This is a genomic window from Leclercia sp. 29361, from assembly GCF_011290365.1.
GTDB lineage: Bacteria > Pseudomonadota > Gammaproteobacteria > Enterobacterales > Enterobacteriaceae > Enterobacter > Enterobacter tamurae.
The window spans coordinates 978,795-1,036,281 of record NZ_CP049786.1 but is presented as its reverse complement, the minus strand read 5'-3'; the positions used below and the strand labels follow the sequence as shown (position 1 = coordinate 1,036,281).

At 57.2% G+C, this 57,487-nt stretch carries 49 protein-coding genes, 1 tRNA gene and 2 pseudogenes (2 of these 52 only partly in view); 30 read left to right on the top strand and 22 right to left on the bottom strand.

Annotation, left to right across the window (positions count from 1 at the left end; all coding sequences use genetic code 11):
- On the top strand, positions 1 to 1,095 hold the 3' portion of the coding sequence (gene ddlA / locus G7090_RS04870) for a D-alanine--D-alanine ligase (RefSeq protein ID WP_166181689.1). Its footprint begins 6 nt before the window's first position; the window shows 1,095 of its 1,101 coding nt (coding positions 7-1,101); its start codon lies off the left edge, out of view; it ends in the stop codon at positions 1,093 to 1,095.
- Here ddlA and G7090_RS04865 read toward each other — a convergent pair.
- A complete protein-coding gene (locus G7090_RS04865; RefSeq protein ID WP_106992097.1) occupies positions 1,092 to 1,310 on the bottom strand; it encodes a DUF2754 domain-containing protein in 219 nt (72 codons plus the stop codon). The two genes, ddlA and G7090_RS04865, sit on opposite strands and share 4 nt — an antisense overlap.
- Positions 1,311 to 1,557: 247 nt before the next feature.
- Between G7090_RS04865 and G7090_RS04860 the strand changes: the two genes are divergently transcribed.
- The gene (locus G7090_RS04860) at positions 1,558 to 1,860 is read left to right on the top strand and encodes a DUF2755 family protein (RefSeq protein ID WP_106992096.1); all 303 of its coding nucleotides are present in this window, start codon (positions 1,558 to 1,560) and stop codon (positions 1,858 to 1,860) included.
- Here the strand turns inward: G7090_RS04860 and G7090_RS04855 are convergent.
- Both G7090_RS04855 and sbmA read right to left on the bottom strand, forming a co-directional pair.
- Complete coding sequence (locus G7090_RS04855; protein WP_106992095.1) at positions 1,857 to 2,957, bottom strand: DUF1615 domain-containing protein; 1,101 nt, start codon at positions 2,955 to 2,957, stop codon at positions 1,857 to 1,859. The two genes, G7090_RS04860 and G7090_RS04855, sit on opposite strands and share 4 nt — an antisense overlap.
- Before the next feature lie 14 nt (positions 2,958 to 2,971).
- On the bottom strand, positions 2,972 to 4,192 hold the full coding sequence (gene sbmA, locus G7090_RS04850) for a peptide antibiotic transporter SbmA (RefSeq protein WP_106992094.1): 1,221 nt from the start codon (positions 4,190 to 4,192) through the stop codon (positions 2,972 to 2,974).
- Between the two features lie 287 nt (positions 4,193 to 4,479).
- Between sbmA and ampH the strand changes: the two genes are divergently transcribed.
- Entirely contained in the window at positions 4,480 to 5,649 is a 1,170-nt protein-coding gene (gene ampH, locus G7090_RS04845) for a D-alanyl-D-alanine-carboxypeptidase/endopeptidase AmpH (RefSeq protein ID WP_166181688.1), read from the top strand.
- On the opposite strand, the gene G7090_RS04840 is transcribed toward ampH, so the two are convergent.
- On the bottom strand, positions 5,646 to 6,272 hold the full coding sequence (locus tag G7090_RS04840; protein ID WP_106992092.1) for a helix-turn-helix domain-containing protein: 627 nt from the start codon (positions 6,270 to 6,272) through the stop codon (positions 5,646 to 5,648). The two genes, ampH and G7090_RS04840, sit on opposite strands and share 4 nt — an antisense overlap.
- Before the next feature lie 67 nt (positions 6,273 to 6,339).
- Entirely contained in the window at positions 6,340 to 9,114 is a 2,775-nt protein-coding gene (locus tag G7090_RS04835) for an autotransporter outer membrane beta-barrel domain-containing protein (RefSeq protein ID WP_166181687.1), read from the bottom strand.
- Between the two features lie 526 nt (positions 9,115 to 9,640).
- On the opposite strand from G7090_RS04835, the gene hemB reads away from it, so the two are divergent.
- Complete coding sequence (hemB, locus tag G7090_RS04830; protein WP_106992090.1) at positions 9,641 to 10,615, top strand: porphobilinogen synthase; 975 nt, start codon at positions 9,641 to 9,643, stop codon at positions 10,613 to 10,615.
- A gap of 118 nt (positions 10,616 to 10,733) precedes the next feature.
- On the top strand, positions 10,734 to 12,434 hold the full coding sequence (locus G7090_RS04825; RefSeq protein WP_166181686.1) for a lysophospholipid acyltransferase family protein: 1,701 nt from the start codon (positions 10,734 to 10,736) through the stop codon (positions 12,432 to 12,434).
- 105 nt (positions 12,435 to 12,539) lie between these two features.
- On the opposite strand, the gene tauD is transcribed toward G7090_RS04825, so the two are convergent.
- Complete coding sequence (gene tauD, locus G7090_RS04820) at positions 12,540 to 13,391, bottom strand: taurine dioxygenase (RefSeq protein WP_106992088.1); 852 nt, start codon at positions 13,389 to 13,391, stop codon at positions 12,540 to 12,542.
- A 123-nt stretch (positions 13,392 to 13,514) separates the two neighbouring features.
- Between tauD and G7090_RS04815 the strand changes: the two genes are divergently transcribed.
- The gene (locus G7090_RS04815; RefSeq protein ID WP_166181685.1) at positions 13,515 to 14,645 is read left to right on the top strand and encodes an RNA-guided endonuclease TnpB family protein; all 1,131 of its coding nucleotides are present in this window, start codon (positions 13,515 to 13,517) and stop codon (positions 14,643 to 14,645) included.
- A 48-nt stretch (positions 14,646 to 14,693) separates the two neighbouring features.
- On the opposite strand, the gene tauC is transcribed toward G7090_RS04815, so the two are convergent.
- The 3 genes from tauC to tauA are packed head-to-tail and all read right to left on the bottom strand — an operon-like array spanning position 14,694 to position 17,258.
- Positions 14,694 to 15,521 (bottom strand): taurine ABC transporter permease TauC, encoded by an 828-nt coding sequence (tauC, locus tag G7090_RS04810; RefSeq protein WP_166181684.1) that lies wholly within the window; start codon positions 15,519 to 15,521, stop codon positions 14,694 to 14,696.
- Positions 15,518 to 16,285 (bottom strand): taurine ABC transporter ATP-binding subunit, encoded by a 768-nt coding sequence (gene tauB, locus G7090_RS04805; protein WP_106992085.1) that lies wholly within the window; start codon positions 16,283 to 16,285, stop codon positions 15,518 to 15,520. Before tauB ends, tauC begins: the two co-directional genes overlap by 4 nt.
- A 10-nt stretch (positions 16,286 to 16,295) precedes the next feature.
- The gene (gene tauA / locus G7090_RS04800; protein WP_166181683.1) at positions 16,296 to 17,258 is read right to left on the bottom strand and encodes a taurine ABC transporter substrate-binding protein; all 963 of its coding nucleotides are present in this window, start codon (positions 17,256 to 17,258) and stop codon (positions 16,296 to 16,298) included.
- Positions 17,259 to 18,199: 941 nt separating this feature from the next.
- On the opposite strand from tauA, the gene G7090_RS04795 reads away from it, so the two are divergent.
- From G7090_RS04795 to G7090_RS23710, 7 genes and pseudogenes are all read left to right on the top strand, one after another.
- Positions 18,200 to 18,829 carry a response regulator transcription factor gene (locus G7090_RS04795; protein ID WP_166181682.1) on the top strand — a complete coding sequence of 210 codons (630 nt, stop codon included), beginning with the start codon at positions 18,200 to 18,202 and terminating at the stop codon, positions 18,827 to 18,829.
- Complete coding sequence (locus G7090_RS04790; protein ID WP_166181681.1) at positions 18,829 to 20,370, top strand: MASE1 domain-containing protein; 1,542 nt, start codon at positions 18,829 to 18,831, stop codon at positions 20,368 to 20,370. The genes G7090_RS04795 and G7090_RS04790 overlap by 1 nt, the downstream gene beginning before the upstream one ends.
- A gap of 85 nt (positions 20,371 to 20,455) precedes the next feature.
- Positions 20,456 to 21,757, top strand: coding sequence for an MFS transporter family glucose-6-phosphate receptor UhpC (uhpC, locus tag G7090_RS04785; RefSeq protein ID WP_166181680.1), 1,302 nt, complete (start codon positions 20,456 to 20,458; stop codon positions 21,755 to 21,757).
- 13 nt (positions 21,758 to 21,770) lie between these two features.
- Positions 21,771 to 22,802, top strand: a complete 1,032-nt coding sequence (locus G7090_RS04780; RefSeq protein ID WP_106992080.1) for an ABC transporter substrate-binding protein — start codon at positions 21,771 to 21,773, stop codon at positions 22,800 to 22,802.
- Between the two features lie 70 nt (positions 22,803 to 22,872).
- Positions 22,873 to 24,951: an iron ABC transporter permease gene (locus G7090_RS04775; protein WP_166181679.1), complete on the top strand. Its 2,079-nt coding sequence runs from the start codon at positions 22,873 to 22,875 to the stop codon at positions 24,949 to 24,951.
- A gap of 4 nt (positions 24,952 to 24,955) precedes the next feature.
- Entirely contained in the window at positions 24,956 to 26,002 is a 1,047-nt protein-coding gene (gene fbpC / locus G7090_RS04770) for a ferric ABC transporter ATP-binding protein (RefSeq protein WP_166181678.1), read from the top strand.
- Positions 26,003 to 26,255: 253 nt separating this feature from the next.
- Positions 26,256 to 26,618, top strand: a pseudogene (locus tag G7090_RS23710) (hypothetical protein); the annotation flags it as partial.
- A 158-nt stretch (positions 26,619 to 26,776) separates the two neighbouring features.
- Here the strand turns inward: G7090_RS23710 and mmuM are convergent.
- The gene (mmuM, locus tag G7090_RS04760; protein WP_166181677.1) at positions 26,777 to 27,709 is read right to left on the bottom strand and encodes a homocysteine S-methyltransferase; all 933 of its coding nucleotides are present in this window, start codon (positions 27,707 to 27,709) and stop codon (positions 26,777 to 26,779) included.
- The gene (mmuP, locus tag G7090_RS04755) at positions 27,696 to 29,093 is read right to left on the bottom strand and encodes an S-methylmethionine permease (protein ID WP_166181676.1); all 1,398 of its coding nucleotides are present in this window, start codon (positions 29,091 to 29,093) and stop codon (positions 27,696 to 27,698) included. Before mmuP ends, mmuM begins: the two co-directional genes overlap by 14 nt.
- A 421-nt stretch (positions 29,094 to 29,514) precedes the next feature.
- On the opposite strand from mmuP, the gene G7090_RS04750 reads away from it, so the two are divergent.
- The gene (locus tag G7090_RS04750; protein ID WP_166181675.1) at positions 29,515 to 30,624 is read left to right on the top strand and encodes an AI-2E family transporter; all 1,110 of its coding nucleotides are present in this window, start codon (positions 29,515 to 29,517) and stop codon (positions 30,622 to 30,624) included.
- Positions 30,625 to 30,638: 14 nt separating this feature from the next.
- Positions 30,639 to 32,423: a diguanylate cyclase gene (locus G7090_RS04745; RefSeq protein ID WP_166181674.1), complete on the top strand. Its 1,785-nt coding sequence runs from the start codon at positions 30,639 to 30,641 to the stop codon at positions 32,421 to 32,423.
- Between the two features lie 50 nt (positions 32,424 to 32,473).
- Here G7090_RS04745 and G7090_RS04740 read toward each other — a convergent pair whose 3' ends face one another.
- Together G7090_RS04740 and G7090_RS04735 are read right to left on the bottom strand one after the other, a co-directional pair.
- Complete coding sequence (locus G7090_RS04740; protein ID WP_106992073.1) at positions 32,474 to 32,791, bottom strand: DNA-binding transcriptional regulator; 318 nt, start codon at positions 32,789 to 32,791, stop codon at positions 32,474 to 32,476.
- On the bottom strand, positions 32,788 to 33,120 hold the full coding sequence (locus G7090_RS04735; protein ID WP_166181673.1) for a toxin: 333 nt from the start codon (positions 33,118 to 33,120) through the stop codon (positions 32,788 to 32,790). Before G7090_RS04735 ends, G7090_RS04740 begins: the two co-directional genes overlap by 4 nt.
- A 135-nt stretch (positions 33,121 to 33,255) precedes the next feature.
- Between G7090_RS04735 and G7090_RS04730 the strand changes: the two genes are divergently transcribed.
- The 8 genes from G7090_RS04730 (at position 33,256) to G7090_RS04695 (ending at position 40,676) form a co-directional block, all read left to right on the top strand.
- Positions 33,256 to 33,717 carry a GNAT family N-acetyltransferase gene (locus G7090_RS04730; protein WP_166181672.1) on the top strand — a complete coding sequence of 154 codons (462 nt, stop codon included), beginning with the start codon at positions 33,256 to 33,258 and terminating at the stop codon, positions 33,715 to 33,717.
- A gap of 65 nt (positions 33,718 to 33,782) precedes the next feature.
- A complete protein-coding gene (locus G7090_RS04725; protein ID WP_166181671.1) occupies positions 33,783 to 34,115 on the top strand; it encodes a DUF1294 domain-containing protein in 333 nt (110 codons plus the stop codon).
- Positions 34,116 to 34,175: 60 nt separating this feature from the next.
- Positions 34,176 to 35,120, top strand: coding sequence for a bifunctional helix-turn-helix transcriptional regulator/GNAT family N-acetyltransferase (locus G7090_RS04720; RefSeq protein ID WP_207630097.1), 945 nt, complete (start codon positions 34,176 to 34,178; stop codon positions 35,118 to 35,120).
- A 225-nt stretch (positions 35,121 to 35,345) separates the two neighbouring features.
- Positions 35,346 to 36,020, top strand: a complete 675-nt coding sequence (paoA, locus tag G7090_RS04715; protein ID WP_166181670.1) for an aldehyde dehydrogenase iron-sulfur subunit PaoA — start codon at positions 35,346 to 35,348, stop codon at positions 36,018 to 36,020.
- Entirely contained in the window at positions 36,017 to 36,973 is a 957-nt protein-coding gene (locus tag G7090_RS04710; protein ID WP_166181669.1) for a xanthine dehydrogenase family protein subunit M, read from the top strand. Before paoA ends, G7090_RS04710 begins: the two co-directional genes overlap by 4 nt.
- On the top strand, positions 36,970 to 39,168 hold the full coding sequence (gene paoC, locus G7090_RS04705; protein WP_166181668.1) for an aldehyde oxidoreductase molybdenum-binding subunit PaoC: 2,199 nt from the start codon (positions 36,970 to 36,972) through the stop codon (positions 39,166 to 39,168). Before G7090_RS04710 ends, paoC begins: the two co-directional genes overlap by 4 nt.
- A gap of 9 nt (positions 39,169 to 39,177) precedes the next feature.
- The gene (locus G7090_RS04700; RefSeq protein WP_166181667.1) at positions 39,178 to 40,113 is read left to right on the top strand and encodes an XdhC family protein; all 936 of its coding nucleotides are present in this window, start codon (positions 39,178 to 39,180) and stop codon (positions 40,111 to 40,113) included.
- Positions 40,113 to 40,676 (top strand): NTP transferase domain-containing protein, encoded by a 564-nt coding sequence (locus tag G7090_RS04695; RefSeq protein ID WP_166181666.1) that lies wholly within the window; start codon positions 40,113 to 40,115, stop codon positions 40,674 to 40,676. The genes G7090_RS04700 and G7090_RS04695 overlap by 1 nt, the downstream gene beginning before the upstream one ends.
- Positions 40,677 to 40,739: 63 nt before the next feature.
- Here G7090_RS04695 and G7090_RS04690 read toward each other — a convergent pair whose 3' ends face one another.
- A complete protein-coding gene (locus G7090_RS04690) occupies positions 40,740 to 41,651 on the bottom strand; it encodes an alpha/beta fold hydrolase (RefSeq protein WP_166181665.1) in 912 nt (303 codons plus the stop codon).
- Between the two features lie 92 nt (positions 41,652 to 41,743).
- Here G7090_RS04690 and G7090_RS04685 point away from each other — a divergent pair, with 92 nt between their 5' ends.
- The 4 genes and pseudogenes from G7090_RS04685 to G7090_RS04670 form a co-directional block, all read left to right on the top strand.
- Positions 41,744 to 42,319 carry an ABATE domain-containing protein gene (locus G7090_RS04685; protein ID WP_166181664.1) on the top strand — a complete coding sequence of 192 codons (576 nt, stop codon included), beginning with the start codon at positions 41,744 to 41,746 and terminating at the stop codon, positions 42,317 to 42,319.
- A 129-nt stretch (positions 42,320 to 42,448) separates the two neighbouring features.
- A complete protein-coding gene (locus G7090_RS04680; protein ID WP_166181663.1) occupies positions 42,449 to 43,015 on the top strand; it encodes a TetR/AcrR family transcriptional regulator in 567 nt (188 codons plus the stop codon).
- 460 nt (positions 43,016 to 43,475) lie between these two features.
- Positions 43,476 to 43,952, top strand: a complete 477-nt coding sequence (locus G7090_RS04675) for a nuclear transport factor 2 family protein (protein WP_166181662.1) — start codon at positions 43,476 to 43,478, stop codon at positions 43,950 to 43,952.
- A gap of 77 nt (positions 43,953 to 44,029) precedes the next feature.
- Positions 44,030 to 44,548 (top strand): annotated as a pseudogene (locus G7090_RS04670) (alpha/beta hydrolase); the annotation flags it as partial.
- A gap of 54 nt (positions 44,549 to 44,602) precedes the next feature.
- Here the strand turns inward: G7090_RS04670 and G7090_RS04665 are convergent.
- Positions 44,603 to 44,678: transfer RNA gene (locus G7090_RS04665), tRNA-Thr, on the bottom strand.
- Between the two features lie 344 nt (positions 44,679 to 45,022).
- Between G7090_RS04665 and G7090_RS04660 the strand changes: the two genes are divergently transcribed.
- Entirely contained in the window at positions 45,023 to 45,517 is a 495-nt protein-coding gene (locus G7090_RS04660; protein ID WP_166181661.1) for a winged helix-turn-helix domain-containing protein, read from the top strand.
- On the opposite strand, the gene G7090_RS04655 is transcribed toward G7090_RS04660, so the two are convergent.
- From G7090_RS04655 to G7090_RS23635, 5 genes are all read right to left on the bottom strand, one after another.
- Positions 45,504 to 46,511 (bottom strand): fimbrial protein, encoded by a 1,008-nt coding sequence (locus G7090_RS04655; RefSeq protein ID WP_166181660.1) that lies wholly within the window; start codon positions 46,509 to 46,511, stop codon positions 45,504 to 45,506. The genes G7090_RS04660 and G7090_RS04655 overlap by 14 nt on opposite strands.
- Positions 46,512 to 46,517: 6 nt before the next feature.
- Entirely contained in the window at positions 46,518 to 49,007 is a 2,490-nt protein-coding gene (locus tag G7090_RS04650) for a fimbria/pilus outer membrane usher protein (protein ID WP_166181659.1), read from the bottom strand.
- Positions 49,008 to 49,033: 26 nt separating this feature from the next.
- Positions 49,034 to 49,702: a molecular chaperone gene (locus tag G7090_RS04645; protein ID WP_166181658.1), complete on the bottom strand. Its 669-nt coding sequence runs from the start codon at positions 49,700 to 49,702 to the stop codon at positions 49,034 to 49,036.
- Between the two features lie 61 nt (positions 49,703 to 49,763).
- A complete protein-coding gene (locus G7090_RS04640) occupies positions 49,764 to 50,258 on the bottom strand; it encodes a fimbrial protein (RefSeq protein ID WP_166181657.1) in 495 nt (164 codons plus the stop codon).
- A gap of 88 nt (positions 50,259 to 50,346) precedes the next feature.
- On the bottom strand, positions 50,347 to 51,021 hold the full coding sequence (locus G7090_RS23635; protein WP_207630096.1) for a LuxR C-terminal-related transcriptional regulator: 675 nt from the start codon (positions 51,019 to 51,021) through the stop codon (positions 50,347 to 50,349).
- Between the two features lie 595 nt (positions 51,022 to 51,616).
- Here G7090_RS23635 and G7090_RS04630 point away from each other — a divergent pair.
- Positions 51,617 to 54,250 (top strand): EAL domain-containing protein, encoded by a 2,634-nt coding sequence (locus tag G7090_RS04630; RefSeq protein ID WP_305848667.1) that lies wholly within the window; start codon positions 51,617 to 51,619, stop codon positions 54,248 to 54,250.
- A gap of 30 nt (positions 54,251 to 54,280) precedes the next feature.
- On the opposite strand, the gene proA is transcribed toward G7090_RS04630, so the two are convergent.
- Positions 54,281 to 55,534 (bottom strand): glutamate-5-semialdehyde dehydrogenase, encoded by a 1,254-nt coding sequence (proA, locus tag G7090_RS04625; RefSeq protein WP_166181656.1) that lies wholly within the window; start codon positions 55,532 to 55,534, stop codon positions 54,281 to 54,283.
- A 10-nt stretch (positions 55,535 to 55,544) separates the two neighbouring features.
- Entirely contained in the window at positions 55,545 to 56,648 is a 1,104-nt protein-coding gene (gene proB / locus G7090_RS04620) for a glutamate 5-kinase (protein WP_032616689.1), read from the bottom strand.
- Positions 56,649 to 56,952: 304 nt separating this feature from the next.
- On the opposite strand from proB, the gene phoE reads away from it, so the two are divergent.
- Positions 56,953 to 57,487: the 5' portion of a phosphoporin PhoE gene (gene phoE / locus G7090_RS04615; RefSeq protein ID WP_106995992.1), read on the top strand. Its footprint extends 518 nt past the window's final position; only the first 535 of its 1,053 coding nucleotides appear in the window; the start codon lies at positions 56,953 to 56,955; its stop codon lies beyond the right edge, outside the window.

Genomic DNA, 57,487 nt, shown 5'->3' with positions numbered 1-57,487 from the left:
AAGTTGCGGGTAGGTATTGTCTTTGGGGGAAAATCAGCCGAGCACGAAGTGTCGCTGCAATCGGCCAAAAATATCGTTAACGCGATAGATAAGAGCCGCTTTGAGGTCGTGCTGTTAGGGATCGATAAACAGGGCCAGTGGCACATTAACGACGAGCAGGGCTATCTGCTCAATGCCGACGATCCGGCGCGCATTGCGCTGAACCCGTCTGAGATTAGCGTTGCCACCGTACCGGGGGTAATGCAGGGCCAGCTGATCAATGCCAGCACCGGACAGACGCTTTCGCACCTCGACGTTATTTTCCCGATCGTCCACGGCACGCTGGGCGAAGACGGCTCCCTGCAGGGGATGCTGCGAATGGCTAACCTGCCGTTCGTCGGCTCTGACGTCCTCGGTTCCGCCGCCTGCATGGATAAGGACGTGACCAAACGCCTGCTGCGCGATGCCGGGCTGAACGTGGCACCTTTTGTCACCCTCACCCGCGCCAACCGCGACCAGCATACCTTTACCGATCTCAGCGCCCGTTTCGGCCTGCCGCTGTTCGTTAAACCGGCAAACCAGGGCTCCTCCGTCGGCGTCAGCAAAGTAAACAGCGAAGCGCAGTTCAGCGAGGCGGTGCGTCTGGCCTTCACCTTCGATCACAAAGTGGTGGTGGAACAGGGAATTAAAGGCCGTGAGATCGAGTGCGCGGTACTGGGGAATGATTTCCCGCAGGCCAGCACCTGTGGCGAAGTGGTCCTGAACAGCGAGTTCTACTCTTACGACACCAAATACATCGACGACCAGGGCGCGCAGGTTGTGGTGCCTGCCATGCTGGATGCTGAGGTTAATGACGCGATCCGCGCCATTGCCATCGAAGCGTATCAGGCGCTGGGCTGTCGCGGCATGGCGCGTGTTGATGTCTTCTTAACGGCGGATAACCGCGTCGTTATCAATGAAATCAACACCCTGCCAGGCTTCACCAACATCAGCATGTACCCGAAACTGTGGCAGGCCAGCGGCCTCAGCTATCCGGATCTGATCACTCGTCTGATTGAACTGGCGCTGGAGCGACATGCCGCTGACAGCGCGCTTCAGATTTCGGTAACAGGTTAATCCGCCTCGTTTGCCGTCGTCTCTTCCGGGCGACGGCGAATGATAAACCCAGCCAGCCAGAAACTGACAACCCAGGTCACCAGCCCTACCGCATAGGTTTGCCAGCCCTTCGCTTCAAAGCCCAGCAACCCCACCACCCCATTCAGAATAAAGATAAGCCCAATAGCAAAGGCGTAGAAATGCCAGTCACGGCGGATTTTGGCAGGCAGTTTCATGGTCGCTCCAGAAGAAAAAATCTATCCTCGCACAGTTTTGTCGTCAGGTCTGTGGCGCATGCGGAAAATCTGAAATGAGAGTGAATTTCACTTAAGTAAAAAATCTGTGATGTGCGGCAAAATTCGTACATCCAGGAGAATTCTCCAGGCCAAATTACCATCATTCCGATATTGACATCTGCCATGTGCTGTCAAACTCAACGTGTACAACAGGCATTTAGCCAGACAGAACATACCGGAGGTAGTTATGGCAGACTTTACTATGTCGAAGCCGATTTTCAGCACCAGACAACCTAAGACCTCCACGGCAGGAAATATCGCTTACGCTCTGTTTGTGCTGTTCTGCTTCTGGGCAGGCTCACAGCTGCTGAACATCCTGGTGCATGCGCCCGGCGTGTATGAACACCTGATGCAGGTCGAAGATTCCGGGCGGCCGCGCGTGGAAATTGGGCTGGGCGTCGGAACCGTCTTCGGGCTGATCCCGTTCCTGGTGGGGCTGGTGGTATTGGGCGCCGTTGCGCTGGTCGTGCGCTGGCGCCGCTACCGTTAATTCAAGGCCATGCACTTCGCCCGGCGATCGTCTACGCGCTGGGCAAACCAGGCGGTAGTCAGATTGCGGGTGATTTTCGGGCTCTCAAGCTGGATCCCTGGCAGCATCGCTTTCGGTAATGTCTTACCGCTCTTCTGCTCCGCCAGTTTATACACCTGCTGATACAGTTCGGTTTTCTCAAACGCCAGACTGTCGCCTTTCCCCAGCTGCTGGCGGATCTCGCTATCGCTCATGTCCAGCTTGCCTTTCAGCTTACGCACTGCCAGCTCTGTCTTCCCTGCCTCGCTACTGCCATAGGCAATCAGATCCCCGTCCAGCGCCAGCTTCACGCCACTGGCGCGGCTGACCGCATTCTGGAATGCTGCATTGCGGCTGGCGTACCAGCCAGCGTTGAAGTCAGCAAAGCGGTAGAGCGGCACATCGTAGTTGGCGGGATAGTTCAGCAGATGGTAGGTGCCGAACCACAGCCCGCCGCGCAGGGAGAAGACCTCCTGACGCACCGTATTCTCGATTTTCCACGGATAGCCGTCGGTATGCTTTTCCGCGAAGGCGATGCTGACCTGCATCGGCCCGCCAGTATGCACCGGATTCAGGGAGCCAAACAGGGTCTGGCCCATCGGCACCGTCCCGATCATATCGTCAAAGATGGCGCTGAGCTGTTTCTCGGTTTTCACCGTATCCAGCCGCTCGCTATAGCTTTTCCCGTTCGGCGAGGTGATTTTCAGCGCCGTGTGGACCAGAAACGCCGGAATGTGCAGCTTTTCTGCCCGACGGTCGATCTCTTTCCAGGCGATCTTATTCAACCCCGGCACCGCCGGATCGGACTGATACAGCGACTCCTGCTGCGCCACCGCCAGTACCGAGCAGATATTCTCCTCGGTAGGGGCGATCTTCTGGCTTTCGAAGGTTTTCGCCAGCGCCGACGCCCACTGATCCCGGTCTTTCACCGAGGCAGGCATTTTTTGCCGCACGACGCTTGCCACATCGACGGGCTTTTCGCCCTTTTTCAGTGGCGCAGCCCCCTTCTCTGCACACCCGGCTAACACCAGGGCGGCAAGCAACGACAACGGTAACGCACGCGGTACGGTAAAAGACATAACGACTCCCTGTATTAGCTCAACGTATGGGTCACTTCCTGTAGATCCTGACCATCCAGCTCATGTTCGAAACTGCGTAAACGTTTATAGATGGACATCAGTTCCACCAGCGTAGTCCAGGAGTTGATCAGGTACTGGAACGAACCGCGTACCCGGTCAAAAACGTTGGTGATTTGGGTCATCAGACCGAGCGTAATCGTACCGGCCACAATCGAGGGGAACAGCAGGATTATGCCGAAAACGTTATCCGCCTGCAGATAAAGGATACGGGCGATATTGAAGTACATGTAGTGGAAATAGAGGCGGAAATAGTTGCGACGCACCGCGCCGAACAATTCGCGTACCGTCGGCGGCGAGGCGCGGCTGGCATCATCTTCGCCATAGACCAGCTCTTTACGGTAAGCCGCCTCAACGCGCTGGTTTTTAAACTCCAGCCCCGGCAGCTTGATCCCCACTACTGCCAGCAAACCGGTGCCCATTACCGACCAGACAATAGCAGCGATCACCAGGCCGTACGGCAGATGACCGACGACCGGCAGCTCCGGCACGTGCGCCGACAGTGTTACCAGTACCGGCAGGAAGGCGATCAGCGTCATGACGGCGTTGAGAAAACTCACCCCCATATTCTCCAGGGTAGAGGCGAAACGCATGGTGTCTTCCTGCACACGCTGGGCCGCCCCTTCGATATGGCGCAGCTGCTGCCAGTGCGCCATATAGTATTCGTTCATCGCGGTACGCCAGCGGAACACATAGTGGCTGACAAAGAAGTTATTCAACACGCCAATAACAACGGCGATCAGGGCGATGCCGAGGAAGGCGCCCACTTCATGATAAAACTGGTTGAGGGTAACCTTATGCGGCGCGCTGAGGGCGGTCTGGATCAGGTCATAGAAAGGGGCATACCAGGCGTTGATCGCCACCCCAACTTCCACCAGAAACCAGGTGACGAACACGATCAGCGAGGTGCCGAGAATAGACCAATACTGCCAGCGGTGCGGCGACCAGATAAACCAGAACAGGGCAAACGCCCCGACGCAGAGGGCGTAATACGCATAGAAAAGCAGATTGCCCGGCGACCAGAAACGCGCCGCGCTAATGGGTACATCGCCCGTGATGCTGAACAAGCGCTCTAACCAGGCGCCACCACCGGCCTGCCAGAAAATGACAGCGATCAGAGCCCAAATAAAGGCCGAGAGAAAAAAGGGTCCCGGTTTTGGGAAAAACGACTTAAACATAACGCTTCCTTCTTGTAGTTATCGCTACTGCTGTGGACGACGGATTATCAGACCTGCCGGCCCGATTTTAGTTCGTCGTCAACCGCCACCTGAGCGGAAAAGTAAGTGAACCTGACAGGTATCATAAGCGCAATGTCACAAAACATGAGATCGCTAATAACGAAATTGTTTGTATTTACCCATGGTTACGTTTTTCACGCTATCGTTATGCTGTTCAGGCCTTTGCAATACGCCGTTTAGTAGTATAAATACGCATACTTTTTTCATTCACTTCATGGATGCTTTCGTTGAAACGTAGTCTGTTACTCTCCGCCGTGCTGTATACGGCCAGCCTCACCTGCGTGCAGGCTGCCCCTGCCCAGCCGATTGCCGATCCGGCTTTCGCCTCCGATGTGGTCGATCGCTATGCGAACCTGATTTTTTACGGCAGCGGCGCAACGGGGATGGCCCTGGTGGCGATTGACGGCAATCAGCGTGTATTTCGCAGCTTTGGCGAAACGCGTCCAGGAAACAATGTTCACCCGCAGCTGGATTCGGTGGTGCGCATTGCCTCCCTGACCAAATTAATGACCAGTGAAATGCTGGTGAAACTGCTCGATCAGGGCGTGGTGAAGCTGAACGATCCGTTAAGCAAATATGCCCCGTCGGGGGCACGGGTGCCAACTTACCAGGGCGCGCCGATTACCCTCGTCAACCTTGCTACCCATACCAGCGCCCTGCCACGCGAACAGCCGGGCGGCGCCGCGCATCGTCCGGTATTTGTCTGGCCGACCCGGGATCAACGCTGGAACTGGTTATCCACCGCTACCCTGAAATCATCGCCGGGCTCGCAGGCCGCCTACTCAAACCTGGCCTTTGATCTGCTGGCCGATGCGCTGGGCACCGCGGCGGGCAAACCCTATGCCCAGCTGTTCGACGAGCAAATCGCCCGTCCGCTGGGGATGAAAGACACCACCTTTACCCCCTCCCCCGATCAGTGCAAGCGTCTGATGGTGGCGGAGAAAGGAGCCAGCCCGTGTAACAACACCCTGGCAGCGGTGGGCAGCGGCGGAGTTTACTCCACCCCGGGCGACATGATGCGCTGGATGCAGCAGTTCCTCTCTTCTGATTTCTATGCGCGCAGCAATCAGGCCGACAGAATGCAGACGCTGATTTATCAGCGCAGCCAGTTAACGCGGGTGATTGGCATGGATGTGCCAGGCCGCGCGGATGCGCTGGGCCTCGGCTGGGTCTATATGGCACCGAAAAATGGTCGTCCGGGCATTATCCAGAAAACCGGCGGCGGCGGTGGATTCATTACCTATATGGCGATGATCCCGCAGTCTAACGTGGGCGTATTCGTGGTCGTGACGCGCTCGCCGCTCACGCGTTTCGTCAATATGAGCGACGGCGTCAACCAGCTGGTGGTTGAACTGAGCGAGAACAAGCCGCGGGCGATCCCCGCGTCCTTAGACTAATATTCAGCGGGCAAATGGTTGACCCTAATCAGTTTGCCCCTTTCCATAATGATGTAGTTCCCCTGCCGTAACGCCGCCAGCACCTCTGCCACCACTGAACGCGAAATGCGCGTGCGTCGCTGAATGTAGCTCATCACCCCCACCCGCATCCGTAAGGATTCATCCCACTGGGCCATATCCAGCAGCGTGGCGCGGATCTGGCTGTAGGAGTTATTGCCCACCAGCTGCTTATCGCGGATCTCCATCACCCGGTGGTGCCAGGAGAGCCAGCAGAACGCATCAGACCATAATCCGGCCTGCTGGATAAGATGGCGGGCGCCAGAGGCGGGGAGGTAGAACCCGGAACAGGGGGATTGTGTTACCAGCAGGTACTCTGTGCTGCAGCCCATCATGCCGGCGTTGATCCCGAAGATGTAGGGTGCGGCGACAATCTCAACCAGCAGGTCATCCTGCTGTCGGTGAATACTGAGCGATCCTGACTGCAGTACGACCGCGTAGTACTCTTCTTCATTGCGCTCCGCAAACACCGGAAGCTGGGCAGAGAGTTTGAACGGCGTGCTGTGCGCAGAGAGGCACTTTTCGAGCCGGGAGAATTCAGAAATGGGTTTTGCATACCGGTTCATGCAGATCTCGAGTCATCTTAACTGACGCAAAAAAAGCGGGGAGATAATCCTCCCCGCATCAGGCGTGTTACCAGGTGTATTTCACACCGAGGTTGGCACCCCAGTTTTGATCAACATCACCACCACCAAGGTAAGTGGCATCAGTGTAGGCACTGAAGTTTTTGGTGAAGCTAAACTGCGTACCCAGGCCCACACGTACCGCGGAACCTTTCACACCGTTATCGATGTTGTCACCGTTAACGCTGGCATCTTCACCGGCGTCGTCATAAACGTAGGCCAGTTTGAAGAACGGTGTCAGCGCCTGATCGTCGCCATAACCGAAGGTGTAGCCCGCGTCGAAACCGGCTTCATAACGCATGCTGTCGTAAGACTGGCTGCCCACGCGCAGATCGTTGCTCAGGCGGTAATCATCACCTGACTGGAACAGGCCGGAGATGGCAGCATACGGCGTGAGGTAACCGGCAGTATTCGGTTTCCAGTCGTAGCCCAGCTTCAGCCCAAAGCCCCAGGCGTCAGTCGTGGTGTTGCCATCAACGTATTCGCCCGTGCTCATGTTGGCAGAAAGATCGTTATTGAAGCGTGAATAGCTCAGGGAGCTGTCGATGAAAACATCGTTAGCAAAGCGTGCCGCGGAGTAGAGCATCGCGGACTGGCTGTCCTGATCCACCTGGCCGCTGCGATCGTTCATATCGCCTTTGGCAAAGCCGGCTGCCGCACCGAAGATCCAGTCGGCGTTGTTGCCATCAATATGGGTATCGAGACCCACCATGATGCCGCTGACGTCCTGATCGTAGTGGATAGTGCCGTTATCGCCGTCGAAATTGCCGCCGAAGACATTTACCCATGCGCCACCGTTGTCCGCCAGGCCGTGACGGCTGTTGGTCAGACGGTTAGCCAGTGCATCCTGCTGCAGATGCCAGATGTTGGTGTTGGCAGACGGAATGCTCAGCGCCATGTTGGCGTAATCGGTCAGGCGCTCCTGATGCAGCACCACGGTGTCGCCCTGCTGCTGCGCCTGGTAAGTGTAAGCCCCGAGATCCGCTTTGTTGGCCGCGGTGAAGCTGGCCTGGGTATCAGCGTTGTTATCGTAAATACGAACGATCTCTTTGTTTTTATAGTCGGCAACGGAACCGGCCCCGGTCGCATTATCCAGACGGACTTTGTAGTTACCGGAGACTTCACCGTTCACCGCCAGATGACCATCCGAGTTCAGGGCGATGGTCCCGAAGTCGTACTCTGCCTGGTGGATATCGTTGGTGATATAGCGGGCATTGTTCAGATCGGAATTGAACACGTAATCGCGGCTGGCCACGTTCAGCACACCGCCGTCGGTCAGCACCAGTTTATGGGTGTCGACCTGGCCCAGACCCAGCGCCAGCTCGGCACGGTTATCCACGGTAATGGTGTTGGCGTAAAGCTCCGCTGTTTCCTGAGTCAGGGTGGTCAGACTTGAACTGTCGAGATACAGGCTGTCGGTTGCCACACCACCGGCATCGCCGATATTCATGGTGGAGGCGTTGGTCAGCGTGATGCTGTCAGCCAGCAGGCTAGAGCTCTCTACGTTCACCTGCGAACGGTTGTTGACGGTCAGGGTATCGATGTTGGACTGCTTACGGGTATCCCATTCGGAACCGTTATCCAGCGCAACGTTGAAAATCCCGCTCTGATAAACCTGGTTGCCCACCAGATGGCCGTTGCTGTTGAAGGTGGAGCCTGGCCAGATGCTGTTCGGTACCAGGCTGTGCCAGTCGACGCTGCTGTAACCGAGGCCATACATATCAGCAGGTCCAATCGCTTCGACGCTGGAGACCGCCGCACCGACCCACTTGCTGCCGTTGGTCAGGGTCAGATCCAGTCTGTCGGTCCCGTCCCAGCCGTTAGTAGTTGGGTTATAGACGCCGTCAGCGGTGGTGTCGGTGGCCGGATCGCCATCCGGGTAGAAGTTATTGTCGAAGGTGCTGCTGAACAGCACATCACCGGTCAGGGTGGAGTGATCGAAGGTAGCCGTGGTGCGCATGGCGTTATCCGCGCTGCCGGCCGCCACGATCAGCGCCGCATCATCCAGGGCGGTGGCTGCGCTTTCACCGTAATCGCTCGGTTTCGCCGACTGGCCATAGAAACCGCTGGTGCCCAGATCGCTATAAGCACCGGAAGTGACCACGGAATCGTTCACCTGCAGGGTATTGGTGAAGACATGACTGTTATCTTCGATGCCAGTGACCGCGTCATATGGGGTGTTATCCAGCTGGTGATAGCCCTGAGTCAGGGTGATCCCGGCGATGCGGGAGTTGTTCTGGATAACGATGTCAGATTCCACGTCGAGGGTAATGGCGTTGCCCAGCGCGTGAGTGTCCCAGTACTGGGTGGTAGTGGTGGAGCCGTTCACCACGTCATAAGCGTAATGCTCATAGGTGTCGTTGATGGTGGTGTTGTCCACCGTCAGCGCAAAACGATCGTACTGTTGATGCGTCGTGCCGTCGGTATTCAGACCGCCGGCACATTCGGTGGTCATGCACTCGGAGGTGATCATCCCGTTAATGGTGCTGTTGGCGATCGACAGGGCGTTGGCCCGACCGCCTGCGCCATCATCCAGGTAATAGGCTGAAATCACGCCGTTCACCGTCGACTTATTGATGACGGGATAGATATCGCCATCGTGGGCCGCAGAAGAGTAATTCCAGTCGGTATATCCGTTATACCAGGCCGAGGTGGCGGTATTATCGTAACCGAAGGTGTTGTAAGTGCTACCAGAAATATCTTTTGCATTGGCCTGAGAAGCGATAGCCAGCGTGCAGGCTAATGCAAGTTGAGATACAACAAGTTTCTTTTTCCATGTTTGCATTGGGTCATCCCTCCTCAGGGACGTAAGCAAGTTTGTCCGTAAATACAGTGCAAATATATTGCGTGGCGAATTATGCAGCCTCAAAACAAAATGGTTCAATGAATCCAGCAATTATGTCCGGAAACAGACGGAATAAGTTAAATACTTTTTGAAATATAAAAAATAATAAAAAACACATCCAAATACAACAATTTACACACATTCGAAAGCAAACACATCAGAGGTAAAAGATCATTGGAAGTTATAAAACAAAAGCAAATAAGTGATTAAATAAATAAGTAGTAAGGTGCACATAAAAATAGAATCCCACCGGGTTAGGATGTTACCTGGTCCCGATATATCTTTGGGGCAGATTTATCTTAGGTAAATAGAGCGTAAAGTTATTTCAGACGATAAAATGAAACCCGGAAATAAGGCCAGACTATCCTGTCCCGCATTCTGCGGGCTAAACGACAACTTTAGTAAAACAGTCGACGGGCGTTTCGGGTACACTGGCCCTCTTTGATTCACACTCGTCAGGCATATCATGAACGATTTAATTGCTCGTCCCCGTCGTCTGCGCAAATCCCCGGCTCTGCGCGCGCTTTTTGAAGAGACAACACTGACCTTAAACGATCTGGTGTTGCCGATTTTTGTTGAAGAAGAGATCGATGACTACAAAGCCATCGAGGCCATGCCGGGCGTCATGCGTATCCCGGAGAAACACCTAGCGCGCGAAATTGAGCGTATCGCCAACGCCGGTATCCGGTCGATCATGACCTTCGGCATCTCCCACCACACCGACGCTACCGGCAGCGATGCCTGGAAAGAGGACGGTCTGGTGGCGCGCATGTCGCGCATCGCCAAAGAGACGGTGCCAGAGATGATCGTCATGTCCGACACCTGCTTCTGCGAATACACCTCCCACGGCCACTGCGGCGTGCTGTGCGATCATGGCGTGGATAACGACGCAACCCTGCTCAACCTGGGCAAACAGGCTGTCGTGGCCGCCGCCGCAGGCGCTGACTTTATCGCCCCGTCTGCCGCAATGGACGGCCAGGTGCAGGCCATTCGCCAGGCGCTGGACGCCGCCGGCTTCACCGATACCGCGATCATGTCCTACTCCACCAAATTCGCCTCCTCCTTCTACGGCCCGTTCCGTGAAGCAGCGGGCACCGCGCTGAAAGGCGATCGCAAAACCTACCAGATGAATCCGCTGAACCGCCGGGAAGCGATCCGTGAATCGCTGCTCGACGAAGCCCAGGGCGCCGACTGCCTGATGGTGAAACCGGCCGGCGCCTATCTGGACATCCTGCGTGATATCCGCGAGCGCACCGATTTGCCGCTGGGCGCCTATCAGGTGAGCGGCGAGTACGCGATGATCAAATTCGCCGCCCAGGCGGGAGCGATCGACGAAGAGAAAGTGATCCTCGAAAGCCTGGGGGCGATCAAACGCGCGGGCGCGGATCTGATCTTCAGCTACTTCGCGCTGGATCTGGCCGAGAAGAAAATTCTGCGTTAATCCGTATTGCCGGGTGGCGGCTTCGCCTTACCCGGCCTACGACAAACCTTCACCACACTGCAATACCACCGACATCTGGCGCTTCTACTGTCTGAGCAGGACAGCAGGAGGTGCCACTATGTTTAGTCTCGACAGCGTTCTCGATGACCTTTGGCCGCAGGCGAGGCCTACACCCTGGCAAAAAAGGCTGTTAAAGAAGTTATTCCACGAAGAGGAGTTCCGGCAGTTTGCCGCCGACCACCGCCACCTGAAAGGGCTGGATATGGTGGAACAGGTTCTGGACCATCTCGATATCCTCTGCACCATTCCCGCTCATGACCTCGAACAGATCCCCGCTCACGGCCCGCTGATTGTTATGGCTAACCACCCTACCGGTACGCTGGATGGACTGGCGCTGCTGTATGCCGTCTCCCGGGTGCGCCGGGATGTGAAAGTGGTGACCAACCGCATGCTGACGCATCTGGAGCCGCTGAGCTCGCTGTTTATTCCGGTGGACAACATGGGCGGGCGGACGGCGAAATCCTCGTTCACCCTGATGGAACAGCACCTGCAAAACGCCGGGGTGCTGATCTTCTTCCCGGCGGGGGAAGTCTCCCGCCCTACGCGCACCGGGATCCGCGATAAAAAGTGGCACCCCGGCTTTATCAAGCTGGCGGGCAAATTCCGCGCGCCGCTGCTGCCGGTCAATATCGACGCCCGCAACAGCCTGCTGTTCTATGCCAGCACCCTGCTCTCCCCGAACCTGTCGATGCTGCTGCTGATGCAGCAGATGTTCCGCCGCCGCCACAGCCACCTGCCGGTGAAAATCGGGCAGCAGATCGGCTGGCAGAACGGGTTCAGCCCCACGCTCTCCCCGCGGGAGATGGCCGAGCAGTGCCGCCAGCACGTGCTGCGTCTCGGTAAGGGGCTTCCGGGGGTATTCAAAACCGAATCCGCCATTGCCCGGGCGGAAGACCGGGCGATCCTGAAGCGCGAGCTGGCGCAGGCGGAGTCGCTGGGCACCACCGCCGATGGCAAAACCATCTATTTGTGGCAGCGTAACGGCCAGGAAGAGGCACCGATCCTGCGCGAGCTGGGGCGGCTGCGAGAGATCGCTTTTCGCGCGGTGGGAGAAGGCAGCGGCAAGCGTCGGGACACCGACAGCTTTGATGATGACTATCTGCACCTGATTTTGTGGGATGACGAGGATCTGGAGATCGTCGGCGCCTACCGCTTTATCCCGACGGCAATGCGGGAGCCGGAGGGGCTCTACAGCTACAGCCTGTTCCACTACGACGACAAGATGCAGGATATTCTTGAGCACGGCATTGAGCTGGGACGCAGCTTTATTCAGCCGCGCTACTGGGGGCGGCGCGGGCTGGATTACCTGTGGTCCGGGATTGGTGCTTATCTGGCGCGCTATCCGCACTATCGCTACCTGTTCGGGCCGGTCTCCATCTCCGGTGGGTTACCGCCCGGGGCGCGGGATCTGCTGGTGGCCTTCTACCGGCTGTGGTTCCCGGCAACCCATCCGCTGGCCGCCTCGCGACGCCCCTATCCCGCCTCGTTACCCGAGGTGCTGGCGCAGTTTGGTGGGGAAGATTACGTGGAGGATCTGACCCGGCTGAAATCGCTGCTCGGCAATCTGGGGTGCGGCATCCCGCCGCTCTACAAGCAGTATTCCGAGCTGTGCGAGCCCGGCGGGGTGCAGTTTATCGATTTCGGCAGCGACCCGGCGTTCAACAACTGTGTGGACGGGCTGGTGCTGGTGGATCTCTGTTATCTGAAAGCCAGCCGTTATCAGCGGTATATTGAGGCGCATTTAACACCCTCACCCTAACCCTCTCCCTGAAAGGGAGAGGGGACAGTCAGGTGCCGTGTGTGAAGATGAGCACGTACAGCTTTTCTCCCTCGCCCCTTTGGGGAGAGGGCCGGGGTGAGGGGATCAGCCCGCACGGAAGAAAGGTTTATCCCCCAATATCGTTGCCCGGTGCATAATCCGTCGCTGCGGCAAATAATCGGCATTGGCGTAATGCTGCGTTACCCGGTTATCCCAGATCGCCAGATCGTTCTCCTGCCAGCGCCAGCGCACCTGGAACTCCGGTTTGGTAACGTGGGCAAACAGGAACCCCAGCAGCGCCTCGCTCTCTTTCTCGCTCAGATCCACAATCCGCGTGGTGAAGCCCTCGTTGACGAACAGCGCCTGCTTGCCGCTAACCGGATGGGTACGCACCACCGGGTGCAGCAGCGGCGGATGTTTCGCCACCGCCTCCAGCCAGCGCTGGTGCTCCTCTTCCGTTTTACGGTACTTGTACTCCTGGAAGGATTTTTTGAAATCATGCTCCGCCCGCAGGCCGCTCAGCAGCTGCTGGAACGGGGCGGATAACGCCTCAAACGCCGCTATCCCGCTGGCCCACAGGGTGTCTCCCCCGCTCTCCGGCAGCTGTTTGGCCGCGAGGATCGCCCCGGCGGGCGGCGTCTCAATAAAGGTCACATCGGTGTGCCAGTTATCGTTGTCCGGCGGATTATCGTTGTGGGTATCGAGGACGATGATCTCCTCCACCCCTTCCGCATGCGGATAGACCGGGTGGATATGCAGATCGCCAAAACGCAGGGCCAGGGCGCGCTGCTGCTGCGGGGTGATCGCCTGCTCGCGCAGGAACACCACCTGATGGCGCAGCACCGCATGATAGAGCTGCTCAAACTGGTTATCGCTTAATGGCCGGGTGACATCCAGGCCGGAAATCTGTGCGCCAATGTACGGCCCCAGCGGGGTAATTGTCAGACGTTCACTCATCAAATTGCCCCCGGGAGACCTCGCCCAATCGGGCGGGGAGGAAAGGGGATACTAAACAACCTAACTTTTTTTGTTTGACCATTGTCAATGTCCCTCACATTATTTCGCGTATTTTGTAAGGCCATGAAACGCGCCTACAAATACAGATTTTATCCAACCCCCGATCAAGTTGAGCTTTTAACTCAAACGTTCGGGTGTGTGCGTTTTATCTACAATTCAATCCTTCGTTGGCGCACCGATGCCTATTACAAACATCAGGAAAAGATCGGCTATGTTCAGGCGAGTGCACGGTTAACGGCTCTGAAAAAAGAGCCGGAATTCGCCTGGCTCAATGACGTTTCCTGCGTGCCACTCCAGCAGTCTCTGCGCCACCAACAAACGGCTTTTGCCAACTTCTTCGCTGGTCGCGCCAAATATCCGACGTTTAAGAGCAAGCGCCATAAACAAGCAGCAGAATTGACCGCCAGCGCGTTTAAATACTGCGAGGGCAAGTTATATATGGCAAAGAGCAAAGCACCATTAAATGTACGCTGGTCGTGTCCGTTGCCATCGACACCCTCTACCGTCACCATCACACTCGATGCAGCCGGACGATATTTCGTCTCCTGCCTTTGTGAGTTTGAGCCTGTATCATTGCCGATCAGCCCGAAGACGGTCGGCATTGATCTTGGTTTAAAAGATTTGTTCATCACCGATACCGGATTTAAATCCGGCAATCCTCGCCACACCGCTAAATGCGCGGCACGTCTGGCGCTACTCCAGCGCCGGTTAAGCAGGAAGGCAAGAGGCTCGAAAAACCGCGCCAAAGCCCGCTTAAAGGTTGCCCGACTCCACGCGAAAATAGCCGATTGCCGGCAAGATGCCTTGCACAAGGCCACCCGCAAACTTATTAACGAAAACCAAGTTGTTTGCGTCGAATCCCTCAAAGTGAAAAACATGATCCGCAATCCGAAGCTGTCTAAAGCGATAGCAGACGCTGGCTGGAACGAATTTGTTCGCCAGCTACAGTACAAAGGCGATTGGGCCGGACGTAGCGTTGTCACTATCGACCAATTTTTCCCGTCCTCAAAACGCTGTAATTGTTGCGGCTTCACCATGCAAAAAATGCCTCTTGATGTTCGTCAGTGGATTTGCCCGGCGTGCGGCGAAACTCATGATCGTGACATTAATGCGGCCCGTAATATCAAAGCTGCCGGGCTGGCAGTGTTAGCCCACGGAGAGCCTGTAAATCCTGAGCCGCTCCCCGCGGCTTAGGTTCGGTTCCGTGAAATGGGAATCCTCGCCCTTCAGGGCGGAGAGCAGTCAATGTATCTCTCCATGCCAGGGCGTCAGGCGACGCTGTAGTGCGCGCAGCCCCAGTTCTAATCCGAAGGCGATCACGGCGATCACCATGATCCCTGCCAGTACCACGTCCGTCGCCAGGAACTCCCCCGCCGACTGGACCATAAAGCCTAACCCGCGCGTGGCGGCGATCAGTTCTGCCGCCACCAGCGTTGACCAGCCGACCCCGAGCCCGATCCGCAGACCGGTGAGGATCTCCGGCAGCGCGCCGGGTAAAATCACAAACCACAGCACCTGGGTGCGGCTGGCGCCCAGCGACTGCGCCGCACGGATCCGCACCTGCTGGGCGCTTTTAACGCCGGCCACCGCCGACATCGCCACCGGGGCGAAAATCGCCAGGTAGATCAGCAGGATCTTGGAGGTCTCGCCGATGCCAAACCAGATCACCATCAGCGGCAGATAGGCCAGCGGCGGTACCGGACGATATAGCTCAATCAGCGGATCGAGGATCCCGCGCACCGTCGGGCTTAAGCCCATCGCAATCCCCACCGGAATACCGAGGATCACCGCCGCCAGCAGGGCCACCAGAATACGCCCCAGGCTGGCCGCCAGATGCTGCCACAGGGTGGCATCCATAAACCCTTCCGGACCGGCAATGGTGAACAGTTTCACCAGCACCTGACCCGGCGGCGGCAGGAACAGGGGGCTGATCCACTGCGCCGCCGCTACGGCCCACCACACGGCCAGCAGCACCAGCAGGGTGCTGACGCTGAGGGTTAACTGGCGGGAAAAGGGCCAGCGCAGGGTCAGGCGTTTGCCCGCCGTTTTGTCATTCACCACAATGCTCATGAGAAGGCCTCCCGCTGTTCAAACACGCGGCTCAGGACGTATTCACGTCGGGCGATAAAATCAGGATCGGACTTAATGCTGCGCACCGGCTCCCCGGCGACATAGCGGCGGGCAAAGTTGAGCGGCAGACGCTCCAGCACCCGGCCCGGCCCCGGCGAGAGCAGCACCAGCTCGGTGGCCATAAACACCGCTTCTTCGATGTCATGGGTGATCAGCAGCACCTGCTTGCCGGTCTCGTGCCACAGGCGCAGGAGCAGGGTTTGCATCTGCTCGCGGGTAAAGGCGTCCAGCGCGCCGAAGGGTTCATCCAGCAGCAACAGCTGCGGATTCGCCGCCAGCGCCCGGGCGATGCCGACCCGCTGACGCTGGCCGCCGGAAAGCTGCCAGATAAAGCGTTTTTCCGCCCCTTCAAGGCCCACTTTTTTCAGCATCTCCCGGGCGGTGGCCAGCCGCGCTTCCCGCGAGGTGCCCGCCAGCTGCAGGCCGAAGGCGACGTTCTCCTGCACGTTACGCCACGGCAGCAGCCCTTCGTTCTGGAAGACCACGCCGCGCTCGGCACCGGGGCCCTCCACCTTTTTGCCTGCCAGTTGAATGGTGCCGTGCTGATAGGGTACAAACCCGGCGATCAGATTCAGCAGCGTGGTCTTCCCGCAGCCGGACGGGCCGAGGACCACCAGCAGCTCGCCGCTATCCAGCGTCAGGTTGATATCCTCCAGCGCAGGCTTGCCAGCGTAATCAGCGTACAGATTTGTAATATTCAGCATCCGCTCCTCCTTACTTCACAAAGCGATCGGTCACGTACTGGCTGTAATCCGCCGCCACCGCGGGCACTTTGCCCTGCTCTTTCAGGAAGCCAGCAGTATCAACAATCGCTTTATTCACCGGGCCCGCCAGCTGTTGCAACTGCTGGGCGGGCGTCAGGTAGGTATTGCCCTTCACCAGCCCCGGCACGTCGGCCTGCGGCACCCCGCTCAGGCGGGCGAGTTTCTCCAGGTTGGCAGGCTGTTTCAGCCACTCATCCGGGTTGGCAATGTAGGGCTGCTGGGCGTCGATAGCGCTTTTGGCGAAGGCTTTCACCACTTCTGGGTGCTTCTCGGCAAAATCTTTGCGCACCACCCAGACGTCGAGGGTTGGCGAGCCCCACTGGCCCACCTGGGCGGAGTCGGTCAGCACGCTGCCATCTTTCTGCAGTTCATTTACCGCAGGCGACCAGACGTAGGCCCCGTCAATATCGCCCCGCTGCCAGGCGGCGATAATCGCCGGGGGTTGCAGGTTAATGATTTCCACCTGCCCCGGCTTGATCCCCCAGTGTTTCAGGGCGGCGAGCAGGCTGTAGTGGGTGGTGGAGATAAAGGGCACCGCAATGCGTTTGCCGATCAGATCCTCGGGCTTAGTGATGTTTTTCTTCACCACCAGCGCTTCGGAATTGCCGAGCTGGGAGGCCAACAGGAAGACTTCGATCGGCACCTGCTGACTGGCAGCCACCGCCAGCGGGCTGGAGCCGAGGTTGCCAATCTGCACATCGCCGGAGGCCAGGGCCCGCACGATACTGGCGCCGCTGTCGAACTTACGCCAGTCGACTTTCGCGCCGCTCGCTTTTTCGAAAGTGTTATCCGCCTGCGCCACTTTTGCTGGCTCCGCGGAAGTTTGATACGCGATGGTGACGTCCACCGCCTGCGCCTGAACGGCCCACAGCGCCAGTGCGCCAAATAAGGTAAAACGCGATGAAATTGCCATAATGTCTGCTCCCCGAGTTGTTATAGGGGCAGTATTTCCGGCGGCGGAATTTTGATAAAGGAATTAAAAAGCATCGTTAATGCCGAATCGTTTTTAGAAAAAAAGTGGCAATAGATAGTTAATTTGTTGGGGGTGGGATATGCAGGCTTCAGTGGTGGTTCCGTTCACTTTACGTTCTGCATTTCTCTGTATGCCGCGTCACCCGTGAACGTGCCAGGGTGGCTCAATCGCCACCACCCTGGCAACCCGGGCTACCGGCAAGAAAATCGCCGCGTTGCGGTGCCCTCAGCTTATTCCCTCCGGCTGTCGGGTCGGGCACCAGCCTGCATCCCTGCAGGCTATGCCCTCTCGGCGCGTCCGTGCGCCTCGCCCCGGCCTGCGGGAAACGCTTCGGCGATTTTCGGCCGGACATGGCCCGCTGTGGAAATATAAATAAATGCGGCCATCTTATCGCTGTAGCTTGTTCTTGATACCAGCCTTTTAAAAATTACCGCCATGAAGAACCCGATTAAGACGCAAGTTTCACAGAGGCTCCATGGTCCGGCTGAAAATCGCTGAGGCGTTGACTGGAGGCAGGGTCGAGGCGCATGGATGCGCCGAGAGGGGGCGACCTACAGGGATGTAGGATCGCCTCCGACCCGACAGCCGCAAGTCATTAGCCGAAGGGACCGCGAAGCGGCGATTTTCCTGGCCGGGAGCCGGGGTGGTCAGGGGGGCGGCGGCGAGCCCCCCTGACACGTTCACGTGTTCTGGTGTTATAGAAAAGCACTCATCGCAAAGTGAACGGAACACACCACAAGTTCCAGCATATTCTCCCCCTTCCCCCTTCCCTCAAACCTTTATTGCAATTTTGTTACATCCGTTACATAACCGCAGCCGCACAATTGCCAGCCCGACGCGGACAGGCATCATAGAGACACTATTCCGCAAAGGTATCTGAGATGATCAAAGTGGTGCTGGTAGACGATCACGTGGTGGTGCGGTCCGGGTTCGCCCAGCTGTTAAATCTGGAAGACGATCTGGTGGTCGAAGGCCAGTACAGCAGCGCCGCCGAGGCCTGGCCCGCCCTCACCCGCGATGCCGTCGACGTGGCGGTGCTCGACGTTGCTATGCCCGATGAGAACGGCCTGAGCCTGCTCAAACGCCTGCGCCAGCAGCGCCCGGGGTTTCGCGCCATTATCCTCAGCATCTACGACACTCCCGCCTTTGTGCAAAGCGCGCTGGACGCCGGGGCCAGCGGCTATCTCACCAAACGCTGCGGGCCGGAAGAGTTAGTGCAGGCCGTGCGTTCCGTCGGGATGGGCGGCCATTATCTCTGTGCCGATGCGGTGAAAGCCCTGCGCGGCGGCGAGCCGGTGTCCCAGGCGCTGGCCGCCCTGACCCCGCGCGAGAAAGAGGTGTTCGAGCTGCTGGTCAAGGGTGACAGCGTGAAGGAGATTGCCTTCAAACTCGAACTCAGCCACAAAACCGTTCACGTGCACCGCGCCAACGTGCTGGGCAAACTGCAGTGCAACAGCACCATCGAGCTGGTGCATTTTGCCCTCGATCACCAGCTGCTGACCGGCCACTGATGCGGCGCTCCCTGCGGCATATCATCCTCTCGCTGTTTATTATGCTGGCCTGGGGCACCGGCTGGCTGATGCTCTGGACGCTGAGTTTTTACCTCACCCAGAACGGACAGCAGGCGGCGCTGTTTTTGCCCCAGGGCGTCTATCTGGCGCTGCTGATCGTGCTCTCGCGCCGCTTCTGGCCAGCGCTGATCCTTCCCCCGCTGGCGGCGATGCTCTGGCTGCACAGCGAACAACTCCTGACCCATCACCTGATGCTTATGGTGCCGCTGGTGGGCACCGTCTGTGCGTGGCTGGCGCAACATTTCTGGCACCGCTTTCCGCTCTACTGGCAGCGCCTGTCACTGCTGATCGCCGCAGTAAGCCTTAATGCCCTGCTCCAGACTTTGATCCTGGCGCCCTTTCTCGACAGCCCGACTACGCTACTGGCGCTGGCCTCCTTTACCGGCGGGGTGCTGCTGACCCCGTTCGTCTACCTGGTGTTTGAGTTTTTACGCCAGCAGCACCGCTATCATCTGCTCGGACTCGACACCAGCAACCCGCCCCTGCGTACCTCGCTGATCATCTGGTGCAGCCTGTTTTTTATTATCGGCATCGGCACCCAGATGGTGCTCTCCCCGGCCCTGGAGCGGCTGCTGCTGATCGTAGTGTTTCTGCCCAACGTGGTGATGGCGTGGAAGTTCGGCTGGCAGGGGGGCGTGCTCTCCGGCCTGCTGGGGAGCATGATGATCACCATTGCCCGCCAGGTCGGGGTGGGGTTCAGCGACTTGCTGGAACTGGAGATTTTCCTCGCCACCCAGTCGCTGCTGGGGATCGGGCTGGGGATCGCCATCAGCCGCCAGCAGCATCTGGCGATGAACCTCGATCACTACCGCCGTCGGCTGGAGGCGGAGTTGCAGGCCCGGCGCGCGCTGGCGGAAAAGCTGATCCACACTGAAGAGGATACCCGCAAGCACCTGGCCCGGGAGCTGCACGACGAGATTGGCCAGAACATCACCGCGATTCAGATCCAGTCCCAGCTGGTGAAGCGGGCGAGCGATACCCCGCAGGCGCTGGAAGCCGCCGGGCAGATCAACGAGCTGGCGCGGCGCATCCATCACTCCACCCGCCAGCTGCTGCGTCAGCTGCGCCCCCCGGTGCTGGACGAGCTGTCACTCAATGAGGCCCTGCACCATCTGGTGAACGAGTTCGCCTTTGCCGAGCGCGGGATCCGGTGCCGGTTTGAGTACCAGCTGGCGGCCCCGCCCCAGAGTGAAACCCTGGTCTTTACCCTTTATCGTCTGCTACAGGAGCTGCTGAATAACGTCAGCAAACATGCCGATGCCAGCGAAGTCAGCATCCTGCTCTGCCAGCACCAGGACCAGCTGCGCCTGGAGGTGCGGGATAACGGCAGCGGCATCAGCCCGCAGCAGATGCCCGGTTTTGGAATTCAGGGGATGCGCGAGCGCGTGCATGCTCTCGGCGGGGAGTTAACCCTGGAGTCGCAGGGCGGCACGCGCGTAATTGTTAACCTGCCCACAGTTTTGCACCAAACACACCGCTAACCAGGAAAAAGTCTTAGTCACGCCAGACTTTCTCTCATCCCTTTTTCGTCGCGCTTTCATACAGTCATCTCAAACGGAGAACGCCATGCCCGCACTGTCAGCTGACCAGGTTACTCAACGCTATCGCCGGCTTCGTCCGCGACTGCTGATCTGCATGGTGATTGGTTACGCCGCGTTTTACCTGACGCGCAAAAGCCTCAACTACGTCCTGCCTGCATTGCAGATGGATCTGGGGCTGAGCAAAAGCGACATTGGCCTGATCGGGTCGCTCTTTTACCTCAGCTACGGCCTGTCGAAATTTGCCGCCGGACTGTGGCACGACAGCAAAGGTCAGCGGGCGTTTATGGGCATCGGCCTGATGGTCACCGGGGTGCTGAACGTGCTGTTCGCCTTCGGCGACTCCCTGCCGCTGCTGCTGTTTATCTGGACACTGAACGGCTTCTTTCAGGGCTGGGGATGGCCGCCCTGCGCCAGACTGCTCACCCACTGGTATTCGCGCAACGAGCGCGGCTTCTGGTGGGGATGCTGGAACACCTCTATCAACATCGGCGGGGCCATTATTCCGCTGATCTGTGCCTTCGCCGCCCATCGCTGGGGCTGGCAGGCAGCGATGCTGACACCGGGGATCATCAGTATCGTGCTCGGCCTGTGGCTGACCACACAACTGCGGGGCACACCGCAGGAAGAGGGTCTCCCGACGGTCGGGGAGTGGCGCAACGATCCGCTGGAGTTGCGCCAGCAACAACAGAGCCCGCCGATGGGGCTGTGGCAGATGTTACGCACCACCATGCTGCAAAACCCGATGATCTGGCTGCTCGGGGCGTCCTATGTGCTGGTCTATTTGATCCGCATCGCCCTCAACGACTGGGGCAACATCTGGCTGGCGGAGAGCCACGGGGTCAACCTGCTGAGCGCCAACGCCACGGTGATGCTGTTTGAGGTCGGCGGCCTGCTTGGGGCGCTGTTCGCCGGCTGGGGATCGGATCTGCTGTTCAGCGGCCAGCGGGCACCGATGATTTTGCTGTTCACGCTGGGATTAATGGTGTCGGTGGCGGCCCTGTGGCTGGCTCCGGTTCATCACTACGCCCTGCTGGCGATGTGCTTTTTTACGGTGGGATTTTTTGTCTTTGGTCCGCAGATGCTCATCGGCCTTGCCGCCGTGGAGTGCGGGCACAAACAGGCAGCAGGCTCGATTACCGGTTTTCTTGGCGTGTTCGCTTATCTGGGGGCGGCGCTGGCCGGGTGGCCGCTGTCACAGGTTATCGAACGCTACGGCTGGTCGGGAATGTTCAGTTTGCTCTCGATTGCCGCCGTGCTGATGGGTTTACTCCTGATGCCCCTGCTGATGGCGGGCATCACCGCTTCTCGCAGTCACATAACGTCATAACAAGGGCTGAATAATGAAAACAACGCTTCTCTCTACCCTCATTGCTTCCGGGATCGCGCTGGCAACCTTAACCGGTGCCGCCCAGGCCAAAGGCCGTCTGGTGGTCTACTGCAGCGCCACCAACGAAATGTGCGAAGCCGAAACCAAAGCGTTTGGCGATAAGTACGACGTCAAAACCTCGTTTATCCGCAACGGCTCCGGCAGCACCCTGGCGAAGGTGGATGCCGAGAAGAAAAACCCGCAGGCCGACGTCTGGTACGGCGGCACTCTGGATCCGCAATCTCAGGCCGGTGAGATGGGGCTGCTGCAGCCGTACAAATCCGCCAACCTCGAGCAGATCATGGAGAAATTCCGCGATCCAGCGAAGGTGAAAGGCAACCTCTCCTCGGCGGTCTATGTCGGCATTCTGGGCTTTGGCGTTAACACCCAGCGCCTGAAAGAGAAGAACCTGCCGGTGCCGCAGTGCTGGAAAGATCTGACCAAGCCGGAATACAAAGGCGAGATCCAGATTGCCGATCCGCAAAGCTCCGGCACCGCCTATACCGCGCTGGCGACCTTCGTCCAGCTGTGGGGTGAAGATCAGGCCTTCGACTACCTGAAGCAGCTGAATGGCAACGTCTCCCAGTACACCAAATCGGGTATTGCCCCGGCGCGTAACGCCGCCCGCGGTGAAACGGCCATCGGCATCGGCTTCCTGCACGATTATTCGCTGGAAAAAGAACAAGGCGCCCCGCTGGAGCTGATCTCTCCGTGCGAAGGCACCGGGTATGAAATCGGCGGCGTCAGCATCCTTAAAGGCGCGCGTAACGAAGAGAACGCGAAGCTGTTCGTGGACTGGGTGCTGTCGAAAGAGGCTCAGGAGCTGGCGTGGAAACAGGGCAAGTCTTATCAGATCCTGACCAACACCACCGCCGAGACCTCCCCGAACTCGCTGAAGCTGGATGACCTGAAGCTGATCAGCTACGACATGGATAAGTACGGCTCAACGGACGTGCGCAAAGCGCTGATCAACAAGTGGGTCAGCGACGTGAAGATGGGTAAATAAGCCCGCTCCTGCGAACTTTTGCCGGGTGGCGGCGTAAACGCCTTACCCGGCCTACAACACCGGAATACCTATGTCACAGACACTCGCTCTTCATCCCGTGAAAAAACGGGATGCGGTCTTCCTTTGGGTTTTCGTTGGCTGGCTGGCCTTTGCTCTGCTGCCGAGCTGGAGCCTGGATTATGGCCTGCTGGAATCCACCGGGGACGAGATCCTCGCGGCCTACAGCTGGTCGCACTTCAACATCAGCTGGCTGTGGTATCTGCTCCCGAGCCTGCTGCTGGTGCGCCCGTTTAACGAGGCAAAACGCGAACAGCGCAGCCGCCACTACCTCGACGCCGGCTGGGCGCTGCTGTGCATGGCCTTTATCGTCATCAGCGCCACGATTGAAGGGCGCGGTTTGGGCTACGCCACGATCGTGCTGTTTGTGGCGCTGGGGGCGATCATGACCCTGGCCCTGACGCGCCTTGAATGGCTGGGGGGCGACCGCTTTGTGATCGGCTCGCTGATCGCCATCGTCGCGCTGATCGGCATCTTTATCGTCTGGCCGAGCATCGCCATCTTTATTCCGATGTTCACCAACGACGCGGGCGAGTTCGCCCCGCTGGCGTTTATGAATGTGCTGTCGCAGTCGCACATCATTCAGGTGATCATCAACTCGATCCTGCTCGCCATTGCGGTGGGAATCGGCTGCACCTTCTTCGGCCTGGTGCTGGCGATCTACACCACCCGCATCGCCAGACGCAGCGCCATTATTGGCCGCATCTTCTCGATCCTGCCGATCGTCACCCCGCCGTTCGTGGTGGGTCTGGGCGTGACGCTGATGATGGGGCGCTCCGGCTACGTTACCGAGCTGATGGTCGACTGGTTTGGCCTGACCAACACCAACTGGCTGTACGGCTTTACCGGCATCTGGCTGGCGCAGGTGCTGGCCTTCACCCCGATGGCCTTTATGATCCTCGACGGGGCGATCAAGACCATTCACCCGTCGCTGGAAGAGGCCTCCTATACCCTGCGCGCCAGCCGCTGGCAGACCTTTAACGGCGTCTTTGTCCCGCTGCTGAAACCGGCGCTGGCCAACGCCTTTTTGATCGTCATCGTCCAGTCGCTGGCGGACTTCAGTAACCCGCTGGTGCTCGGCGGTAACTTCGACGTGCTGGCGACGCAGATCTACTTCTACATCACCGGCTCGCAGCTCGATTATCAGGCCGCCAGCACCCTCGGGGCGTTCCTGCTGCTGTTCTCGCTGCTGGTGTTCTGCATCCAGTACATGTGGATCGGCAAACGCTCCTACGTGACCGTCTCCGGCAAGTCCTATCGTGGTGACGTCCAGCCGCTGCCGGTAACCCTGGTGTGGGGAGTCGTCGCCCTGCTGACGGTGTGGATCGCCTTTAACGCCCTGCTCTACGGCAGCATTTTCTACGGCAGCTTTACCGTCAACTGGGGGGTGGATTACACCCTGACGCTGGATAACTTTATCAAGCTGTTCGGCCAGGGGATGAGCGACGGCGCATGGCCTTCGCTGCTGGATACCCTGCTGTACGCCGGGATCGCCGCACCGATCACCGCGGGCTTTGGTCTGCTGATCGCCTGGGTCGTTGTGCGCCAGCAGTTCAGGGGCAAAAAGACCATCGAGTTCACCACCATGCTGTGCTTCGCGGTGCCTGGCACCGTGGCGGGCGTCTCCTACATTCTGGCCTTTAACAGCGCCCCGGTGTACCTCACGGGCACCGCCGCCATCGTCATTATCTCGATGGTGATGCGTAACGTGCCGGTAGGCATTCGCGCCGGGATTGCGGGCTTAGGCCAGATCGACAAATCGCTGGATGAGGCCTCGCTGAGCCTGCGCGCCGGGTCGCTGCGCACCATTACGCACATCCTGCTGCCGCTGCTGCGCCCGGCGATTCTGTCGGCGCTGATCTACAGCTTTGTACGGGCCATTACCACCGTCAGCGCCATTGTGTTCCTCGTCACGCCGGATACCCGCGTGGCTACGGCGTACATTCTGAACCGCGTGGAAGACGGCGAATACGGCGTGGCGATCGCCTACGGCTCGATCCTGATTGTGGTCATGCTGGCGATCATTTTCCTCTTTGACTGGCTGATCGGTGAGGCTCGTATCTCCCGCTCTAAAGCCAAAAACCAGGCGTAACACTATGACTCAGAAACATTTCGTTGAACTGCGTAACGTGACCAAGCGCTTTGGCGCGAACACGGTGATTGAAAACATCAACCTGGCGATCCCGCAGGGGCAGATGGTGACCCTGCTCGGCCCGTCCGGCTGCGGTAAAACCACGGTACTGCGTCTGGTGGCCGGGCTGGAAAAGCCCACCGACGGGCAGATCTTTATCGACGGCGAGGACGTGACCCACAGCTCCATCCAGCAGCGTGATATCTGCATGGTGTTCCAGTCCTACGCCCTGTTCCCGCACATGTCGCTGGGCGAGAACGTCGGCTACGGCCTGAAGATGCTCGGCGTGCCGCGTGGCGAGATCAAAACCCGCGTGAAAGAGGCGCTGGCAATGGTGGATCTGGAGGGCTTCGACGATCGCTATGTGGATCAGATCTCCGGCGGCCAGCAGCAGCGCGTGGCCCTGGCCCGGGCGCTTATCCTCAAACCGAAAGTGCTGCTGTTCGATGAGCCGCTGAGTAACCTCGACGCCAACCTGCGCCGCAGCATGCGCGACAAGATCCGCGAGCTGCAAAAGCAGTTCAACATTACCTCGCTGTACGTGACCCACGATCAGAGCGAGGCCTTTGCGGTCTCGGATACCGTGCTGGTGATGAACAAGGGCAACATTATGCAGATTGGCTCGCCGCAGGATCTCTATCGCCAACCGGCGTCGCGTTTTATGGCGAGCTTTATGGGCGATGCCAACCTGTTCCCGGCCAGCTTCAGCCACGAGTCTGTGGCAATCCACGGCTACCGTCTGCCGCGTCCGCTGCACTTTGCTGCGCAAGGTACTGGCACCGTCGGCGTGCGCCCGGAGGCGATCACCCTGAGCCAGCACGGCGAAGAGAGCCAGCGCTGCGTGATCCGCCACGTGGCCTATATGGGGCCGCAGTACGAGGTGATTGTGGAGTGGCATGGACAGGAGATTTTGTTGCAGGTGAACGCCACAAGGTTGCAGCCGGATGTAGGGGAAGCGTATTACCTGGAGATCCACCCGTACGGGATGTTTGTTTTAGGTGATGCGGCGTAAAACGGCACTGTTTTGCTCCCTCTCCCTGTGGGAGAGGGCCGGGGTGAGGGCACCAGACCGCACCCACTAATTTCTTGTTTTGCGAGGCCGCTTCCGGGAATGCCCCTTATTGCAACAGGGCTATCACAGTATCGTTTTCCCACGCCTGCAAAATCAGGCGTCGGGATTGACCTCCTGCTTTCTTCATCGGCGACGTATAATGATGCGTCGTGCGCTCTGCTACACATCAATGGTGGGCTGAGCGGGGGCGTCGCAAGATGCGCCGGTATCCGATGAAGCCGGTAAGGTCAACTCCGCTCAGACCGCCACCCATGAGATTGACCTCTCTGGTGGTGGTTCATTAAATCATTCATCGGAGGATGCCTTTATGGCAACGACCCTAACCCACACTCATGCGTTATTAACCCTGCCCTTCAATCACAGCACCGCCTTTACAGAGCTGGCGGACAACTGCGAGCGCTTTATGGATGCGCTGTTGGAGTGCGATGTACCCGCAGAGAAAATCGCCCTGTACGGACGGCTTGCGGCCTGTCTGGCACTGCTGCAACCCACGCTGCTTGAACCCATCCCGGAGGCGTTAAAAGCGAGCCTGACGGTAGAGGATTTCCCGATACGCTTAAGATGCCGCGCTGGCTCAGAACCGATGAAGGGGTGATTGAACTGCTGGCGTAAGCAGAGGTACGGTGATTGATGCCCGGCGGCGCTGCGCTTGCCGGGCCTACGAACTACACAAAACGTAGGCCGGGTAAGGCGTAGCCGCCACCCGGCACAAAATCAGCGCTGTGCGTTCAACTCTGCAATATCCTTCGGCGTCGTGCGGCAGCACCCGCCGATCAGCTTCGCGCCTGACGCTAACCACTGCGGCAGATACCCCGCCAGCGTTTCGCACGCTTCACCGTGGTGATGCCAGGTTTTGCTCACCGCATCGTAATGCTCGCCCGAGTTCGGGTAGACCACCAGCGGCAGCGCGGTCAGGCTTTGCAGATGTTGCAGCGCGGCGGTGGTGTTCTCCAGCGCGATACAGTTAATACCCAGGGCGACAATCTGTGGGTAATTCGCCAGCACCGACACCACTTCCCGCAGCGGGGTGGTGTCGCTCAGATGCTCGCTGTCGCGCAGGGTGAACGAGAACCACGCCCGGGCACGCGGGTATGCCACCAGCAGATCCGCCAGAGCCTTAATCTCAGCAAACGACGGCAACGTTTCACAGGCCAGCAGGTCGGCACCGGCATCCAGCAGCGCTTCCACCCGCGGACGGTGAAACGCGGCAAACACCTCAGCACTGCGCACATAGTCACCACGGTATTCCGACCCGTCGGCCAGATACGCGCCATAGGGCCCGACCGAACCGGCCACCAGCAGCGCACCGGCCTGCGGGTTTTCAGAGAGATACGCTTCCCGCGCCTTGCGCGCCAGCTCCACGCTTTTACCGATCAGCGCCCGGGACTGGGCCTCGTCCAGCCCGCGGGCGGCAAACCCGTCCGGCGTGGCCTGATAGCTGGCGGTGATCGCCACCTGCGCCCCGGCGCGGAAGTAGTCGAGATGCACGTCGCGGATCAGCGCCGGGTTTTCCATTAACACCTTGGCCGACCACAGGCTGTCGGCGAGATTGCAGCCGCGCGCTTCCAGTTCCGTTGCCATCGCCCCGTCCAGCACCACAAACGGCTGGGTCTCAAGGAGGGCGGTAAGCGGATTATTCTGCGACATGTTCAGGCTCCTGCGTTTTCATATTTTGAGTAAGGTAGTACGCACCGTAGCACAGCGCCACAAACGGCAGGCCACAGTAAAGGGCGATGCGCTGGCTCGGGTCAAAGGCCAGGCCAATACAGGCCACCAGACACAGGACAAAGCCCAGCACTGGCACCAGCGGGTACCAGGGGGCGCGGTAGTGCAGATCGCTCAGCGGCTTACCCGCCTGCAGATGACGACGGCGGAAGACAAAGTGCGAGGCGCAGATGCTGATCCACACCGCCACCACCGCAAAGCCTGAAATGGCCGACAGGGCAACAAACACCGTGTCCGGTGCCACTACGCTTGAAAAGAGCGCCAGCACGCCGCCGAGCATCGACACCGACAGCGCGGTGAGCGGTACGCCGTTTTTATTCACCCGGGCAAAGCAGCGCGGCAGGGTTTTCTCGTTCGACAATGACCACAGCATGCGCCCGGAGGCGTACAGCCCGGAGTTGGCCGCCGAGAGGATCGCCGTCAGGATCACAAAGTTGACGATATCTGCGGCATACGGAATACCGACCTTCTCAAACACCAGTACGAACGGGCTTTTTTCCACCCCGGCCTGCTGCATCGGGATCAGCGCCGCCAGCACAAAAACGGTGCCGATAAAAAAGATAATCAGGCGGGCAATGGTAGTGCGAATGGCGACAGGGATCACCTTGTGCGGGTTTTCGGTTTCACCCGCCGCAATGCCAATCAACTCGGTGCCGGAGAAGGCAAAGTTGACCGCCACCATGGTCATCAGGATCGGCAGCCCGCCGTGCGGGAACCAGCCTTCGGCGGTGATGTTGCTCAGCCCCGGCGCGGGAGAACCATCCTGCATCGGGATAAAGCCAAAGATTGCCGCCCCGCCGAGAATGATAAAGGCAATAATGGTGATGACCTTCACCAGCGAGAACCAGAACTCCCCTTCAGCAAAGAAGCGGGTCGAGATGACGTTGAGGGCGAAAATGACCGCGCAGAAGACCACGCACCACATCCAGACCGGCACTTGCGGGAACCAGTACTGCATGCAGAATCCGGCGGCGGTAAAGCTCGATCCCAGCGCCACCGTCCAGGTGAGCCAGTAGAGCCACGCCACGGTGTAACCGGTCGCCGGGCCGAGATAGCGCGTGGCGTAGACGTGAAAGGCGCCGGTCTCCGGCATCGCCACGGAGAGTTCGCCGAGGCACTGCATCACCAGCCAGACCACCAGCGCGCCAATCAGATAGGCCAGCAGCGTCCCCGCCGCCCCGGTGGTGGATATAATGTAACCCGTATTGAAAAACAGCCCGGTGCCGATCACGCCGCCGAGGGAGAGCATGATCAGGTGGCGGGTCTTCATGGTGCGCTGTAGCTGCCCGTTTTGTTCTGTTTGCATATCACCTTCTATACGTATGGACATCTAAACATCCAAAGAAGGTGTTTTTATACCGCGATTGTTAACAAATTGCTAGCCATGCACCAGACGAAGTCGAGCGCGACGAGCGCTTAGTCGGGGTCGAACCGTGTAAATAACGTATAGATAGGGTCGCCATGCCATAAGAGATCTCCTGCAAGCCGATACGTAAAGCATGTACCGCGCCGGTCGTCTCGTCGGTCAAACGAAAGTGGTATCTGTTTTCCCTCACTAAACTTTAGAGAGCGTCGCGGCCTGTTGCCCGGCGGCGCTGCGCTTGCGCGGGCCTACTAATCCACGTAGGCCGGGTAAGGCGCAGCCGCCACCCGGCGTAACAGCGCAATATGTTAAATTACGTAAAACACTCTATAGTCGTAGTGTTTATTACATAAAGGATGAGCTAATGCGATTTAACGGACTGACCAAAGGGTTTTTCATACTCATACTTCTGCTCGTCACCTGGGCGTTTTTTGATGTGTTGTCACCCTACTTCTCGGCGATCCTGTGGGCCGCGATCCTGGCGGTGATTTTCTACCCGGTCAAAAATACGCTGCGTATCAAAATGGGCGATCGCAATGGGCTGGCGTCGCTGTTGAGCGTGCTGCTTATCTGCCTGATCGTCTTTATCCCGTTGATGGTGATCTTTTCCTCTTTAGCCTTTGAACTCAATATCGTTTACACGCGCCTGCAGCAGAACGATACCCAGTTTTCCGGGGTGTTCGCGAATCTGTTCTCGCATCTGCCTGACTGGCTGCGTGCGCTAATGATCGAGCATGACCTGGATACCGCCTCGCAGATCCAGCAGAAGCTTTCTGATGCGGCGTTAAGAGGCGGGCAATACCTCGCCGGCAGCGCTTTCCTGATTGGTAAAGGCACCTTTGGCTTCGCCATCAGCTTTGGCGTGATGGTCTATCTGCTGTTTTTCCTGCTGAAAGATGGCCCCTGGCTGGTGCGCCAGATCCTCGACAGCCTGCCGCTGTCGAATTTCGCCAAACAGCATCTGTTTGCTAAATTCGCCGGGGTCGCCCGGGCGACGGTAAAAGGCACAGCGGTGGTGGCCATTGTCCAGGGGGTGCTGGGCGGGCTCGCCTTCTGGTTCGTCGGTATTAACGGCAGCATCCTGTGGGGTGCGTTAATAGCGTTCCTGTCGCTGATCCCGGCGGTCGGCTCGGCCATTGTCTGGGTGCCGGCGGCCATTTTCCTCTTCGCCACCCATCAGCTGTGGCAGGGCCTGTTTATCGTCGGGTTCTTTGTGCTGGTGGTCGGCCTGGTGGATAACCTGCTGCGTCCGCTGCTGGTGGGGAAAGACACCAAAATGCCCGACTATCTCATCCTGATCACCACTCTTGGTGGGATGGAGATTTACGGCATCAACGGCTTTGTAATTGGTCCGCTGATCGCCGCGCTGTTTATCGCCTGCTGGAATCTGCTCTCAGGTCGCGATCATGCCGGTAATGCCGAGGAGATTGACGATGCAATTATCGAAGAAGGGAGAAATTCACCTGATCTTTGAAGAAGGAATAAGCCGTGCGTATCGCCACTATCACTAACTGGGCATACGGCGCCACGGTCTGTCTGACCCTCGCTTCCGGTGTGGCCATGTTGATGGCCTCCAGCGCCGAAAACGTTGAGCGACAGGCCGTTGAACAGCGCTACGTATTTGATCAACTCACCGAAGAGGTGGAGGTTGACGCCTGGGCGCTCTCCGACCTGGCGCGGCTGTACGTCATCAAGCAGGATCCTGCGGTGGCAGACGCGTACCGCCAGAAAGCGCAAGCGTTGGTGAAGATCGAGCATCGCCTGCAAAAACTGAATGACGCGGGCGCCGGTGAGGAAGAGCTGGCTTTGCTGCATGAAGGTTTGCAGGTGGCCGATGCGCTGCAGGATGAGCAACAGCGCGCTATTGCCAGCGTGGGGCGCGGGCAGCAACCCCAGGCCATAGAGCAAATTTATGGTGAGCGTTACGAGCGCGAGCTGGAGCAGGTACAGAATCAGCTCGACCATTTCCGGCAGATGCTGGACAGGCGCACCGACGCGGCGATTGACGATGCCACGGTCAAATCCCGGGCGCTGCGTACGCTCTCGGAGGTGATGGTTGGCCTGACCGCGCTGATGTTTTTGTTTGTGCTCGGGTTTATCCTCAAACGCCGGGTGCTGCGCCCGGTGGTGCGCCTGAGCGATGTGGTCAACCGGCTGGCGTCGCAGGATTATGCGGTCGAAGCGCCGGACTACCGTCAGATCGATGAGATTGGCGATATGGCACAGGCGATCCGCATCTTCCGCGAAAACGGCCTGGTGCGACAGCGGCTGGAGCAGGAGCGTGATGCCGACTGGGCGATCCGGGAGCTGCTGGCGCGCATGACCCAGCGGCTGCAGGGCTGCGAATCCGTCGAGGATGTTCTGAACGTGGCGCGGCTGTTCGCGCCCGGAATTGCGCCGGGCATCCCCGGACGGCTATGGCTCCTCGAACGGGAGCCGTGGCAGATGCACTGTGCCGCCGAATGGCTTGATCCGCAGGACGAGTCCGCGCCCTTCCACCCGGACCAGTGCTGGGCGGTGCGCCGCGGGCAGAGCCATCCGCCGGTGACCGGTGAGCCGGATATTACCTGCTATCACCTGCCAGACACCTGCGCCAGCCATTCCCTCTGCGTGCCCCTGATTGCTCAGGGCGAGACCATTGGTCTGCTCTCGTTCCAGAACGTAACCCCGGCGATGGCGCCCTCCCGCGCCTATCTGGAGTTGATGGCCGAGGCACTTGGCCTGGCGCTGGCCAACCAGCGCCTGCGCGATGCCTTGCTGGAGAAAGCGTTGTTCGATCCGCTGACCAATCTGCGCAATCGTCATCATCTTGAGGATGCCCTGCGCACTCAACTCAGCCAGGCACAGCATACCGGTCAGCCGGTAAGCTGTCTGATGATCGATATCGACCATTTCAAAGCCATTAATGACAAGTTTGGTCACGATGCTGGCGATCTGGTGATTAAAAGCGTGGCGACGGTGGTGCAACGCGCGGTAGGCGACAAGGGGATGGCGTTTCGCTATGGCGGGGAGGAGTTTCTGATCCTGCTCCCGGGGGCAGACGACGCTGCAGCCTTTGCCTGCGCCTCGGAAATCCATACCAACGTACACAGTCTGGCCCTGCGTTATGAGCTGGCGGAGATTGGCACGGTGGATGTGTCGATCGGCATTGCCAGCTATCCGCAGCACGTCCAGAGCGACAACCTGCTGCGCGCCGCCGACGTGGCGCTGTACCGGGCCAAGGAGCTGGGGCGTTCACGCATTGTCAGTTTTGGGGGGCTGGAGACGGGGTGATCGGCCAACCCGGCGGAACGCCTGTTCCAACCAGGCTGGCGTAAAGGAGATCAGTTCATGGCCGCCAGCAGTGACAATGCCTGGGGGCTTTTTTGTACAATGCGGATCAGCAACGCCGCCTGTCGATTCGGTTTTGCCAGACCTTGTTCCCAGTTCTGATAGGTCCTGGTTGCGGTATGCAAATATCTTGCAAACAGCGCCTGGGACAAATTCAAATCACGACGAATATCCTTTATTTCTTCCGGCGTTAAATCGGTTTCCTGACGGATAGCGACGTGGTGCGTACGAAGCGTGCGCTTGCCTTCCTTATGCTCCTGCAAGGCATCCATCCCTTCCATTAATTCTGAAAAAATATCTCTGCTCATCATTTCCCCTTGATACGCTCTAACGCGTGCTTCAAAGTCTGGCGCTGTTCTTTTGTAAGATCACTGGCCTGGTCTTTATCGTACAAAGTGAACAAATAGAATTCTGTCTCTGTTTTCCACCAGTAATAAATCACCCGAATTCCCCCGCGCTTCCCCTTCCCTCTGCGCTCATCGACAAACCGAACCTTTCTTAACCCACCGGAGTCCCTGATAACCTCTCCGGCTGTCGGGTTAGCGAGCAACACATTCTGAAATTCACGGTAAGCGTCATCGGAAAGATACTCGGCGCGATATCGTTCAAACGCGGGTAATTCAATAAAAATCGCTTCCATTGCGTCACCTCATCCTGATCCCTTGATAATTGTATACCCAAGTTGGGTACATTTGTATTCAAATGTTTTCCGTATGAATACGGGTTACCACGCTGTCCTATACTGACAGCAGCCCTTGATCCTGACCCTTTTAAAATGATAACCATCGAAAAATCCAGCCCGACCTCCGCCGACCCGCAGGCACTTATCGAGCAACTTTCCGCTGAGCTGGCCGCGATTACCGGTGACAGCGGTAAAAGTCACTTTAATCCCCAGGATGTCTCAGGTGCGCGGGCCGTGTGGGCTGTCGCAAAAGATGAAAACAATCATCCCGTTGGCTGCGGCGCGTTGCGGCCCCTCTCGGACACCACTGCCGAACTCAAGCGGATGTTCTCTTCCCGCGCTTATCCCGGCACGGGGGCAGCGCTGCTCGCCTGGCTTGAAGAGGCGGCGCGAACGATGGGCTATCGTGAGCTGTGGCTGGAGACGCGAAAGATTAACACTCGTGCCGTGCAGTTTTACCTGAAGCACGGCTACACACAGATAGCCAATTACGGCCCCTATGTCGGGCGTGAAGAGGCGATCTGTCTGGCAAAACGGTTACCGGACCAGGCCTGATTACTCTCCCGCCAGAATCACGTATCATTGCCCTCCCCTGTTTTCGCTCATGCCATTACTGTCCTATGAATCTCAATCCCCTCTGTTATTTTCTTCTGGTCTTTACCGCGGTGGGCAGCGCCCTGCTACCACACCCTTTGCCGACGTGGTTTGTGCTTGCCAGCGTGCTGACGATGATCATCTACGGCGCAGACAAACTGGCGGCCCGCAAAGCCTGGCGCCGGGTACCTGAGTCGACATTGCTGCTATTTGGCGTGGTGGGCGGATGGCCTGGGGCGATCCTCGGTCAGCAGCTGTTTCGCCATAAAACCCAGAAACAGCCGTTCAGAACGTACTTTATGATCACTGTGGTAGTGAACGTCGTGGTGCTGCTGGCAGCCTGGCGGTTCTGGCCTTGATTGACAGCCGCTTGTGAAACATGGTTGTATAGTACAACTAAATGACACAAGTTAAGGTTAATGATGGCTGATTCGTCGATTGTTGAAGAAATTCGTATCTCGTCGCGCCTGATGGTGCGGGAACTCGGTTTCATGAATCACACCCTGGCGGCAACGGACTACTCCCCTTCGGTGGTGCATACCCTGCTGGAAATGGAGAGCCGGGGCTCAATGACGGCAGCCCAGATCGTACAGGTTCTGGGACTGGAGAAATCCAGCGTCAGCCGGATGCTCGCCAAACTGATTAAGGCCGGTGAGTTGGAAGAAACCCCCTCCACGGAAGATGCACGGTTCAAGCAGCTGAGCCTTAGCGCACAGGGCAAAGAAACGGTGCGCAAGATTAATGCCTACGGCAATGAACGTGTCATTTCTGCTCTGCAAAAAATGGACGCCAGCCAGCAGCGCATCGTTGCCGAGGGTCTTGGCTTCTATGCCAGCGCCCTGAAAGCCTGCCGCGATGATGCCGACCTGAACACCAGGAGCGCCATCGAGATTGTCTCTGGCTATCACCCGGGCATGATTGGCCGCATAACGGAAATGCACGGCAGCTTTTATGCTCGCGAACACAATTTCGGCAGTTTCTTTGAGAGTAAGGTCGCCGCGGGCCTGGCAGAATTTTCAGGGCGTCTGGATAACCCGGACAATCAAATCTGGCTGGCAATGCTCAACGGGCGCATCGTCGGCTCTGTCGCCATTGATGGCGAAGACCTGGGAAACAACGAGGCGCATTTGCGCTGGTTTATCCTGGATGACGGCTGTCGCGGCAGCGGCGTAGGCAGAAAGCTGATTGCCGAAGCGATGAGATTTTGCGATGAGAAGGCGTTTTCTGCGATTCAGCTGTGGACCTTCAATAAGCTGGCGGCGGCACGGCGTTTGTATGAGTCATTCGGTTTTGAACTCGCGAAAGAGTGGCAGGGCGACCAGTGGGGTAGCTCCATCACCGAGCAACAGTTTACGCGCAGATAAGTCATTCACAGGCCGGGTAAGCGCAGCGCCACCCGGCGTATGAGCTGGCCCGGCCTTCACCACCTCCCCTTTCCCCCTGCCCACTTATCAAACCTCCTCATAACAGCATTCTCGATTTAAGAGTAATCCCACCCCCATCGCCGTCTATGCTTAACGTTTAAAAAAACAGACGACACAGTCGCACCCTCTCTCTTTTTTATCCCCTTTACATACCGGAGGCCTGGCATGAGCAACCAAGGCGAATACCCTGAAGATGGTCAGTCGCACGATTTCAGCCTGTCCCGACGGGATCTGATCAAAGTCAGTGCCGCAGCGGCGGCAACCGCGGCCGTTTATCCCTGTGGCGCACTGGCCGAGGGCGAACCCGCGGTCACGCCCCCACCTGAGATCCTGCCCCTGACGCTGCGCGTTAACGGCAAAAGTCAGCAACTTGAGGTGGATACACGCACTACCCTGCTGGATGCGCTGCGCGAGAATTTGCAGCTTACCGGCACCAAAAAAGGCTGTGACCATGGGCAGTGCGGAGCCTGTACCGTGCTGGTGGATGGCCGCCGGATTAACGCCTGCCTGACGCTGGCTGTCATGCATCAGGATGCTGACATCACCACCATCGAAGGGCTGGGTACGCCTGACAATCTGCATCCCATGCAGGCGGCATTTATCAAACATGATGGTTTCCAGTGCGGCTACTGCACATCAGGGCAAATCTGCTCTTCTGTCGCGGTCCTGAAAGAGATCGAGGCGGGCATTCCCAGCCACGTCACGCTCGATCTTGTCTCCCCTCCACCAATGAATGCGGATGAAATTCGTGAACGCATGAGCGGCAACATCTGTCGCTGCGGCGCGTACGCCAACATTCTGGACGCCATTGAAGACGCTGCGGGAGAGCTTAAATCATGAAAGCCTTCACCTATGAACGGGTAAAAACCCCGGCCGAAGCTGCTGCCAGCGCCCGGGATAAAAGCGGCGCAAAATTTATCGCCGGTGGCACTAACCTGCTTGATCTGATGAAGCTGGAGATCGAGACCCCCACCCATCTGATCGACGTTAACGGGCTCGGTCTGGACCAGATTGTCGCCACTGACGAGGGCGGTCTGCGCATCGGTGCGCTGGTGCGAAACACCGATCTGGCCGCCGACGAACGCGTGCGCCGTGACTATGGTGTGCTTTCCCGGGCGCTACTGGCGGGCGCCTCCGGGCAGCTCCGCAACCAGGCCACCACGGCCGGTAATCTTCTTCAGCGTACGCGCTGCCCCTATTTTTACGACACCAATCAGCCGTGCAATAAACGCCTTCCCGGCAGCGGCTGCGCGGCGCTTGAGGGCTTTAGCCGTCAGCACGCGGTGGTGGGCGGCAGCGAAGCCTGTATTGCCACGCATCCGGGTGATATGCCTGTCGCGATGCGCCTGCTGGATGCGGTAGTGGAAACCATTTCCGCCGACGGCAAAGCGCGGAAAATCCCGCTGGCCGACTTTTATCGCGCCCCGGGGAAAACGCCCCATATCGAAACCGTTCTGACGCCAGGGGAGCTGATCACCGCCGTCACCCTGCCGCCGCCCGTGGGTGGGCAGCACATCTACCGTAAAGTGCGCGATCGCGCCTCCTACGCCTTTGCGCTGGTATCGGTCGCAGCGATTGTCCAGCCCGACGGTAGCGGACGCGTCGCCCTGGGCGGCGTGGCCCATAAACCCTGGCGGGTGGAGCAGGCCGATGCGCAACTCCCTCAGGGCGCTCAGGCCGTCTATGACGCGTTGTTTGCCGACGCTCACCCGACGCCTGAAAACGCGTTCAAATTAACCCTGGCGAAGCGAACGCTTGCCTCCGTGCTGACAGAAGCGAGGGCTGTGGTATGAAATTCGATAAACCCGCAGGGGAAAACCCGATCGATCGCTTGAAAGTGGTCGGTCAGCCCCGGGACCGTATTGACGGCGCATTAAAAACCACCGGCACGGCACACTACGCCTACGAATGGCATGATAAGGCGCCCAATGCGGCCTATGGCTATGTCGTTGGATCGGCGATCGCCAAAGGCGAGATCGCTACCCTCGACACCCAGGCTGCGAAAAACGCGCCGGGCGTGCTAACGGTAATCACCGCCAGTAACGCGGGCGAGCTCGGCAAAGGCGAAAGAAACGCGGCCACGCTGTTGGGTGGCCCGAAGATAGAGCACTACCATCAGGCCGTTGCGCTGGTGGTGGCAGAGACCTTTGAGCAGGCACGGGCGGCAGCGTCGCTGGTGCAGGTTAGCTACCGGCGTGAAAAAGGATCGTACTCGCTGGCGGATGAAAAACCCAACGTTAAACAGCCTCCCGAGGATACGCCCGATAAAAACACCGGGGATTTTGAATCCGCCTTTTCCACCGCCGCGGTGAAGCTGGATGCCACCTACACCACCCCCGACCAGAGCCATATGGCGATGGAGCCGCACGCCTCGATGGCCGTCTGGGAGGGCGATAAGGTGACAGTCTGGACCTCCAACCAGATGGTGGCCTGGTGTCGCACCGATCTGGCGGAGACCCTGAAGATCCCAGAGGAGAATGTGCGCATCATCTCCCCGTATATTGGCGGCGGCTTTGGCGGGAAGTTGTTCCTGCGTAGCGATGCGCTGCTGGCCGCGCTGGCCGCCCGCGCCATAAAACGCCCGGTTAAGGTGATGCTGTCGCGACCGACGATCCCCAATAACACTACCCACCGTCCGGCTACCATTCAACATATCCGCATTGGGACCGACAGCGCGGGGAAAATCACTGCCATCGCCCACGACAGCTGGTCCGGGAATCTTCCCGGCGGTACGCCGGAGACGGCGGTGCAGCAGACTGAACTGCTCTATGCAGGCGCAAATCGCCATACCGGCCTGCGGCTGGCCAAACTGGATCTGCCGGAGGGCAACGCCATGCGCGCCCCTGGCGAAGCACCAGGTATGATGGCGCTGGAGATCGCCATCGACGAGCTGGCGGAAAAAGCGGGCATCGATCCGGTTGAATTTCGCATCCTCAATGACACTCAGGTCGATCCGGCCGATCCGAGTCGGCCTTTTTCCCGTCGTCAGCTGATCGAGTGCCTGCGCACCGGCGCGGAAGAGTTCGGCTGGAAACAGCGCAACGCGACGCCCGGCCAGGTTCGCGACGGTCGCTGGCTGGTGGGTATCGGCATGGCCGCCGGTTTTCGTAATAACCTGTTAGATAAATCCGCCGCCCGGGTGCATCTCGACGCGGCCGGGAACGTGACGGTCGAAACCGACATGACCGACATTGGCACCGGGAGCTATACCATCATCGCCCAGACGGCGGCGGAGATGCTGGGCGTCCCGCTGGAGAAGGTGACGGTTCACCTCGGTGATTCGAGCTTCCCGGTCTCCGCCGGGTCAGGCGGTCAGTGGGGGGCCAACACCTCTACCTCGGGGGTGTACGCCGCCTGCGTGAAGCTACGCGAAAGCATTGCCACGAAGCTGGGGTTTGATCCCCACCAGGCGCAGTTTAGCGACGGCAAGATCGCTAATGACACCCGCAGCGCGAACATTGCTGAGGCCGCCGCCCACGGCACGCTGACCGCCGAGGACGGTATCGAGTTCGGCGATCTGGATAAGCAGTATCAGCAGTCAACCTTTGCCGGACATTTCATTGAAGTGGGCGTGGATAGCGCCACCGGGGAAGTGCGGGTGCGCCGGATGCTCGCGGTGTGCGCGGCCGGACGCATCCTTAACCCGAAAACGGCCCGCAGCCAGGTTATCGGTGCGATGACCATGGGGCTGGGTGCGGCGCTGATGGAAGAGCTGGCGGTGGATACCCGGCTGGGCTATTTCGTCAACCACGATATGGCCGGGTATGAAGTCCCGGTCCATGCCGATGTTCCCGAGCAGAAGGTCATTTTCCTCGACGACACCGACCCGATCTCCTCGCCGATGAAAGCCAAAGGCGTAGGTGAGCTGGGCCTGTGCGGCGTGGGCGCGGCTATTGCCAATGCGGTATATAACGCGACGGGGGTGAGAGTCCGGGATTATCCCATCACCCTCGATAAGCTGCTCAGCAACCTGCCGGACGCGGTTTAAGGAGGAACCATGCCCCAACTTTTTAATCTGGCGGACGATCTGCGCCGGACGCCGGAACGGGCGTTTCTCACCGACGACAGCCGGGAGATAATGCGCTTCGCGGTGGAGACCCTGATGTCCGGCCAGGAGGCGGCGCTGGTGATGCTGACGGAGATATGCGGCGGCGCGGCGCGATCCCTGGGGGCGCAGATGGTAGTGCGTGAGGATGGCCAGTACTGTGGCTTTGTCTCGGGGGGCTGCGTCGAAGCGGCGGCGGCGTTTGAAGCGCTGGAGGTCATCGCGACAGGAGAGGATCGCGAGGTGCGTTATGGTCAGGGCTCGCCCTGGTTCGACATTGTCCTCCCGTGCGGCGGGGGGATTACGCTTGCCATTCATAAGCTGCGTTCGGCGCAGCCGCTGCTGGCGGTGCTGAACCGCCTTGAGCAGCGCCAGCCCGCCGGGTTGCGCTACGCCCCGCAGAGCCAAACCCTCACCTGCCTCCCTGCCCCAACCCGAACCGGCTGGCATAACAACGGCATTGAGATGTGTTTCAACCCTTGCGTGCAGGTACTGATCCACGGGGGGTCCATCGAAGCGCAGGCCACGGCTGACCTCGCGGCGGCGGCAGGGTATGACGTTTGTCATTTCGATCCCTTCTCGGGTCACCCTGCTTCGCAGATTGATGCTGACACGGCGGTGATCCTGCTGTGGCACGATCTTCACCGGGAACTGCCCGTTCTGCAGGCCGCCCGCAACGCGAACCCATTTTACATCGGCGCGCTGGGCAGCCAGCGAACCCACATGCAGCGGCGGCAAAAGCTAAGTGAGCTGGGCTGGCGGGAGGAAGAGATAGACCGCATCAAGGCGCCGATCGGCATCTTCCCGAAAGCCCGGGATGCGCGCACCCTGGCGCTGTCCGTTCTGGCAGACGTGGCCGCAGCGCGCCTGCGTCGGGACGAAGGCTAATGTCCTCGCCGGTTGTGCTTATTCTCGCCGCCGGACGTGGCGAACGCTTTCTCGCCTCGGGGGGCAATACCCACAAGCTGGAGGCGCTGTTGGGCGGGCAAACCGTGCTGGCACATGTCATTCAGGCGGTAGAAGCCGCGCACCTACCCTGGCATCTGGTCAGACCCGAGAGCGGCACTTCTGGTATGGGAGAGTCAATCTCACTTGGGGTGCAGGCGACGGCTGAGGCGTCGGGGTGGTTGATTTTGCCTGCGGATCTGCCGCTGATCCAGCCAGCTTCCTTGCTGAGTGTCGCTGAAGGGCTTGGGGAGAAAGGGATTGTGGTTCCTCACCACCAGCAGCAGGCGGGGCACCCGGTGGGCTTCCGGCAGGAATATCGCGAGGCGTTGCTGGGGTTAAGTGGAGACAGGGGCGCACGGGAGATAGTCATGGATGCGCGCAGTCAGGGGGATGTTCTGGATCTTTCGCTTGCGGATAGTGGGATTACGTTTGATATCGATACGCTGGCAGATTTACGGACAGCGCAGGAAATACGGAACGTAACCTCCGACGTTCCTGACTGAGACGGTTTTAACTACCCTTATCCAGGGTAGTAGAATTCAATTTCAATCTGATTGGCCAGCCCGTTACTTTGACTGGCGGACATGCCGGTCAAGAAAATCACGCACGTCGATACCTATCTCTTGAGCATGCGTTTCAAGTGCGAAGTGGCCGGTGTCATAAAAGTGTATTTCAGCTTCAGGCAGATCACGTGTCCAGGCTTCAGCTCCCGCCGCCATGAAAAACGGATCGTTTTTTCCCCATACGGCTAATAACGGTGGCTGATACTGACGAAAATAGTGCTGAAACAGCGGGTACATCTTCACGTTAGAGGCATAATCCAGTAACAGATCCAGCTGAATATCCGCATTACCCGGCCGTAATACCTGCATCCCTTCAAGCGTATAACCATCAGGTGAAACCAGACTTTGATCGGCAACCCCTTCCAGATACTGCCATTTGATTGAAGCTGGCGTCGGGAATTCACTCAGCGAACGTCGGTTTTCAGAAGTGGGTTCGCGCCAGTATTTCTGTATAGGTGCCCAGGCCTCTCCCAGGCCCTCTTCGTAGGCATTGCCATTCTGGGAAATAAGGGCTGTCACGCGCTGCGGATGGGCTAATGCCAGACGCCATCCGACAGGTGCACCGTAGTCGTGGACCATCAGAGCATAGCTATCGAGATTGAGCGCTTCGGTAAACTGGCCAATGGTCTTAGCAAGCTGGTCAAAGGTATACGCATATTCACCTCGTTCTGGCGCCTCGGTAAAACCAAAGGCCGGCAAATCTGGCGCGATGAGATGATAACGATCGGCCAACTGGGCAATAAGATCACGGAACATAAAGGATGAGCCCGCGAAGCCGTGAAGCATCAGCAATACAGGTGCAGCCGGATCGCCTGCTTCCCGGTAGAAAACGTTAACATCGCCTGACTGTTGATAGCGGTAATGGATCTGCGTAGCTGGCGAGGCAGATGCGTTATCTGTGATGGAGGTGGTCATGACAAATTCCTTGTAACCGTTAAAGTGATAATTTGAAGGTTACATGCAAATTTGGTAACCTGTCAAAATGATTTTATGAGTTACGGATAATTATGGAATTCAAACAACCTCCCTCTCAGCCTCTCTTCCTGGCCGATAACCTCGCACTGGATTTTATTAACAGTGAATATGGGACAGGTGATGAGCGGCATGATTGTTTTGAAGACAATCTCAGCGTCATCGACTGGCTGGAAACGGCGGGACTGGTGCCAAAAGGCACTGAAGCACCCGATGACTTACTGGCTGAAGCCCGTCAGCTGCGCGATGCCGCCAGAGCAGTGGTCCACGCCGCGATGAAATCCGTTGCGGCTAACCTGACGGTGATTAACAGGGTGCTGCAAGCGGGACGTCCTGAGATTGGGCTGCAATGGGATGAAAATACACAGCGATACCGTGTTGATGTCTGTTCCGACGCGCATAGCTCTGCAGGCCTGCTCTGGCCCGTTGCTGATGCCCTGGTGAAACTGGTCACGGATGACAAGTTTGAATACGTGAGACAGTGTGAAGCACATAACTGTATTTTGCTTTTCCAGGATTTGAGCAAATCGCATCGCCGCCGCTGGTGCAGTATGGCGACGTGCGGTAATCGCATGAAAGTGGCGGCCTACCGCAACAGAAAGGGTTCATAGCGATTCTGGTCGCCTGTGTTTGTCAGATGACGCGTTCAGGCTGACCGCCCCCATCTCATTAACCCCTCTGGTCAAAAAGAGTGTTGACGCACACTTGACCGAGGAGAACGATCGTTCTACCATTAACCCATGAACAAAAATACGACTGATACCCGAGAAAAAATTCTCGCGACCGCTGAACAGCTCATTTATCAGAACGGTATTCATGCCACCGGTATGGATCTTCTGGTAAAGACTTCAGGTGTGGCGCGCAAAAGTATTTATCGCTATTTCGCCAACAAAGACGAAGTGGCGGCAGCAGCGCTGAACGCAAGGGATGTACGCTGGATGGAATGGTTCAGGACTGAGTGCGACAAAGCGGATACGCCGCAGGAACGCATCCTGAATATGTTCACCGTGCTCAAAGGATGGTTTGAGTCAGAGGGCTATCGCGGGTGCGCATTCATCAACACCGCGGGGGAAGTGGGTGACAGTGCCGATCCCGTTCGCCAGATTGCCAGACTGCATAAACAAAAAATCCTGGACTATGCCCTTGAACTTACCGGACAGCTGAATATTGAGCACTCCTCAGCACTGGCAAGGCAGTTGCTGTTATTGATTGAAGGTGCCATCACTATGTCACGTGTTATGGGCGATTACAGCGCCGCAGATGATGCCAAAGATATTGCTCAGCTATTACTGAAACAGGTCTCATAACAGAGGCCTGAATTCCAGAGATAGAATACTCACTGAATATCCAGTATTACTGGAGGCTTTGACACATATGTGATTAATTTAATTCCACACTGTGCCCTGAAATATTAACTCCCTGTATCAACTTTTATTATCGTTAATTCACCCCTAACGATAGATATCGTATTCTGCTTTTCCTTCCCTTATCCCTACCGCTATTCCTCATTTCATTAAAACCTTATTAATCAGCAAATTAAAAACCTTATCGAGATGTTTTTTATTTTTTAACTATTTTCATAAAAACTATGTTGACGAGGTAGAACGATCGTTCTACCATCAACTCATAGACACGACGCCCCCTCTGAAAATGAATGTCAGTGCTAATAGACAATGCTGAACCATCAAATAACAGTGGAGGAATTTATGTCTGAGTTTCGTAAAGCAGGATCATACCGATCCACCCAAATTTACAGGAGTCTTTACCATGTCTGATGCACAAATCCGTCCACCGATTCCGCCGTTTACCCTTGAATCAGCGATTGAAAAAGTAAGACTTGCTGAAGATGGCTGGAACAGCCGCGATGCTGAAAAGGTCTCGCTGGCCTATTCTCTGGATACCAAATGGCGTAACCGCGCAGAATTTGCCAATAATCGAGAAGAAGCCAAAGGATTCCTTGAGCGCAAATGGAAAAAGGAACTTGAGTACCGTCTTATTAAAGAATTATGGGCATTTGGCGGTAACCGCATTGCAGTCAGATATGCCTACGAGTGGCGCGATGATTCAGGTAACTGGTTCCGTTCTTACGGCAACGAGAACTGGGAATTCGGCGAAGATGGTCTGATGCAACGCCGTTTCGCGTGTATCAATGATATGCCCATCAAGGAAAGCGAGCGCAAGTACCACTGGCCGCTGCGGCGTCGTCCGGACGATCATCCAGGGTTATCGGAACTTGGCCTGTAACGTCCCGGTTTATTCCTCTGCAGATAAGAGTTTCAAATTCAAATAATGCCCTGGGCTTATCAGGTCTTGATAAGCCCGATATTGGCGTGGACGGCAAACGTCTGGCACTGGTGGGTAACAGCGTCGGCGGTAATATGGTCGCGGCCGTAGCGCTTCAGGCTAAACAACATAAAACGCCTGCTATTCGCTATGACGTCATGCTCTGGCCTGTCACTGACGCGAATTTTAATACCGATTCTTATAATCAGTATGAAAACGGCTATTTCCTGACACGCAATATGATGAAGTGGTTCTGGGATGCCTACACCACCAATGAGAGCGACAGAAATAACATTCTTGCCTCTCCGCCGCGCGCAACAACCGAACAGTTGCAGGGGCTGCCACCCACTCTGATTCAGACGGCTGAACTTGATGTGCTGCGCGATGAAGGCGAGGCTTTTGGTCGCAAACTTGATGCCGCCGGTGTAGACGTGACGGTTACGCGCTACAACGGATTAATCCATGATTATGGTCTGCTGAACGCGCTGAGTGATGTCCCTGCCGTGCGGACTGCTATTAGTCAGGCGGGTTATCAGCTGAAAGAACATTTGAAATAACGACAAGGTGGCCAGCGTGGCTCACCGGCTGGTCATTCTCTGCACGGCTTGAATTGGTGCCGATAATAGGAGTCGAACCTACGACCTTCGCATTACGAATGCGCTGCTCTACCAACTGAGCTATATCGGCCCTGAGAGGCCGGTTACGAACGTAACCACGGGGCAAAAGCCTAGATCTAACCTCGCGATGCGTCAATAGCCTTATGCACCGAACGGCTATTTTTGCATCGTTTCCCTGTGCGCTTACCGCTCCTGCCGGGCGCAGTCATCCGCCGACACGGCTTGTCTTAGATTTGCTGCAAAAGAGGCGTAGAATAATAATACGTCCAGCCCTGAATAATCGTCTTACTCTTCCTAGTCTATTTTTGTTATTAAACATGAAGCTATGTAAATTATTCAAAACAGCCCCATAAGCTTGTTACGATTGTATATAGTTTATAACAAACCCACCTGGAATGATTAAAAGGAATTATCATGAAAGATGTCTATTTGCTGAACAATCACGTTTATTTTAATGCGGCCGCTGGCTTGCTCTCAACTTCACTCTGTTTTTCCAATAAAGTCTCACTTAGCAGGCCCGCAACTAACTGTCTTAAGCTGCTGATTACCAGGCAGGGCGATCTCTGTGCCTACCCTTACCTGAGCCGTAAGATATGGGGCGATCGGGGGAAGTGGATTACTAATAACACGCTGCACCAACATATTTATCAGCTCCGTAATAGTCTTAAAAAAGCGGGAATCCAGGAAGAGGCTATCATTACCGTTCCACGAAAAGGTTTTCAGCTTTGCCCGCATTTTTCCGCCTTACCCATCGATGAAATTCCGCCTGTAACTGATAACGAAACTACAACGTCGACGGGGCCAGATAATCAATCCGGCATCACGTTGTCATTACGCTTTTTTTATACGCTGCTTATATCTAATGCAGTATTGATGCTTATTCTTATCGCCATACTTATTCATAATTAATCGTAAAGTTTGCCGTCGCATTGGCTTCTCCGGCCTGAATACGGCTTTCCGTCTGCACATAGCGGGCCGTAAAGCCGTAGCTGTTCACGCCGCTACTGGTGGTGCCCAGAGAGAGCGCCTGACCCAGCGTTACCGTATTCTGTCCATAAAGCAGCTCCAGGCCCACCCCCTTCGCCGTGGTGGAGGCATCTGAATTATCCAGCGGCAGTACCGTTCCGCCAGAGGTCGAGACGCCGGTAAATGTCACCGTCGGCTTGATGCTGGAGTCGCAATCCATATCCAGCGAAAAAGGCTTGCTCCCGGCGCTGCTACCCACGCCGGTGAAATGCGAGACGTGAACCTCTCCCAGGGGCACTGTCGGGGTGTTATTGATTAGCGAGCAGCTTTTGACGTTGACGACAAAGCTATTGAGCATGATATCGACAAAATTAACCCCATCAGAGGTTCGCCAGCGGGCTAATAATCCTGCTGGCACTACGCCGCCCTGAGATATTCTGCCCGCCTGATACAGATAGACGGTGGCATTCCCAATATCAACCCAGCGGCCGGATCCGCTGTTGATGGTGCTTGCCAGACGGCTGTAGCTCCCTCCCGCGGTGGTCGGAAACAGGATACCCGTCGCCGTGCCGGGGGTATAAACAATATACATATAGAGGTTGGGTATCCCCGTCTCTATATAGCCGGTATTCCCCGGGGAGTAGCCTGCCCGCACGGTATAGGCGCTGTCGGTGATCATCAGGTTTTCTCCGCCGTTGCAGGCGGCGATACGCTGCGACCCGGTGATGCCCATCGCCGATGCCATAGTCGCATTGCTTATTGCCCGCGTCTGTTTTTGCGTACCGGCGCTGACACCGGGATCGAACGTCTCTGTCGAAAAGGAGATAGAGACGCTCCCCGCCTTCGCCCCGTTTTGCAGGGTACAGGTGGCCCGCACGCTGGTGGCGCTAACGCTCAGCCCCGCCAGCGCCGCGTATAAAGCCCATTTTCTCATCATCACTCCTTAATTCGTCCTGCATTCGAGATCCATAATGGCGATACCGTTAACTTTCGTGACCTTGCTAAGATCGGCGGACGCCACACAGCCTTTGCCGCTACCCCATGTCACGCTAAGCGCCACCCTGTCATCCAGCCCGCTGAGGTAGACCTCACCACGCTCGTTAACGATGCCGCTGTGCGAGTCGCCGGCATTCACCAGCGCACCATAGGGGACATTTTTCCCCTGCCAGAACAGCCGGGTATAGAGCCTGTTACCGCGCTGAGGCTTGAATTCCGCCAGCACCAGCGCGCCGCGACTGGGAACCACGCGCTGCAGGGTGTTGCCAATCTCCACATCGTCCGCCGCGCTTTGGGCGTCAATTGGAATGATGTTTTCCTGATAGACGGTCAGCCACGGCACGATGGCGTTCCCCGCGCTATCGGTTGAGACACCGGTGGCGTTTTTCACTTTCAGGCTTCCGCCGCCGGGGGCGTGCACCAGCGCGCTGGCTCCCCCTTCCGCAAGCTCCTGCCCTGCAGTCAGGCCATAAGGATGTAACAACAGCGAGCCCTGCAGCCCATAGTTAATGCGCTGGCTTTGCCCGTATTCCGTGGAGTACCCCACGGATGCCACCCCTTTACTGCCGGTGTAGCGGAGGCTGGCAGCGCTGCCGCTGCTATGCCCGGTCTGATCATCGTTGACATAGCTTTGCGACAGGGAATAGTTCAGGTTGCGATCCTCCAGCGCGGTCCCGGACAGGGTGGCCTGGTTCTGACTGCGTCCGCTCTGCGCGTGCGTCTGGCTATAGCTGGCAAGCGCGGTATTGGATCGACTCAGCCAGCGGTTCAGCGGTAGCGAAAGGTTTAGCGACGCGATTTTATCGTTACCCTCGTGTCCCCGGGTCTGGTTATCGCTGTAGCTGAGCGACACCCCCACCCCGAAGATGTTCACGTTGTAGCCGAGCGTCAAAGAGCGCGTTTTGCTGCCATCACCCCGCCAGTAGTTTTGCTGATACGCGGATAAGGTGAGGCCTCCCCCCTCGCCGAGGCTCTGGTTCAGGATCATCTGCATGCGCTGCTTCGGCTGGCCATACGCGTGCGAACGATCGTCCCGCCAGGCCTCGCTGGCCTCTTCAAAGCTGTAATAGCCGGCGGTCGAGTAGCGATAACCCGCCAGTGTCATGGTGGTGTCCGTGGCGGTGATATTTTTGCTGTAGCGAAACTGCACCGAGTTGCCCTTAGCCTTGTCCCGGTCAGAAAAACGGCTTTGCGCACGGGTGATATCGACTGAGACAGCCCCCAGTTCGCCCAGCCCCTGGCCAATACCCACGGCGGCCGCGGCATAATGTTCGGCTCCCGTCACGCCGCCATACAGGGTGGTCGCGTTCAGCACACCGTAAACCATCTCGCCCTGGACGAACTGTTGCTGGGTAGCCGAGGCGTAATCGCTACGGTATTTGCCGCCGCTCAGCGCGTATTTCAGCTGGCCTTCACGCACCATGGCCGGTGCGGATGAAAACGGCTGCACGAAGGTACGGACGCTGCCATCCTCTTCCCGGATGGTGATGTTCAGATCGCCGCTTGAGGAGGTGGGAAAAAGATCGGTTATTTCGAACGCGCCGGGCGGCACCCACGTCTGGTAGATAATATTGCCCTTCTGGCGCACCTCGATCTGCGCATGGCTCACAGCGATGCCGCGAATGATGGGTGCAAAGCCCTGCTGGCTCTGCGGCAGCATGCCGTCGTCCGAGGCCAGCATCAGCCCGCTAAAATTAAAGCTGTCAAAGACCAGCGCCGTGGTGGCGCTTTCACCCAGCGTCAGGCGCGATCGCAACGCCCGGATATCGCGCTCAAGCCAGGTCTGCATGCTCTGCCAGCGGTCGCCGCTATGATTATCATGGCTGTAATAGCTGTAGTTGCGTAAGCGCCAGGGGCCAAGGTTAGCGCCATTGCGCAGGTTGAGGTACTGCGAGCGGTCTCTGCTATCCTGGTAGCGCGACGCCATACCGTTGAGGTTGTAGCTGGTAAACAGCATCGGCAGGCCATCGTCCCACCGCGCGGGTGAAACATCGCCGCGGATCATCGGCTTTAACGCCGCCTGAGGAACCATCAGCAGCAGCTGTTGCCGTGCCGGGTCAAACAGGCTCGTTGCGTGCGGAATATAATTTTCAATGCCCGTCAGCCCCTGATCGGCTGGCAGCGCGGCCAGCTCAGGAAACTGTTCGGTGCGCACGCCCAGCTCAGACAGCAGCGCCGGTGAATAGCGGGCGCAGAGCCTTTTCCCGCAGGCATCGAAGGTGATGGTGCGCTGCCCGGTAGCCACGCCGTTTACCAGTACCTCCACATCCCAGTCCCCGGTCGAAGCCGTTTCGGGATCGCTAAACGATTGAAGATTAAGCTGCTGCTTCTGCTCATCAGAGAGATCTAACGCGTTAGTATCAAAATAGAGATCGGCATGCGCGCCCCACGGCGTGCAGCCCCAGGTCAGCAAAAGCGCCAGCTTTCTTGCTCTCATCTTCTATGTCCATATTGATCTGATGATTAGAAATCAAGCGTGACTGCCGAGGTTAAACCGCCGTAATCGTTTATCGCCTGGATCTCAAGCTTTCCCTGCCGTTGTGGATGACTAATGGAGCGGGTGGCAAAGGGGGCGATATAGCCCGGCGTCTTTACCGGCAGACCATTTACCCGTAGCGAACCAATATTGATAAAATAGGGACCCGGGTTGCGCAGCGTAATGGTTTGCCCATCGCCTTTGGCGCTAATCTGCTTTACTGCATCGGCCGCGGCTGATGCGCTTAACGATGCGGGACGCCAAATCAATTTCATTACGCTCTTGGTGGCAATAAGCATACGGTTATGCTCATTGCTATCCACTGCGGGAATAGCTTTAACATTGAGCCAGAAAAGTGATTCGCGATCCTGCGGCAGCGTATCGCGTATTTTGGTAATACGAATTTGCCAGGCCGTATCTGGCATCAACTTAAAAAGCGGTGGCGTAATAACAAAGGGTGATGAGGCATCGCCGCGATCGCTATTTTCCAGCCACGACTGCACCAGCCAGGGGCGATTTTCACCGGAGGTGCTAATGCTAATAGCCGCCTCTTTCGCAGATGCATCATAAATCACCCGCGTTGCGCTTAATGTAATACCCGCTAAAGCAGGCTGCATGCAGAATATAATCAGCAACAGTGAAATTAATAATTTCAATTACTATTCTCCAGAGCGGATTAATCGCATTAAAAGAGCTGGCTTATCACCAGCCCCAGCATTATGGATAAACGATGGTAAAATTAGAGGTCGCGGCAATATTACCGACGTTGACGGTATCCGCCGTGGATTGCAGTTTGGCCGAGAAATTAAGCGTATTCGCCGCCGTCTTTGACAATACGTAAGCGCTGGACGGGCTATTTGGCAGCACCTGAACATTGTTGGCGTCATAAATGGCAATGCCCACATTGCTCGCATTATCTGCCCCACTATCTACCTGAAACAGCTTACCTTCTGCATCGGCGTTGCCGTCGAAGCGAACGGTAGCGCTTTCGTACGGGCAGTCGGTCAGGGTCAGCTGAAATGCACGGCCGCCCGTCGTGTCACCTTTCGCCTTAAAGGCGCTGGCAGCAACCGTGCCAAAATCGACCGTGACGTTACTGGTGGAAATAGTACATGACGTATCGGTGATAGTGCCGGTAAAGGTGATGGTGCCGTCGCTGGCGAACGCGGTGGCACTGCAAAAAAGTAAAGCTAAAGGAACGGCATGTTTCATGGGTAGCATCCTTTTAAATAAACCCTCCCTGGCGTCTGTTTGCCGTTAATGGAGGTGATGTTGGTGAAGCTGAGGTATATCTGGGTTATCAAATAATTGCGCTAATGCGCATGATTTTATGCAGCTCAATAATATTCCTGACACCCAACTTGGCATAAATTCGGTGTCTGTGGGTGTATACCGTTTTAGGACTTACATATAACTCTTCCGCAATTTCCGTCGGGCTTTCTCCCTGAGCCAGATAGTTCATTACTTCACGTTCTCGCTTTGATAATGCCGAAAACATTGAATCAGTACTGTTAAGCATGATTCGGCCGCTACGTGAAAAACGATTTAGCAAACGCGTGGGACCATGCTGCATAAGTAAACCTAATTGAGTCAGGTTACGCTTTATCCCGGGTATGCTTTCGTAACGATTAACCAGAATGTCACAGATCGGCATTAAAACAGGGATAAACGGATTTTGATAATCCACGATCTCATTTACGAATACCATAATGCGAATCAGCGGATATTCACGTTTGATCCGATTAAGCAGGCTAATAGTTCTGGCATTAAGATTATCATGGATGTTTACGATTAATGCGCTGCATCGGTTAGCAGCCAAAGTGCGATCGATACTCCCCCGCCAGGTGACAAAATAAATATCCGTCACCGCATCCTTTTTTACCTGCGTGCTGACATCTGATTTCACCTCTTTCAGTAAAACCGTTATTGCCTCACCAAAGATATAATCGTCACTCAAAATCAGTATTGAACTCAATAGGGTGCTCCATGTTTAAAAAGCTGATTAGTGCACTCGCTATACGTTACCCATATTCATTACAATCTATGTATAAATATTAAATAAAAAGACCACACTTATCCAATGGGATTCTTCCTCAGTATCTGTAATAATAATCCTAAATATTAAACTTATTGATTTTCGATAATGAAATTTTCTTTATTTAAAGCTAACGCCCCATAAGCCTTAATTCCAATGAAGTTTTATTAAAAAATTAATTAAGAAACAAATCATTTAAAAACAATAAGTTAAATAGTTTAACTTAAGGAGGTTAGACGCACATTTCAGCGCAACGAACAGGGTGGATAGTGACGGCCACGCAATAGGCTGACTGTTTTTTACTCACCAGCCGATCAACCAGCAAGAATGAATGTGTGTTGCTGCCGTTTTGCCTGGCCATACGCATCCTCCGTCACATTTGGCAGCTATTTGCCGTTAACACGCATCGTATCTACTTCTTTTAACCCTATAATCGGCTATCTTTACCTTTACCTTTTTGAAATAAAGCCCCGCCAGAACAGGTCGATACTAATTCTAATCGGAACACAGAAATGCCTGAGAGAGTGGGTAAATAATGCATAAATTTTTTGTCACCGATGATATATCCGGTACGGATCTGGAGCCGAAAAGAACGGCGACCTTTATCAAACGTGCCCTGCTGCTGATGTTTTCCCTGCTGTCAGGGCTGTTTATTATCGCCATCATCGCGCTGCTGACGATCGTGCGAAACATCAATCAGGACAGCGATAAGCACAGCGCCATGCTGCTGGAAAAGGCGATCCATAACCGCGTCGATACGCTCACCACCCATATCAAGGACTACGCCTGGTGGGGCGAAGCCTACCAGCATCTTCATCCCAGCGTGGATACCGACTGGGCGTACACCCGGCAGAATATGGGTGCCACGCTGTGGCGCGATTTTGAGTACGAAGGGCTGTTCGTCGTGGACGGCAGCGGGCAGACCCGTTACAGCGTGATCGACGGCAAGCTGGTGACAGGCTCGCTGCAAACCTGGCTGGGAGACGATCCTCTGCCCGAGCTGCTGCAGAAAATAGCCCAACCGGACGCCATGCCGGTGTCCAGTACGGTGGTGATGAAGGACGGCCATCCGGCGCTGGTGGCGGCAGCGCGCATCACCACGGGTGACGACATGAGTATCCCTGTAGCTCCCGGCCCGGCCTCTGTGCTGGTCTTCGTTGACGTGCTGGATGCCCGTAAGCTCAGCGCGCTGGGTGAAGAGTACGGTATCAATCAGACCCGCGTGCAGCACAAGGGCGCCGCGAAACTGGCAGGGCGACGCGGAGTGGCAACCCTTCCCATTGATGGCCAGCAAATCACCTTTGAATGGAAAAGCGATAACCCTGGGCGGGAGCTGCTGCGCTATATCCTGCCGCTGTTGATCCTGCTGGCGCTCTGCACCGCGATCCCCGGCCTGATGCTGGGACGCAACGCGCTTAAAAAGGCGCGGATGTATGATGAAAACACCTATCTGCTGGCCCAGAACCGTCTGGCGCTCACCGCCAGCGAACGCCGTTTTCGGGACGTTGCCGAGGCGACCACGGACTGGATCTGGGAGACCGATCCCGAGCTGCGTTTTACCTGGCTTTCCGAGCGTTTTCCTGGCATTACCGGGCACAGCATATCAGCCTGGATCGGCCGCCCGCTGAGCGAGTTAATGTCCGCAGAAAACCAGTCGCTGGCGGAGTGGATCACCCTCCCCGGCCAGACGGGTCATCGCCGCCTGCTGCACTGCCGCTATCTCTCCGCGATGGGCCACCAGCGCTACTGCCATATTGCGATCAAACCGGTTATCACCCCGGAAGGGATAACCGGCTACCGGGGCACCGCCACGGATGTCACGCTGGAGGTCGAGGCTCAGGCGCGCGTGGAGTATCTCTCCCGCCACGACGAGCTGACCGGGCTGCCCAACCGGGTGCGGATGCGCGAGTTTCTGGAGGGCAAACTGCGGGCGCAGCCGACGCAGATGCACCCGCTGGCGATGCTTAGCCTCGATCTCGATAAGTTTAAACCGGTCAACGATCTGTTCGGTCACGGCGCCGGGGATATCGTGCTGCATGAGGCCTCGGCCAGGCTCCGGCACTGTATCCGCGATTACGATCTGGTGGCGCGCCAGGGCGGAGACGAGTTTATTCTGGTTATCTCCGACATTCATGACCGGCGGTACATTGATACCCTGTGCGAACGTATTATTGCCGAGCTGACCCGCCCCTTCATGATCAACGGGAATGAGATCGTGATCGGGGCCAGCATCGGGATCGCGATGGCGCCGCACGATGCCGTCGATGCGGGCGAACTCCTGCGCTTCTCAGACATCGCGCTGTACAAAGCCAAAAGCACCGGGCGCAACAAGTGGGTGTTCTATATGCCCGAAATGGCTGAGCAGATGGTGCAGCGCCGGGAGATGGAAGAGAGCCTGCGCGACGGCATTAAAAAAGAGCAGTTCCGTCTGGTTTACCAGCCGCGTTACGGCCATGACCTGTCGCGGATCATCGCCGTGGAGGCGTTAATCCGCTGGGATCACCCTGAGCTTGGCCTGATCATGCCGGATCAGTTTATTTCGCTGGCTGAAGAGACCGGGCTGATTATTCCGCTCAGCGACTGGGTGCTGAAGACCGCCTGTCGGGATGCACAGCAGTCTCTGCACGGTCTCTCGGTCTCGGTGAATATCTCTGCCGTCGAGTTCCAGTCCTGGCAGGTGGTGGATCGTATTAAGGATGCGCTGCAGATCTCACAGTTAGACCCGGCCCGGCTGGAGATCGAAATCACCGAAAACGCCACCCTGTGGAACCCGGAAAACAGCCTTGAAATCATGCTGGCGCTGAAGAAGCTGGGCGTGAAGCTGCTGATGGATGATTTCGGGACCGGCTACTCCTCCCTGAGCTATCTGCGCAATTTCCCGTTCGATGGCATCAAGCTGGATAAGTCCTTTATCGACGGCATGCCGGATAGCGACAGCGCCAACACCATCGTTGAAAACATTATCGGCCTGGGTAAAGCATTCTCGCTGAGTATTACCGCTGAAGGGGTAGAGACCGAAGGCCAGCTGCAGAAGCTGATGATGATGAAGTGCGATGAAACGCAGGGCTATTTAATCAGCAGGCCGCTCAGCCTGACGGCGTTGCAGGAGCAAATTGCCACGCTGGACTCGGCGGCACAGGAACGTATCGAACAGAATTCACAGGGATAGCGCGGGCAGCAGATGCCGCCCGCACGGGGATTACGCCCGAATGGTATCGTCGCCGAAGCCGACCCACTTGTAGGTGGTTAAGGCTTCCAGCCCCATCGGGCCGCGCGCGTGCAGCTTCTGGGTGCTGACCGCCACTTCGGCGCCGAGGCCAAACTGGCCGCCGTCGGTAAAGCGGGTGGAGGCGTTGACGTAGACGGCAGACGAGTCCACTTCGTTCACAAAGCGGTTGGCGTTGCTCAGGGTACGGGTGAGGATCGCGTCCGAGTGCTGAGTGCCGTGGGCGCGAATGTGGGCGATGGCGTCGTCCAGATCGGCAACCACTTTCACGTTCAGGTCCAGCGACAAAAACTCGTCGTCATACTGTTCTGCTTTCACTTCCTCAACCTTCGCCGGGCCCGCTTTCAGCAGCGTCAGCGCACTGGCATCGGCGTGCAGGGTGACGCCGCTCTGCGCCATCTGCTGGCTCAATGCAGGCAGGAAGCGTTCGGCGATATGCTGATGCACCAGCAGCGTCTCCACCGTGTTACAGGTGCTCGGACGCTGGGTTTTGGCGTTGACGATGATCTTCAGGGCCGGTTCGATCTCGGCAGTCTCATCGACAAAAATATGGCATACGCCAATACCGCCGGTGATCACCGGGATGGTCGACTGCTCGCGGCACAGCTTGTGCAGCCCTGCCCCGCCACGCGGGATCAGCATGTCGATGTATTTGTCCATCCGCAGCATCTCGTTGACCAGGGCACGATCCGGGCTTTCAATCGCCTGTACCGCACCGGCCGGCAGGCCGCACTCTTCCAGCGCCTGCTGGATCACTTTTACCGTTGCAGCGTTGGTACGCCAGGTCTCTTTCCCGCCGCGCAGAATGGCAGCGTTACCGGTTTTCAGGCACAGAGAGGCGACATCAAGGGTGACGTTAGGTCGCGCTTCGTAGATCACGCCAATTACGCCGAGCGGCACGCGGCGACGTTCAATGCGCAGACCGCTGTCCAGCAGCCCGCCGTCAATCACCTGCCCGACCGGATCGGCCAGGCTGCATACCTGACGCACATCGTCGGCAATGCTTTTCAGGCGCGCGGGGTTTAAGGCCAGGCGATCGAGCATCGCCTCGCTCAGGCCGTTGTCGCGCGCTTCGGCTAAATCCTGTTCGTTGGCACGTAAAATCTCTGCGGATTGTGATTCCAGATACTCTGCGATTTTTTCCAGCACGCGGTTTTTCTCGCGGCTGGAAAGGAGCGCCAGTTTGTACGAGGCGGCTTTGGCAGCGGCGCCCATTTGTTCCAGCATGTCCTGCTCCTTAACGGGTGATCATATCGTCGCGATGGACAGCAACCGGGCCATACTCATAGCCGAGAATGGCATCGATCTGCTGTGAATGGTGGCCTGCAATACGGCGCAGCGCGTCGCTGTTGTAGCGGCACACGCCATGGGCAATGTCGCGCCCTTCCAGATTACAGATACGGATCACTTCACCACGGGAGAAGTTGCCTGTCACGTTTTTAATTCCTTTTGGAAGCAATGAGCTGCCTCGTTCCAGAATCGCGGCGGTGGCACCTTCATCAACGGTGATCTCCCCGGCAGGCGGCGCGCCGAAAATCCAGCGTTTGCGGTTTTCCAGCGGGGTGGCTTCGGCGTGGAAACGGGTTCCAACCGAAATGCCTTCCATCACATCACCAATCACGCCCGGACGGCTGCCGGCGGCGATGATGGTGTCGATACCCGCCCGGCACGCCACGTCAGCGGCCTGCAGTTTGGTGCCCATCCCGCCGGTGCCAAGGCCAGAGACGCTGTCGCCCGCAATGGCACGCAGCGCATCGTCGATGCCTTTCACATCGGTGATCAGCTCGGCCTGAGGATTGGTGCGCGGGTCGGCGGTAAACAGCCCCTGTTGATCGGTGAGCAGCAGCAGTTTATCCGCACCTGCCAGAATGGCGGCCAGCGCCGAAAGGTTATCGTTGTCGCCAACCTTAATTTCGGCGGTGGCGACCGCGTCGTTCTCGTTAATGACCGGCACGATGTTGTTATCCAGCAGCGCGCGCAGGGTATCGCGGGCATTAAGGAAACGCTCGCGGTCTTCCATATCGGCGCGGGTCAGCAGCATCTGGCCGACGTGGATACCATAGATAGAGAACAGCTGTTCCCAGAGTTGAATCAGTCGGCTTTGTCCAACGGCAGCCAGCAGCTGCTTGGAGGCAATGGTGGCCGGGAGTTCGGGGTAGCCCAGATGTTCACGCCCGGCGGCAATCGCCCCGGAGGTCACAATCACAATACGGTGCCCTGCGGCATGCAGCTGTGCGCACTGGCGCACCAGTTCGACAATGTGGGCGCGATTAAGGCGGCGCGATCCGCCTGTTAATACACTGGTGCCGAGTTTTACCACCAGCGTCTGGCTGTCACTCATGATTCTCTGCCGTTTAACAATAAGGAAAATGATATCAATCAGACTTTTTATCAGGACTGGGGCTCGTTGCCAACCGCCATAACACGCAGGCTGGCACTTTGTTGCGCGGGATCAGGAAGCGTAGCGGCAAACGTTGACACTTTTATTACTGAAATAAAAAAATACGCTTTTTTAAACTTATTCTGTATTTGTCATAAAACGTTCATTTCAGAACGTTAAAACCCTTCCTGTTTTTTCACGGAACAAAAGCTTTAGCTTGCTGTTCAGCGAATATTAGCGCGTTTATAAGAAACCAGGATTGAAAATGAAAAAGAGTACTCTGGCATTAGTGGTCATGGGCGTTGTAGCAACTTCATCTGTACAGGCAGCCGAAGTATTTAATAAAAACGGCAATAAACTGGACGTGTACGGTAAAGTAAAAGCCATGCATTATCTCAGCGATGATGATGCCAAAGATGGTGACCAGACTTATGTGCGTTTTGGCTTTAAAGGCGAAACTCAGATTAACGAACAGCTGACCGGTTATGGCCGTTGGGAAGCTGAATTCTCCGGCAATAAAGCCGAAAGCGACGCGACACAAAAAACCCGTCTGGCCTTCGCCGGTATCAAGCTGAAAGACTTCGGTTCATTCGACTACGGTCGTAACCTCGGCGCCCTGTACGACGTCGAAGCCTGGACCGATATGTTCCCGGAATTCGGCGGTGACTCCTCCGCGCAGACCGACAACTTCATGACCAAACGCGCCAGCGGCCTGGCTACCTACCGTAATACCGACTTCTTCGGTGCCATTGATGGTCTGGACCTGACCCTGCAATATCAGGGTAAAAACGAAGGCCGTG

Excerpts from the sequence above, each read along its gene's own strand:
- G7090_RS04865 (WP_106992097.1), bottom strand. The coding sequence starts at position 1,310 with ATGAAACTGCCTGCCAAAATCCGCCGTGACTGGCATTTCTACGCCTTT.
- G7090_RS04860 (WP_106992096.1), top strand. The coding sequence starts at position 1,558 with ATGGCAGACTTTACTATGTCGAAGCCGATTTTCAGCACCAGACAACCT.
- G7090_RS04855 (WP_106992095.1), bottom strand. The coding sequence starts at position 2,957 with ATGTCTTTTACCGTACCGCGTGCGTTACCGTTGTCGTTGCTTGCCGCC.
- sbmA (WP_106992094.1), bottom strand. The coding sequence starts at position 4,192 with ATGTTTAAGTCGTTTTTCCCAAAACCGGGACCCTTTTTTCTCTCGGCC.
- G7090_RS04840 (WP_106992092.1), bottom strand. The coding sequence starts at position 6,272 with ATGAACCGGTATGCAAAACCCATTTCTGAATTCTCCCGGCTCGAAAAG.
- G7090_RS04835 (WP_166181687.1), bottom strand. The coding sequence starts at position 9,114 with ATGCAAACATGGAAAAAGAAACTTGTTGTATCTCAACTTGCATTAGCC.
- hemB (WP_106992090.1), top strand. The coding sequence starts at position 9,641 with ATGAACGATTTAATTGCTCGTCCCCGTCGTCTGCGCAAATCCCCGGCT.
- G7090_RS04825 (WP_166181686.1), top strand. The coding sequence starts at position 10,734 with ATGTTTAGTCTCGACAGCGTTCTCGATGACCTTTGGCCGCAGGCGAGG.
- tauD (WP_106992088.1), bottom strand. The coding sequence starts at position 13,391 with ATGAGTGAACGTCTGACAATTACCCCGCTGGGGCCGTACATTGGCGCA.
- G7090_RS04815 (WP_166181685.1), top strand. The coding sequence starts at position 13,515 with ATGAAACGCGCCTACAAATACAGATTTTATCCAACCCCCGATCAAGTT.
- tauC (WP_166181684.1), bottom strand. The coding sequence starts at position 15,521 with ATGAGCATTGTGGTGAATGACAAAACGGCGGGCAAACGCCTGACCCTG.
- tauB (WP_106992085.1), bottom strand. The coding sequence starts at position 16,285 with ATGCTGAATATTACAAATCTGTACGCTGATTACGCTGGCAAGCCTGCG.
- tauA (WP_166181683.1), bottom strand. The coding sequence starts at position 17,258 with ATGGCAATTTCATCGCGTTTTACCTTATTTGGCGCACTGGCGCTGTGG.
- G7090_RS04795 (WP_166181682.1), top strand. The coding sequence starts at position 18,200 with ATGATCAAAGTGGTGCTGGTAGACGATCACGTGGTGGTGCGGTCCGGG.
- G7090_RS04790 (WP_166181681.1), top strand. The coding sequence starts at position 18,829 with ATGCGGCGCTCCCTGCGGCATATCATCCTCTCGCTGTTTATTATGCTG.
- uhpC (WP_166181680.1), top strand. The coding sequence starts at position 20,456 with ATGCCCGCACTGTCAGCTGACCAGGTTACTCAACGCTATCGCCGGCTT.
- G7090_RS04780 (WP_106992080.1), top strand. The coding sequence starts at position 21,771 with ATGAAAACAACGCTTCTCTCTACCCTCATTGCTTCCGGGATCGCGCTG.
- G7090_RS04775 (WP_166181679.1), top strand. The coding sequence starts at position 22,873 with ATGTCACAGACACTCGCTCTTCATCCCGTGAAAAAACGGGATGCGGTC.
- fbpC (WP_166181678.1), top strand. The coding sequence starts at position 24,956 with ATGACTCAGAAACATTTCGTTGAACTGCGTAACGTGACCAAGCGCTTT.
- mmuM (WP_166181677.1), bottom strand. The coding sequence starts at position 27,709 with ATGTCGCAGAATAATCCGCTTACCGCCCTCCTTGAGACCCAGCCGTTT.
- mmuP (WP_166181676.1), bottom strand. The coding sequence starts at position 29,093 with ATGCAAACAGAACAAAACGGGCAGCTACAGCGCACCATGAAGACCCGC.
- G7090_RS04750 (WP_166181675.1), top strand. The coding sequence starts at position 29,515 with ATGCGATTTAACGGACTGACCAAAGGGTTTTTCATACTCATACTTCTG.
- G7090_RS04740 (WP_106992073.1), bottom strand. The coding sequence starts at position 32,791 with ATGATGAGCAGAGATATTTTTTCAGAATTAATGGAAGGGATGGATGCC.
- G7090_RS04735 (WP_166181673.1), bottom strand. The coding sequence starts at position 33,120 with ATGGAAGCGATTTTTATTGAATTACCCGCGTTTGAACGATATCGCGCC.
- G7090_RS04730 (WP_166181672.1), top strand. The coding sequence starts at position 33,256 with ATGATAACCATCGAAAAATCCAGCCCGACCTCCGCCGACCCGCAGGCA.
- G7090_RS04725 (WP_166181671.1), top strand. The coding sequence starts at position 33,783 with ATGAATCTCAATCCCCTCTGTTATTTTCTTCTGGTCTTTACCGCGGTG.
- G7090_RS04720 (WP_207630097.1), top strand. The coding sequence starts at position 34,176 with ATGATGGCTGATTCGTCGATTGTTGAAGAAATTCGTATCTCGTCGCGC.
- paoA (WP_166181670.1), top strand. The coding sequence starts at position 35,346 with ATGAGCAACCAAGGCGAATACCCTGAAGATGGTCAGTCGCACGATTTC.
- G7090_RS04710 (WP_166181669.1), top strand. The coding sequence starts at position 36,017 with ATGAAAGCCTTCACCTATGAACGGGTAAAAACCCCGGCCGAAGCTGCT.
- paoC (WP_166181668.1), top strand. The coding sequence starts at position 36,970 with ATGAAATTCGATAAACCCGCAGGGGAAAACCCGATCGATCGCTTGAAA.
- G7090_RS04700 (WP_166181667.1), top strand. The coding sequence starts at position 39,178 with ATGCCCCAACTTTTTAATCTGGCGGACGATCTGCGCCGGACGCCGGAA.
- G7090_RS04695 (WP_166181666.1), top strand. The coding sequence starts at position 40,113 with ATGTCCTCGCCGGTTGTGCTTATTCTCGCCGCCGGACGTGGCGAACGC.
- G7090_RS04690 (WP_166181665.1), bottom strand. The coding sequence starts at position 41,651 with ATGACCACCTCCATCACAGATAACGCATCTGCCTCGCCAGCTACGCAG.
- G7090_RS04685 (WP_166181664.1), top strand. The coding sequence starts at position 41,744 with ATGGAATTCAAACAACCTCCCTCTCAGCCTCTCTTCCTGGCCGATAAC.
- G7090_RS04680 (WP_166181663.1), top strand. The coding sequence starts at position 42,449 with ATGAACAAAAATACGACTGATACCCGAGAAAAAATTCTCGCGACCGCT.
- G7090_RS04675 (WP_166181662.1), top strand. The coding sequence starts at position 43,476 with ATGTCTGATGCACAAATCCGTCCACCGATTCCGCCGTTTACCCTTGAA.
- G7090_RS04660 (WP_166181661.1), top strand. The coding sequence starts at position 45,023 with ATGAAAGATGTCTATTTGCTGAACAATCACGTTTATTTTAATGCGGCC.
- G7090_RS04655 (WP_166181660.1), bottom strand. The coding sequence starts at position 46,511 with ATGATGAGAAAATGGGCTTTATACGCGGCGCTGGCGGGGCTGAGCGTT.
- G7090_RS04650 (WP_166181659.1), bottom strand. The coding sequence starts at position 49,007 with ATGAGAGCAAGAAAGCTGGCGCTTTTGCTGACCTGGGGCTGCACGCCG.
- G7090_RS04640 (WP_166181657.1), bottom strand. The coding sequence starts at position 50,258 with ATGAAACATGCCGTTCCTTTAGCTTTACTTTTTTGCAGTGCCACCGCG.
- G7090_RS04630 (WP_305848667.1), top strand. The coding sequence starts at position 51,617 with ATGCATAAATTTTTTGTCACCGATGATATATCCGGTACGGATCTGGAG.
- proA (WP_166181656.1), bottom strand. The coding sequence starts at position 55,534 with ATGCTGGAACAAATGGGCGCCGCTGCCAAAGCCGCCTCGTACAAACTG.
- proB (WP_032616689.1), bottom strand. The coding sequence starts at position 56,648 with ATGAGTGACAGCCAGACGCTGGTGGTAAAACTCGGCACCAGTGTATTA.